The 56,397-nt window shown below is 70.5% G+C and carries 52 protein-coding genes and 4 tRNA genes (2 of these 56 running past the window's edge); 38 read left to right on the forward strand and 18 right to left on the reverse strand.

Going from position 1 to position 56,397, the window contains the following annotated elements; genetic code table 11:
• The 3 genes from QQA02_RS01030 to QQA02_RS01040 form a co-directional block, all read right to left on the reverse strand.
• On the reverse strand, positions 1-358 hold the start of the coding sequence (locus QQA02_RS01030; RefSeq protein ID WP_284863003.1) for a hypothetical protein. 689 nt of this gene lie to the left of the window's left edge; the window shows 358 of its 1,047 coding nt (coding positions 1-358); it begins with the start codon at positions 356-358; its stop codon lies beyond the left edge, outside the window.
• Positions 359-660: 302 nt separating this feature from the next.
• Entirely contained in the window at positions 661-1,878 is a 1,218-nt protein-coding gene (locus QQA02_RS01035) for an alpha/beta fold hydrolase (protein WP_284774182.1), read from the reverse strand.
• 42 nt (positions 1,879-1,920) lie between these two features.
• Positions 1,921-3,045, reverse strand: coding sequence for an isochorismate synthase (locus QQA02_RS01040; RefSeq protein ID WP_284774185.1), 1,125 nt, complete (start codon positions 3,043-3,045; stop codon positions 1,921-1,923).
• Between the two features lie 160 nt (positions 3,046-3,205).
• Between QQA02_RS01040 and QQA02_RS01045 the strand changes: the two genes are divergently transcribed.
• The 4 genes from QQA02_RS01045 (at position 3,206) to QQA02_RS01060 (ending at position 6,298) form a co-directional block, all read left to right on the forward strand.
• Positions 3,206-4,213, forward strand: coding sequence for a CE1 family esterase (locus QQA02_RS01045; RefSeq protein WP_284774187.1), 1,008 nt, complete (start codon positions 3,206-3,208; stop codon positions 4,211-4,213).
• Positions 4,214-4,321: 108 nt separating this feature from the next.
• Positions 4,322-5,821 (forward strand): glutamate--tRNA ligase, encoded by a 1,500-nt coding sequence (gene gltX / locus QQA02_RS01050; protein ID WP_284863004.1) that lies wholly within the window; start codon positions 4,322-4,324, stop codon positions 5,819-5,821.
• Positions 5,822-6,128: 307 nt separating this feature from the next.
• Positions 6,129-6,200, forward strand: a tRNA-Gln gene (locus QQA02_RS01055).
• Between the two features lie 25 nt (positions 6,201-6,225).
• Positions 6,226-6,298: transfer RNA gene (locus tag QQA02_RS01060), tRNA-Glu, on the forward strand.
• Between the two features lie 90 nt (positions 6,299-6,388).
• Here the strand turns inward: QQA02_RS01060 and QQA02_RS01065 are convergent.
• Positions 6,389-7,531, reverse strand: a complete 1,143-nt coding sequence (locus QQA02_RS01065) for an NAD(P)-dependent malic enzyme (RefSeq protein WP_284863005.1) — start codon at positions 7,529-7,531, stop codon at positions 6,389-6,391.
• A gap of 687 nt (positions 7,532-8,218) precedes the next feature.
• Here QQA02_RS01065 and QQA02_RS01070 point away from each other — a divergent pair.
• Positions 8,219-8,291, forward strand: a tRNA-Glu gene (locus QQA02_RS01070).
• A gap of 112 nt (positions 8,292-8,403) precedes the next feature.
• Here QQA02_RS01070 and QQA02_RS01075 read toward each other — a convergent pair.
• A complete protein-coding gene (locus QQA02_RS01075; RefSeq protein WP_284775240.1) occupies positions 8,404-9,114 on the reverse strand; it encodes an IclR family transcriptional regulator in 711 nt (236 codons plus the stop codon).
• 112 nt (positions 9,115-9,226) lie between these two features.
• Between QQA02_RS01075 and leuC the strand changes: the two genes are divergently transcribed.
• The 3 genes from leuC to QQA02_RS01090 are packed head-to-tail and all read left to right on the forward strand — an operon-like array spanning position 9,227 to position 12,100.
• Positions 9,227-10,645 (forward strand): 3-isopropylmalate dehydratase large subunit, encoded by a 1,419-nt coding sequence (leuC, locus tag QQA02_RS01080; protein WP_284863006.1) that lies wholly within the window; start codon positions 9,227-9,229, stop codon positions 10,643-10,645.
• A gap of 32 nt (positions 10,646-10,677) precedes the next feature.
• On the forward strand, positions 10,678-11,268 hold the full coding sequence (gene leuD / locus QQA02_RS01085; RefSeq protein WP_284775236.1) for a 3-isopropylmalate dehydratase small subunit: 591 nt from the start codon (positions 10,678-10,680) through the stop codon (positions 11,266-11,268).
• A gap of 7 nt (positions 11,269-11,275) precedes the next feature.
• Positions 11,276-12,100 carry a PhzF family phenazine biosynthesis protein gene (locus QQA02_RS01090; RefSeq protein WP_284775233.1) on the forward strand — a complete coding sequence of 275 codons (825 nt, stop codon included), beginning with the start codon at positions 11,276-11,278 and terminating at the stop codon, positions 12,098-12,100.
• Between the two features lie 33 nt (positions 12,101-12,133).
• Here QQA02_RS01090 and QQA02_RS01095 read toward each other — a convergent pair whose 3' ends face one another.
• Both QQA02_RS01095 and QQA02_RS01100 read right to left on the reverse strand, forming a co-directional pair.
• Positions 12,134-12,520 carry a hypothetical protein gene (locus QQA02_RS01095; RefSeq protein ID WP_284775231.1) on the reverse strand — a complete coding sequence of 129 codons (387 nt, stop codon included), beginning with the start codon at positions 12,518-12,520 and terminating at the stop codon, positions 12,134-12,136.
• Positions 12,521-12,568: 48 nt separating this feature from the next.
• A complete protein-coding gene (locus tag QQA02_RS01100; RefSeq protein ID WP_284863007.1) occupies positions 12,569-13,582 on the reverse strand; it encodes an NUDIX hydrolase in 1,014 nt (337 codons plus the stop codon).
• A gap of 143 nt (positions 13,583-13,725) precedes the next feature.
• On the opposite strand from QQA02_RS01100, the gene QQA02_RS01105 reads away from it, so the two are divergent.
• Together QQA02_RS01105 and QQA02_RS01110 are read left to right on the forward strand one after the other, a co-directional pair.
• On the forward strand, positions 13,726-14,724 hold the full coding sequence (locus tag QQA02_RS01105; RefSeq protein ID WP_284863008.1) for an NAD(P)H-dependent glycerol-3-phosphate dehydrogenase: 999 nt from the start codon (positions 13,726-13,728) through the stop codon (positions 14,722-14,724).
• A gap of 2 nt (positions 14,725-14,726) precedes the next feature.
• Complete coding sequence (locus tag QQA02_RS01110; protein ID WP_284863009.1) at positions 14,727-15,788, forward strand: D-alanine--D-alanine ligase family protein; 1,062 nt, start codon at positions 14,727-14,729, stop codon at positions 15,786-15,788.
• A gap of 87 nt (positions 15,789-15,875) precedes the next feature.
• On the opposite strand, the gene QQA02_RS01115 is transcribed toward QQA02_RS01110, so the two are convergent.
• The gene (locus QQA02_RS01115; protein ID WP_284775223.1) at positions 15,876-16,736 is read right to left on the reverse strand and encodes a DUF3515 domain-containing protein; all 861 of its coding nucleotides are present in this window, start codon (positions 16,734-16,736) and stop codon (positions 15,876-15,878) included.
• Between the two features lie 56 nt (positions 16,737-16,792).
• Between QQA02_RS01115 and QQA02_RS01120 the strand changes: the two genes are divergently transcribed.
• The 10 genes from QQA02_RS01120 to QQA02_RS01165 all read left to right on the forward strand — a co-directional run bounded on the left by QQA02_RS01120 (position 16,793) and on the right by QQA02_RS01165 (position 25,255).
• Entirely contained in the window at positions 16,793-17,761 is a 969-nt protein-coding gene (locus QQA02_RS01120) for a thiamine-phosphate kinase (protein WP_284863010.1), read from the forward strand.
• Between the two features lie 5 nt (positions 17,762-17,766).
• Positions 17,767-18,426 carry a uracil-DNA glycosylase gene (locus tag QQA02_RS01125; RefSeq protein ID WP_284775220.1) on the forward strand — a complete coding sequence of 220 codons (660 nt, stop codon included), beginning with the start codon at positions 17,767-17,769 and terminating at the stop codon, positions 18,424-18,426.
• A gap of 11 nt (positions 18,427-18,437) precedes the next feature.
• The gene (locus tag QQA02_RS01130; protein ID WP_284863011.1) at positions 18,438-19,961 is read left to right on the forward strand and encodes a DAK2 domain-containing protein; all 1,524 of its coding nucleotides are present in this window, start codon (positions 18,438-18,440) and stop codon (positions 19,959-19,961) included.
• A gap of 4 nt (positions 19,962-19,965) precedes the next feature.
• Positions 19,966-22,119: an ATP-dependent DNA helicase RecG gene (locus QQA02_RS01135; RefSeq protein ID WP_284863012.1), complete on the forward strand. Its 2,154-nt coding sequence runs from the start codon at positions 19,966-19,968 to the stop codon at positions 22,117-22,119.
• A 10-nt stretch (positions 22,120-22,129) separates the two neighbouring features.
• Entirely contained in the window at positions 22,130-22,345 is a 216-nt protein-coding gene (locus QQA02_RS01140; protein ID WP_284775213.1) for an acyl-CoA carboxylase biotin carboxyl carrier protein subunit, read from the forward strand.
• Positions 22,345-22,932: an RsmD family RNA methyltransferase gene (locus QQA02_RS01145; RefSeq protein ID WP_284863013.1), complete on the forward strand. Its 588-nt coding sequence runs from the start codon at positions 22,345-22,347 to the stop codon at positions 22,930-22,932. The genes QQA02_RS01140 and QQA02_RS01145 overlap by 1 nt, the downstream gene beginning before the upstream one ends.
• A 64-nt stretch (positions 22,933-22,996) precedes the next feature.
• Positions 22,997-23,479 (forward strand): pantetheine-phosphate adenylyltransferase, encoded by a 483-nt coding sequence (gene coaD / locus QQA02_RS01150; protein WP_284863014.1) that lies wholly within the window; start codon positions 22,997-22,999, stop codon positions 23,477-23,479.
• Positions 23,479-24,237, forward strand: coding sequence for a sulfite exporter TauE/SafE family protein (locus QQA02_RS01155; protein WP_284863015.1), 759 nt, complete (start codon positions 23,479-23,481; stop codon positions 24,235-24,237). The genes coaD and QQA02_RS01155 overlap by 1 nt, the downstream gene beginning before the upstream one ends.
• Positions 24,238-24,392: 155 nt before the next feature.
• Positions 24,393-24,887: a lactococcin 972 family bacteriocin gene (locus QQA02_RS01160; RefSeq protein WP_284863016.1), complete on the forward strand. Its 495-nt coding sequence runs from the start codon at positions 24,393-24,395 to the stop codon at positions 24,885-24,887.
• A gap of 62 nt (positions 24,888-24,949) precedes the next feature.
• Positions 24,950-25,255, forward strand: coding sequence for a hypothetical protein (locus QQA02_RS01165; protein ID WP_284863017.1), 306 nt, complete (start codon positions 24,950-24,952; stop codon positions 25,253-25,255).
• A gap of 88 nt (positions 25,256-25,343) precedes the next feature.
• On the opposite strand, the gene ehuA is transcribed toward QQA02_RS01165, so the two are convergent.
• The 5 genes from ehuA to QQA02_RS01190 all read right to left on the reverse strand — a co-directional run bounded on the left by ehuA (position 25,344) and on the right by QQA02_RS01190 (position 29,215).
• The gene (gene ehuA / locus QQA02_RS01170; protein ID WP_284863053.1) at positions 25,344-26,099 is read right to left on the reverse strand and encodes an ectoine/hydroxyectoine ABC transporter ATP-binding protein EhuA; all 756 of its coding nucleotides are present in this window, start codon (positions 26,097-26,099) and stop codon (positions 25,344-25,346) included.
• A gap of 44 nt (positions 26,100-26,143) precedes the next feature.
• Entirely contained in the window at positions 26,144-27,082 is a 939-nt protein-coding gene (locus QQA02_RS01175) for an amino acid ABC transporter permease (RefSeq protein WP_284863018.1), read from the reverse strand.
• Entirely contained in the window at positions 27,079-28,002 is a 924-nt protein-coding gene (locus tag QQA02_RS01180; protein WP_284775201.1) for an ABC transporter substrate-binding protein, read from the reverse strand. Before QQA02_RS01180 ends, QQA02_RS01175 begins: the two co-directional genes overlap by 4 nt.
• 3 nt (positions 28,003-28,005) lie before the next feature.
• On the reverse strand, positions 28,006-28,911 hold the full coding sequence (locus QQA02_RS01185; protein ID WP_284863019.1) for a DUF368 domain-containing protein: 906 nt from the start codon (positions 28,909-28,911) through the stop codon (positions 28,006-28,008).
• Between the two features lie 220 nt (positions 28,912-29,131).
• Positions 29,132-29,215, reverse strand: a tRNA-Leu gene (locus QQA02_RS01190).
• A gap of 101 nt (positions 29,216-29,316) precedes the next feature.
• On the opposite strand from QQA02_RS01190, the gene polA reads away from it, so the two are divergent.
• From polA to QQA02_RS01215, 5 genes are all read left to right on the forward strand, one after another.
• Positions 29,317-31,857 (forward strand): DNA polymerase I, encoded by a 2,541-nt coding sequence (gene polA, locus QQA02_RS01195; RefSeq protein WP_502870961.1) that lies wholly within the window; start codon positions 29,317-29,319, stop codon positions 31,855-31,857.
• Positions 31,858-32,199: 342 nt separating this feature from the next.
• Positions 32,200-33,663: a 30S ribosomal protein S1 gene (gene rpsA / locus QQA02_RS01200; protein WP_284863021.1), complete on the forward strand. Its 1,464-nt coding sequence runs from the start codon at positions 32,200-32,202 to the stop codon at positions 33,661-33,663.
• Between the two features lie 592 nt (positions 33,664-34,255).
• Positions 34,256-36,304: a glucose PTS transporter subunit IIA gene (locus QQA02_RS01205; RefSeq protein ID WP_284775193.1), complete on the forward strand. Its 2,049-nt coding sequence runs from the start codon at positions 34,256-34,258 to the stop codon at positions 36,302-36,304.
• Positions 36,305-36,457: 153 nt separating this feature from the next.
• Complete coding sequence (gene coaE / locus QQA02_RS01210) at positions 36,458-37,075, forward strand: dephospho-CoA kinase (protein ID WP_284775191.1); 618 nt, start codon at positions 36,458-36,460, stop codon at positions 37,073-37,075.
• Positions 37,076-37,086: 11 nt separating this feature from the next.
• On the forward strand, positions 37,087-37,479 hold the full coding sequence (locus tag QQA02_RS01215; protein WP_284863022.1) for a DUF4259 domain-containing protein: 393 nt from the start codon (positions 37,087-37,089) through the stop codon (positions 37,477-37,479).
• Between the two features lie 59 nt (positions 37,480-37,538).
• Here the strand turns inward: QQA02_RS01215 and QQA02_RS01220 are convergent, their stop codons facing one another.
• Positions 37,539-38,435: a hypothetical protein gene (locus QQA02_RS01220; protein WP_284863023.1), complete on the reverse strand. Its 897-nt coding sequence runs from the start codon at positions 38,433-38,435 to the stop codon at positions 37,539-37,541.
• Between the two features lie 280 nt (positions 38,436-38,715).
• Here QQA02_RS01220 and uvrB point away from each other — a divergent pair, with 280 nt between their 5' ends.
• The 3 genes from uvrB to QQA02_RS01235 all read left to right on the forward strand — a co-directional run bounded on the left by uvrB (position 38,716) and on the right by QQA02_RS01235 (position 41,956).
• A complete protein-coding gene (gene uvrB / locus QQA02_RS01225) occupies positions 38,716-40,848 on the forward strand; it encodes an excinuclease ABC subunit UvrB (protein WP_284863024.1) in 2,133 nt (710 codons plus the stop codon).
• 151 nt (positions 40,849-40,999) lie between these two features.
• On the forward strand, positions 41,000-41,449 hold the full coding sequence (locus QQA02_RS01230) for a universal stress protein (protein WP_284775183.1): 450 nt from the start codon (positions 41,000-41,002) through the stop codon (positions 41,447-41,449).
• Positions 41,450-41,512: 63 nt separating this feature from the next.
• Positions 41,513-41,956, forward strand: a complete 444-nt coding sequence (locus QQA02_RS01235) for a universal stress protein (RefSeq protein ID WP_284775181.1) — start codon at positions 41,513-41,515, stop codon at positions 41,954-41,956.
• 145 nt (positions 41,957-42,101) lie between these two features.
• On the opposite strand, the gene QQA02_RS01240 is transcribed toward QQA02_RS01235, so the two are convergent.
• The 3 genes from QQA02_RS01240 to QQA02_RS01250 form a co-directional block, all read right to left on the reverse strand.
• A complete protein-coding gene (locus QQA02_RS01240) occupies positions 42,102-44,387 on the reverse strand; it encodes a HelD family protein (protein ID WP_502870957.1) in 2,286 nt (761 codons plus the stop codon).
• A 202-nt stretch (positions 44,388-44,589) separates the two neighbouring features.
• Positions 44,590-45,486 (reverse strand): DoxX family membrane protein, encoded by an 897-nt coding sequence (locus tag QQA02_RS01245; RefSeq protein ID WP_284775179.1) that lies wholly within the window; start codon positions 45,484-45,486, stop codon positions 44,590-44,592.
• A 62-nt stretch (positions 45,487-45,548) separates the two neighbouring features.
• Complete coding sequence (locus tag QQA02_RS01250; RefSeq protein WP_284863054.1) at positions 45,549-46,109, reverse strand: MBL fold metallo-hydrolase; 561 nt, start codon at positions 46,107-46,109, stop codon at positions 45,549-45,551.
• A 212-nt stretch (positions 46,110-46,321) separates the two neighbouring features.
• Here QQA02_RS01250 and uvrA point away from each other — a divergent pair, with 212 nt between their 5' ends.
• On the forward strand, positions 46,322-49,180 hold the full coding sequence (gene uvrA / locus QQA02_RS01255; protein WP_284775177.1) for an excinuclease ABC subunit UvrA: 2,859 nt from the start codon (positions 46,322-46,324) through the stop codon (positions 49,178-49,180).
• A 15-nt stretch (positions 49,181-49,195) separates the two neighbouring features.
• Here the strand turns inward: uvrA and QQA02_RS01260 are convergent, their stop codons facing one another.
• Positions 49,196-50,974 (reverse strand): DUF2339 domain-containing protein, encoded by a 1,779-nt coding sequence (locus QQA02_RS01260; RefSeq protein WP_284863026.1) that lies wholly within the window; start codon positions 50,972-50,974, stop codon positions 49,196-49,198.
• Between the two features lie 725 nt (positions 50,975-51,699).
• Between QQA02_RS01260 and QQA02_RS01265 the strand changes: the two genes are divergently transcribed.
• The 9 genes from QQA02_RS01265 to QQA02_RS01305 form a co-directional block, all read left to right on the forward strand.
• Positions 51,700-52,377, forward strand: a complete 678-nt coding sequence (locus QQA02_RS01265; protein ID WP_284863027.1) for a hypothetical protein — start codon at positions 51,700-51,702, stop codon at positions 52,375-52,377.
• Positions 52,378-52,690: 313 nt separating this feature from the next.
• A complete protein-coding gene (infC, locus tag QQA02_RS01270) occupies positions 52,691-53,221 on the forward strand; it encodes a translation initiation factor IF-3 (protein WP_075663906.1) in 531 nt (176 codons plus the stop codon).
• 30 nt (positions 53,222-53,251) lie between these two features.
• Positions 53,252-53,446: a 50S ribosomal protein L35 gene (gene rpmI / locus QQA02_RS01275; protein ID WP_075663905.1), complete on the forward strand. Its 195-nt coding sequence runs from the start codon at positions 53,252-53,254 to the stop codon at positions 53,444-53,446.
• A 64-nt stretch (positions 53,447-53,510) separates the two neighbouring features.
• Positions 53,511-53,897, forward strand: coding sequence for a 50S ribosomal protein L20 (rplT, locus tag QQA02_RS01280; RefSeq protein ID WP_075663904.1), 387 nt, complete (start codon positions 53,511-53,513; stop codon positions 53,895-53,897).
• 424 nt (positions 53,898-54,321) lie between these two features.
• Entirely contained in the window at positions 54,322-54,459 is a 138-nt protein-coding gene (locus tag QQA02_RS01285) for an NINE protein (protein ID WP_423777782.1), read from the forward strand.
• Entirely contained in the window at positions 54,456-54,650 is a 195-nt protein-coding gene (locus QQA02_RS01290; RefSeq protein ID WP_284775170.1) for a hypothetical protein, read from the forward strand. The genes QQA02_RS01285 and QQA02_RS01290 overlap by 4 nt, the downstream gene beginning before the upstream one ends.
• Positions 54,651-54,803: 153 nt before the next feature.
• Positions 54,804-55,379, forward strand: a complete 576-nt coding sequence (locus QQA02_RS01295; protein ID WP_284863028.1) for a TM2 domain-containing protein — start codon at positions 54,804-54,806, stop codon at positions 55,377-55,379.
• Positions 55,380-55,396: 17 nt separating this feature from the next.
• Entirely contained in the window at positions 55,397-55,843 is a 447-nt protein-coding gene (locus tag QQA02_RS01300) for a TM2 domain-containing protein (RefSeq protein WP_284863029.1), read from the forward strand.
• A gap of 156 nt (positions 55,844-55,999) precedes the next feature.
• Positions 56,000-56,397, forward strand: partial view of a TM2 domain-containing protein gene (locus QQA02_RS01305; protein ID WP_284775163.1) — the 5' portion only. The gene runs 34 nt beyond the window's last position; the window shows 398 of its 432 coding nt (coding positions 1-398); its start codon is at positions 56,000-56,002; the stop codon falls past the right edge of the window.

Consider the following 56,397-nt stretch of genomic DNA (forward strand, 5'->3'; position numbering starts at 1 on the left):
ACTCGGCCAGCCCGGACAGGTCCGAGGAGATCTTCTCGCGCTTCTGCTCGCCAGCCGGGTCCACGATCACCGAGGCGCGCACCCGCGCGTCGCCGACGGGGATCCAGCCGGAGCACTCGGTCTGGCCGTCCTCGCGCTCGCCCTCGGCGACGGTGACGTCCTCGACGCCGGCGCGCGAGTAGAAGGCCTCGCCGAAGTCGCAGGAGCGGAACAGCTCGCCGTCGGTGAAGCTCTCGATCTCCGAGGTCGTCCAGCCCATGGGGCCGATCGGGGTCTCGTAGCGCGAGCCGCCGACCAGCAGCAGGCCGGCGGAAAGCACCATCATCGCCAGCACGCCGGCCGCCACGGTCAGCGGCATCTTCCCCCGCGGTCGGGTGGCACCGTGCCGGTCCGGGCGCACGGTGGCCCGGTGGCTGCCGGGGCGCCCGGCGGCGCGCCCGTCCCGTGCGTGTGCGTGTGCCGGTGCCGCCGCAGGCTCGCCTGCGGGGCGCACTCGGGCGGCCTCGTGCCTGCTCCGCGGCTCACGGTCCACGCCTCGGCCACCCTTTCCTCGGTTCGGCTGCACAGGTACCCCGTCACATTAGCCAATGCGCCCGAGCGCCGGCGGGCACACGCCGCACGGAACCGCGGTGGGGAAGCGGCGCGGCGTCGGCAATCTCTCTAGCGCAGGCGGGTGCCGTCGGCGAGTTCGAAGAGGCGGGCGAGCACCGCGCCGTCAGAGGCGCGCAGCCCGTTGTGCTCGTGTTCGCTGGTCACCCAGGTGCGCACGCCGGGCAGGAAACCGGCGGTCTCGCGGGAGTACTCCAGCGGCACGTAGGCGTCGTTGACGTAGACGGCCGCCGCCCCGCGCGCGCCGGACTCCTCGAGGGCGACGGGGTCGTAGAGGCGGTTCCAGGGCTGGCCGGCGAGCTCCCTGGCAACAGGCGCCCAGGGGCGCAGGCCCGGGACGGTCTCGAGCCACTCGCGCGAGACGTGCTCGCCGGTCAGGAGGGTGGGGTCCTCGGCGAAGTCGGTGGGCATGGCGCGCTCGGCGGCCCAGTCGGTCACCACGCCGTCGGCCATCGAGGACTCGTGGAGCACGTAGTAGAGCGGGTTGCGCGCGCCGAAGGGCAGCAGCGCGGCCAGGTCGTGGCGGAAGGCCGTGGTGCGCGGGTCCTGCTCGAGCAGGTTGAACAGACTGAGCCAGCCGTCGTTGGAGCCGAGGAGCATGCCCAGGCTGCGCACGCGCGAGACCGAGACGACCTCGCCGTCCGGCAGCACCAGTTCGCCGTCGGCGGCCAGTTCCACGAGCTTGGCGACGGCGTCGCGGTGGTGCGGGAAGCGCGTGTAGTAGGCCAGCGACTTGCGACGCAGCTCGGCGAAGGTGGTCGCGTAGATGTCCTCGGCGCGGTGGCCGACCGGGGCCAGTCCGCCGGTGAAGTAGGCGTTGTCGACGCTCTCCGGGTGCACGGTCAGGTAGTGCAGGAGGGTGAAGCCGCCGAAGGACTGGCCCAGCACGCTCCAGGTCTTCGCCCCGAGGTGCTCGCGCATGGCCTCGCAGTCGCGCACGATCGCGTCGGCGCGCAGGTGGGTCAGGTACTCGGCGGTGGCACTCTCCGGGGCGACCGGGGTGGAGCGGCCGGTGCCGCGCTGGTCGAGCAGGACGACGCGGTGGCGGGCCAGCGCGGTGGTCATCCAGGACGGGAAGAGCGCCGGCGACTCGTTGCCCGGCCCGCCCTGCAGGAAGACCAGGAAGGGCAGGTCCCCGCCGCCGCGCGGGGTGATCACGCGGGCGAAGACGTCGATGGTGCGCCCGTCGGCCGGGTCCTCGGTCAGCGGGCAGGTGATGGTGTGGTCCTCGAGGAGGCGGGTGCCGATCTGGATGCTCATGTCCGCCATGCTAGACCCGGGCGCGCCGGGGTCGGGGCTGTGACCGGGAGCTTAGAGGCCGAGCGCACCGAGGATGGTGCCGAGCTTCGCAGTGGTCTCGGCCAGCTCCGCGTCCGGGTCGGAGTCGGCGACGATGCCGCCGCCGGCCCAGGCGCGGGCCGAGGCGCCGTCGGCGGCGACCTCGGCGCAGCGGATGGCGACCATGTACTCGCCGTCGCCGTTGCTGTCCGCCCAGCCGACCGTGCCGGCGTAGAAGCCGCGCGGCGACTCGACACGCGCGATGTAGTCGCGGGCCGCGGGCGTCGGTGTGCCGCAGATGGCGGGGGTGGGGTGCACCAGGGCGGCGAGCTCCAGGGCGGTCATGTGCGCGTGGTCGGCGTCGAGCTCGCCGGTGATCGGGGTGGCCAGGTGCCAGACCTCGTTGGTGGCGGTCAGCTCGGGCTCGTCGGGGATGGCGAGGCGCGAGCAGACCGGGTCGAGGGCGGCGCGCAGGTGCTCGACGACGAAGGCGTGCTCGGCGCGGTCCTTGCCGGAGGCCGCCAGCCCCCGGGCCACGGCGGCGTCCTCGTCCGGGTCGCTCGCCCGGGCGGCGGAGCCGGCCAGCGGGTAGGCGCTCACCGTGGTGCCGGACTTGCGCACCAGCACCTCGGGGGAGGAGCCGACGAGCATGCGCCCGGCGAAGTGGCCCCCGGCCGGCGAGAGGTCGCAGATGAAGCCGTCGTGGCGCGCGGAGGTGTCGATCAGGCGCGCGGCGACCAGGCGCGGGTCGACCGGCGGGGCGAAGGCGATGTCGACGGCGCGGGCGAGGACGACCTTCTCCATGGCACCGTCTCGGATCGCCTCGACGGCGGCGGCGACGCGGGCGCGGTGCTCGTCGGCCTCGGGGTCGGAGCGCACGAGGCTTGCGTAAAGTTCAGAGCCTTTACCTTCGAGGTAGTACGGGTGCGGGTGGAGCACGCCGGGCTCGCGGATGATGCTCTCCGGGACGGTGAGCGCGGCAGGGGCGTCGGGCAGGAAGGGCAGGGCGCCGACGACCATCTCCGCCTCGCCGGAGCGCAGGGCCGCCGCTGCGGCGGGGACCTCGGTGAAGGTGCGCGCGGCACCCTGGGTGCGCACGGAGCCGTGGCCGCGGGAGAGCAGGAAGTCCGGGGCGGTGGACGGACGGGAAGTGGACATGGCCCCCGAGTCTAAGACAGCGCGGTCGGGGTGCGGTCCTGAGGCGGCGGGCGCCGCGGTGGACGTGTGGTGCCCGGCGGGGGCCGGGCGGGGGTGTCGATGCACGAAACGCGTGGTGAATATGTTGCACGTGTGGTTTAAGTGACATAATCTCAACTGCGTGAAAATTCTCCGTGACCTCCGTGCCCTCGCCGTCGCCGCGCTGGCCGCCGGCGCCATCATCGCCGCACCCGGACAGGCCGCCGCCCAGGAGGCGCCCGCTCCCGCACCCGCGCCGGCTCCCGAGTCGCCCGCGCCGGCTCCCGCCCCGGAGGGGGAGCCGCCCGAGGCCTCGGCCCCGGAGGCATCCGCTCCTGAGCCGCCGGCCCCCGAGGCTCCGCCCGCGCCGCCGGCACCGGTCGCCCCGCCCGTCGCCCCGGGCGCCGACGGGGAGATCGACCTGGGCGGCCGCTTCTATGTCATCCACGTCCCGGCCGACTACACCCCGGAGAGGGCCTGGCCGGTGCTCGTCGGCTACTCGGCCTACCAGGATTCCACGGAGAACTTCCGCAACTACTCCCGCCTGCGCGAGTCCATCGCCGGGCGCGAGGCGATCATCGTCTACCCGCGCTCCATCGGCGGCTCCTGGGAGGGCTCGCCGACCGCGACGTCACGCCCCGGCGAGGACATCGCCTTCACCCGCGCGATGATCGACGACGTCGCGGGCAAGTACACCGTCGACCGGGCACGGGTCTACGCCACCGGCATGTCCACCGGCGGCGGGATGGCCATGGTCGCCGCCTGTCACATGCCCGACGTCTTCGCCGCCGTCGCCCCGGTCTCCGGCGCCTACTACAACCCGGTCAACATGAACTGCCCCGGCGGCCCGGTCTCCGTGCTCATGGTCCACGGCACCGGCGACACCCTCATGGAGTACGACGGCGGCAACCGCCACGGCGCCGACTACCTCGCCGTGCCCGACCTCTACGAGTCCTACGCCCAGCGCAACGGCTGCGGCCCGGGCCGGGAGACCCGCCCCGAGTGGCAGGGCGCCGAGCGCGTGGTCGCCGGCGGCTGCGCGCGCGAGACCGAGCAGATCCGCGTGCTCGGCTCCAACCACCTGTGGTGGTACGAGAACCCGAACACCACCGAGGAGATCTGGGCCTTCCTCGCGCGCCAGCACAAGTGACGCGGCGACGCCGCGGGGAAACGCCCGCGGCGAGGGGCGGGGCGTCGGCAATTGAGCCGGTTTCGACGCACGGCCGGGGCCGGAGGCGCGGGTTGTACGATGTGGGACATGTCTGAAGCCTCTGACGTCCGCGTACGTTTCTGCCCCTCACCGACCGGCACCCCCCACGTGGGAATGGTGCGCACCGCCCTGTTCAACTGGGCCTACGCCCGGCACATCAACGGCAAGCTCGTCTTCCGCATCGAGGACACCGACGCCGCGCGCGACTCCGAGGAGTCCTACCAGGCGATCATCGACTCGCTGAACTGGCTCGGCCTCGACTGGGACGAGGGCATCAACGTCGGCGGCCCGCACGAGCCCTACCGCCAGTCGCAGCGCGGCGAGATCTACGCCGACGTGCTCAAGAAGCTCATCGACGGCGGTTACGTCTACCCAGCCTACTCGACCAACGAGGAGGTCCAGGCCCGCCACAAGGCCGCCGGCCGCGACCCGCACATGGGCTACGACAACTACGACCGCGACCTGACCGACGAGCAGAAGGCCGCCTTCGAGGCCGAGGGCCGCAAGCCCGTCTGGCGCCTGCGCATGCCCGACCACGACTGGTCCTGGGACGACATGGTGCGCGGCACCGTCGAGTTCAAGGCCGAGACCCAGCCCGACTACGTGGTCGCCCGCTCCAACGGCGACCCGCTCTACACGCTGGTCAACCCCGTCGACGATGCCCTGATGGGCATCACCCACGTGCTGCGCGGCGAGGACCTGCTGCCCTCGACCCCGCGCCAGCTCGCCCTCTACGAGGCGCTCAAGGAGATCGGTGTCGCCGAGCGCACCCCGGTCTTCGGCCACCTGCCGTTCGTCATGGGCGAGGGCAACAAGAAACTGTCCAAGCGCGACCCGAAGTCCAACCTGTTCAACCACGTCGAGGACGGCATCATCCCCGAGGGCATGCTCAACTACCTCGCGCTGCTGGGCTGGTCGCTCTCGGCGGACCGCGACATCTTCTCGCGCGAGGAGCTCGTGGCCAACTTCGACGTCAAGGACGTGCTGGGCAACCCGGCCCGCTTCGACCAGAAGAAGCTCGAGGCCATCAACGCCGACCACATCCGCCTGCTCGAGCCGGACGACTTCCGCGACCGGCTGCGCACCTTCCTGACCGAGCACACCGACTTCCCGGCCGACTACCCGGCCGAGAAGTTCGCCGTGGCCGCCGAGCTGGTGCAGACCCGCATCAAGACCCTCTCCGAGGCCTACAGGCTGGTGAAGTTCCTCGTGACCGCCGACGACGAGCTCGAGCTCAACGAGAAGGCCGCTCGAAAGAACCTCAAGGAGGCCGCCATCGAGCCGCTCGACGCCGCCATCGAGCGCCTCGACGCCGTGCCCGAGGACGCCTGGGAGCGCGGCCGCATCGAGGAGGTCCTCTCGCAGGGCCTCATCGAGGAGCTGGGGCTCAAGCCGCGCAAGGCCTACGGCGCGCTGCGCGTGGCCGTCACCGGCGAGCAGGTCTCCCCGCCGCTGTTCGAGTCCATGGAGCTGCTGGGCAAGGAGTCCACGCTGAAGCGTCTGCGCGCCGGCCGAGCCGCGACGCCCTTCGTGCCTGCCGAGCAGTAGGGGAGCTCCGTAAGGGCTCCGAGGGGGCTTCCGGCTCCCTCCAGACCGTGACCCCGTGGTCGCCTCCCGGTGGAGGTGGCCGCGGGGTCGACGTGTGTCCGGGGGCGGTGCGGGGCGGGCGCGCGGGGGCGGGGCCCGGGCGCCATTGTGTGCCGGATGTGCTCACGAGGCGTCGGATGCGTGCCCGCAACGTACTGACAACGCTGGAATTCATTGATGACCTGCCGGTTTGTGTGTTTCCGCGCCGTCTGGTTATAGTAATCCCCGTTGCGCACGGAGATGCGGCAAGCAAATCCGAGCGAAACGATGGCCTATGGTGTAATTGGCAACACAGCGGTTTCTGGTACCGCCATTCTAGGTTCGAGTCCTGGTAGGCCAGCTGCGATCACAGATCGCGTCCTAAAGCCCCGTTCGTCTAGCGGCCTAGGACGCCGCCCTCTCACGGCGGTAACGCGGGTTCAAATCCCGCACGGGGTACAGATCAGGAAGTCCCGGACATCACTTCAGGTGGTGTCCGGGAATTCTTCGTTGTGTGGGCGGGTCGGCCGGCCACCGCCGCCGGCTCCCTCAGCCCACCGACCCCCGGAACACCCGCGCCACCGACGGCACCACGTTCTCGTCGAAGACGCTCGGGATGATCTTCTCCGGCGAGGTGTCCACCACCGCGGAGGCCAGCGCCTCGGCCGCGCGCATCAGGTGCTCCCGGGTGAAGCGCGTGACGCCGTGGTCGAGCGCCCCGCGGAAGATCCCAGGGAAGGCCACGGCGTTGTTGACCTGGTTGGGGTAGTCGCCGCGCCCGGTGGCGATCACCGCCGCCCCGCCGGCGCGCGCCTCCTCCGGGGTGATCTCGGGGTTCGGGTTAGCCAGCGCGAAGACAATCGCGTCGCGGTTCATGCGCATGATGTCCCCGCGCGCGAGCAGCCCCTTGTGCGAGATCCCGATGACCGCGTCGGCGCCCTCGAGCGCCTCCTGCAGGCTGCGCGCGGATGAGTCTTGGTAGCCGGCCAGGCGCTCCTTGTGCTCGTTGAGGTGGTCGCACCCGCGCGAGATCACCCCGCGGGAGTCCACGGCGATGATCTCCGGGCCGGCGTACTCGTGCAGCAGCGTGGCGATGGCCACCCCGGCCGCGCCCGCGCCGACCATGACGATGCGGGTGTCGGCGAGCCGGCGCCCGGTGACCTTGCAGGCGTTGATCAGCCCGGCGAGCACCACCACCGCGGTGCCGTGCTGGTCGTCGTGGAGCACCGGAATGTCGAGCTCCTCGCGCAGGCGCGCCTCGACCTCGAAGCAGACGGGCGCGGCGATGTCCTCGAGGTTGACCGCCCCGAAGCTCGGCGCGATGGCCTTGACCGCCGCGACGATCTCGTCGGCGGTGTGCACGTCGAGCACCACCGGCACGCAGTCCACGCCCGCGAAGTGCTTGAAGAGCATCGCCTTGCCCTCCGTGACGGGCATGGCGGCCTTCGGCCCGATGTCTCCCAGCCCGAGCACCGCCGAGCCGTCCGAGACGACCGCCACCAGGTTGCCGGTCCACGTCAGCTCGCGCAGGCGTGCCGGCTCGGCGGCGATCTCCTCGCAGGCGGCGGCGACGCCGGGGGAGTAGTAGGCGCTGAGCTTCTCCCGGGTGATCGGGCCTGGGTCGCGCAGCGCCGTGGCGATCTTCCCGTGGTGTTCGCGGTGCAGTTTGAGGGAGAGATCGTTGAGGTCCATGAGGCGCGAGCCTATCAGCGCCGGCCATCATCGGCCGGTTATGCGTCGCCGCAGACGGTGGGGTGTGTCACAGACTGCCGCGCGACGTGCTTTACGACGACCGCGGCGTCGCCTGTGAGGGCACCCCCGTGCGGCCCGGCACGCAGGGGATTTACGACGTCGCGGGGGTGGCCCACGCGCGCAGGCGCGCGCGGGCGTACCGTCTGAGGTATCGGGAAAGCCCCGGTGGGGATGTCCCGACAGACCCCGTCCGCGGTGAGTAAAGGAGATTGTATGCAGGCAAGTTCCTCAGACGAGTCGCATCACTCCTCCCGGCTGCGTGCACAGCCGTAATCCTCGACTTCCCAGCGCAAGAGATGCGTGAAGTAGGAGCAGTCCGGTCGAGTGTGAGGATGCAGATGACGTCGTTTCTCAAGAATGCGGCGTCGGACGAGACCGCCCGGCACACGCCCTGAAGGGTCGACGCGGACGCGGTGACCAACCGCCAGAGACTTCCGCTTGAGAGCCGTGGAGCGTGACCGCCCACCGCCGCACCAGTTCATACCCCGCCCCTCGGAAGAGGGGCGGGGTGCCTCCGTCTTCGGGGTGCGGGAGCGACGTCGGAAATTGACGGCGAAAATGTGCGCCGACGTGCGGATTTGTGCGCTATAGACCGTTCCTTTAAAGTGGTGCAGGTCCGAGAGACAAGCCCTGTTCGTCTAGGGGCCTAGGACGCCGCCCTCTCACGGCGGTAACACGGGTTCAAATCCCGTACAGGGTACAAAGGCCAGGCGCCGCCCGGAACCACTTCGGTTCCGGGCGGCGCCTTTTTGCTGGGGGTGTGGCGGCCGGGCGCGGCCGTCGGGGGAGGGCCGGCCCGACGCTTTAGCGCATCAGCGCCGCAGGCTGCGGCTGAGCTCCGCGGCGGCCTCGAGGATCTCGTCGGCCCACAGCGCCCCGGGCGAGGGCTTGAGGCGCTCGGCCACGCCGGACAGCGAGATCACGGCCACCGGCTCGCCCTCGGCGTCGAAGACGGGGGAGGAGAGGCTGGCCAGCCCCACCTCGCGCTCGGAGACCGACTCGGCCCAGCCGCGGCGGCGCACCTCCTCGAGGTCCGCCTCGCTGAACTCGGCCTCGGGCAGCACGCGCTCGCGCAGCTCGTCGTCCCCGTAGGCGACGAAGACGCGGGCGGCCGAGCCGGCGGTTAGCGGCATGCGCGTGCCCACGGGTACCGTGTTCTGCAGCCCCGCCTCCGGCTCGCGGGCCGCCACGCAGGTGCGGGTGGTGCCGGTGAGCCGGTAGAGCTGGACGGACTCGTTGGTGGCGTCCTTGAGCTGGTCCATGACGGGTTCGGCGGCGTCGATAAGTTCGTCGCGCCCCGTGGCCAGCTGCTCGAGCATCGGGCCGGGCATCCAGCGCCCGTCGCCGGCGCGGCCGAGGAGGCGGTGCGTCTCCAGCGCGGTGGCCAGGCGGTGGGCCGTGGCCCGCGGCAGTCCGGTGTCGTCGCACAGTTCGGCGAGCGTGCGCGGTTCGCGCGAGACGGACGTCAGGATGGCGACCGCGCGATCGAGGACCTTGATCCCGGATGAGTTGAATTGTCCCATGCCACGATACTAGCATCTCATTTAGCGGAACTTTCCGCTTGTGGCGTAGGTCTCGGATCACCGGAGGCCACCTGCAGTTTCCCGTCTGGTGAGAGAGAAAGCGTGTGAGGACATGAGCGACAAGCTGACGCTGGCCGAGAAGGTCTGGCATGATCACGTCGTCGCCCCCGGGGCGGACGGCGAGCCCGATTTGATCTACATCGATCTCCAGCTCCTCCACGAGGTCACCAGCCCGCAGGCCTTCGAGGGACTGCGCATGAGCGGGCGCACGCTGCGCCGGCCCGACCTGCACCTGGCCACCGAGGACCACAACGTGCCCACCGTCGGTGTGGTCGGCGGCAACCTGCTGGACATCAAGGACCTGACCTCGCGCACCCAGGTGGCCACCCTGCGCAAGAACTGCGAGGAGTTTGGCGTGCGCCTGTACCCGATGGGCGACGTCAAGCAGGGCATCGTGCACACCGTCGGCCCGCAGTCCGGCGCGACCCAGCCCGGCATGACCATCGTGTGCGGCGACTCGCACACCTCGACCCACGGTGCCTTCGGCTCCATCGGCATGGGCATCGGCACCTCCGAGGTCGAGCACGTCATGGCCACCCAGACGCTGAGCCTGAAGCCCTTCAAGACCATGGCCGTCGAGGTCTCCGGCACCCTGCGCGAGGGGGTGACCGCCAAGGACATCATCCTGGCGATCATCGCCAAGATCGGCACCGGCGGCGGCCAGGGCCACATCATCGAGTACCGCGGCGAGGCGATCCGCAAGCTGTCGATGGAGGCGCGGATGACCATCTGCAACATGTCCATCGAGGCCGGCGCGCGTGCCGGCATGATCGCCCCGGACCAGACCACCTTCGACTACCTGGAGGGCCGTGAGTTCGCCCCGAAGGGCGCCGACTGGGACGCCGCCGTGGCCTACTGGAAGACCCTGCCCACCGACGAGGGCGCCGAGTTCGACACCGTCGTGCACATCGACGGCGACGCCCTGACCCCCTACGTCACCTGGGGCACCAACCCCGGCCAGGGCCTGCCGCTGGGCTCGAGGGTCCCGGACCCGGAGGACTTCATCACCGACGCCGCCAAGGCCGCCGCTGCCAAGGCCCTGAAGTACATGGACCTGACACCGGGCACCCCGCTGCGCGACATCGCCATCGACACCGTCTTCCTGGGCAGCTGCACCAACGCCCGCATGGAGGACCTGCGCCTGGCCGCCGGCGTGCTGCGCGGGCGCCACATCAACCCCAACACCCGGATGCTGGTCGTGCCCTCCTCGGCCGAGGTCAAGCGCCAGGCCGAGGAGGAGGGCCTCGACGAGGTCTTCCGCGCCGCGGGTGCGGAGTGGCGCACCGCCGGCTGTTCGATGTGCCTGGGCATGAACCCGGACCAGCTGGCCCCCGGCGAGCGCTCCGCCTCGACGTCCAACCGCAACTTCGAGGGCCGCCAGGGTCCCGGCGGGCGCACCCACCTGGTCAGCCCGCTGGTCGCCGCCGCCACCGCCTTGGCCGGCCACCTGGCCGCCCCCGCAGACCTGTAGACCGCACGCCGAGAACCCAGGGAGAGATAACCATGGAGAAGTTCACCACCCACGCCGGCGTCGGCGTGCCGCTGCACGCCTCGAACGTCGACACCGACCAGATCATCCCCGCCGTCTACCTCAAGCGCGTCGCGCGCACCGGCTTCGAGGACGGGCTCTTCGCCAGCTGGCGCAAGAACGACCCCGACTTCGTGCTCAACCAGGAGACCTACGCCAACGGCTCCGTGCTCGTCGCCGGCCCCGACTTCGGCACCGGCTCCTCGCGCGAGCACGCCGTGTGGGCCCTGAAGGACTACGGCTTCCGCGCCGTGTTCTCCCCGCGTTTCGCCGACATCTTCCGCGGCAACGCCGGCAAGTCCGGCTTGCTCGCCGGGATCATGGAGGAGACCGACGTCGAGCTGCTGTGGAAGCAGATGGAGCAGGAGCCGGGCCTGAAGCTGACGGTCAACTTGGAGGACCGCACCGTCACCGCCGGTGAGCGCGTCTACCCCTTCGACGTCGACGACTACACCCGCTGGCGCCTGATGGAGGGCCTCGACGACATCGGCCTGACTCTGCGCCAGGAGGACAAGATCGCCGCCTTCGAGGCCGCGCGCCCGTCCTTCAAGCCCGCGGTGCTCTGATCGCCCGGTGACCGACAGGCGACTGGACTACCTCGAGCTCGACGTCTTCGCCACCGGGGCCTTCACCGGCAACCCGGTCGGCGTGGTCGCCGGCGCCGTAGCCTTGAGCGACGCCGAGATGGCGCGCATCGCCGCCTGGACCAACTTCTCGGAGACGACGTTCCTGCTCGAGCCCCGCGAGCCGGGTGCGGACTACCGGGTGCGCATCTTCACGCCCACCGAGGAGTTCCCCTTCGCCGGGCACCCCACACTCGGCACCGCGGCCGCCTGGCTGGAGCTCGGCGGCACTCCGGCGCGCCCCGGCACGGTGGTCCAGGAGTGCGGCGCCGGCCTGGTCGAGGTGCGCACCGGCACCGACGAGCTGGCCTTCGCCACCCCGCCGCTGCGGCGCACCAGGCCCCTCGACGACGCCGAGCTGGAGCAGGTCACGGCCGCCTTCGGACTGGCGCGAGACGAGATCGCCGCGCACGCCTGGGGCGACAACGGCCCGGGCTGGCGGCTCATCCAGCTCGCCGACCCGGCCCGCCTCGATTCGCTGGTCCACCCCGGCCCCGGCGGCCCGAAGGTCGGGTTCATCGCCCTGACCGGCGAAGACGCGCCACTCTACCGGGTGCGCGCCTTCACCCCGAACTTCGAGGACCCGGTCACCGGCAGCCTCAACGGGGCCGCGGCCCAGTGGCTGCGCGCCCGCGGCCTCGCACCGTTGCGCTTCACCGCCGCCCAGGGCGCCCACGTCGGCCGCGCCGGCGAGGTGTGCCTCACCGACGACGGCACCGCCATCTGGGTCGGCGGGCGCGTGCGCACCCGCGTGCGCGGCACGCTGCGGGTTTAGAGAAGAGATTTCCGACGCCCCGACCCGGGCGGGTCAGTCCCCGCCGGCGTCGTCGCCGCCCGCTGCGCCACTGCCGTCCCCGCCCGGGGCAGAGCGGCGCTCGGGCAGGAAGGCGGCGATCCCGAGCGCGATCCCGCCGAGGACCATGCCCGCCATGCCCGTGATGTTGATGGTGGTCGGGGCCGCCGTGATGAAGGAGACCGCGGAGGCCGCGACCACCAGGCCCGCGACCAGGGAGACCACGCCCGAGGAGGTACGTCGCCCGGGCTCGCGCAGCGCGGGGATCGAGCTGAGCGCGGTGAGAAGGCCGAGGGGGACCGAGGAAAACATCAGGACTCGCACGACGGCGAGGTTCATGATGAGCACCCAGACCCCGAGGGCGGCGAGCGCGGTCAGCGCGCTGAGGATCTTCCTGGGCATGTCGGGGCCTCCCGGAGGTCGACGGCTTCGGAGGGCTGGCGCCCGAGGCTACTTGGCGGGCAGGGGGCTCGCCAGGTAGTCGGCGCCGACCAGGCGGCCGTCGGCGAAGGAGAGCACCCAGCAGCTGGCCTTCTTCGACTCCGCGTCGGAGTCCAGCGGCAGCGGCCCGTTGGCCGAGAGCCAGGCGATCATGTCCGGGATGATCAGGCCCTGGGCGACGATGACGGGCACCCCGCCCTGCGCCACGACGTCGGTGAACGCCTTCTGCGCGCCGGTCATGTTCTCCAGCCAGCCCTCGTCGCCGAAGGCGCGGTCGACCGTGACGTCCACGCCGAGCTCGTCGGCCAGCGGCGCGGCGGTCTGCCGGCAGCGGTCCGGCTCGGCGGAGTAGACGGCGGTGGGGTGGAAGGGCAGCAGCGCGGGGATGAGCATCTCGGACTGGCGGCGGCCCTTCTTGTCCAGCGGGCGCTTGAAGTCGTCGCCGGCCCAGTTACGGCGCTGGTGGGCGCGGGCGTGGCGCACGTAGAGCACGCGCGTGTCCACCCCGGCGCTGATCCGCTTGAGCGCCTTCTCCAGCACCCTGTGGTCGACGGCGTAGCTGAGCAGCTCGGCGGCCTCGTCGAAGGGCAGCCAGCGCAGCTCGTCGACCTCGTTGTTGGCGGTGAACTCGCCGGAGGCCACCGAGGCGGTCCAGTAGTAGACGACCTTGGTGCGGTCGCCGACCGGGTAGGTCACGGTGCCCACGAGCTTCTCCAGGCGGGTCTCCAGGCCCGTCTCCTCGAGGATCTCGCGGTGTGCGGTGGTCGGCATCGCCTCGCCCGGGTCGACCTTGCCCTTGGGCAGCGACCAGTCGTCGTAGTGGGGGCGGTGCACCACGGCGGTCTCCCAGGCGTCGGCGCCGGTGGCGTCCTCGGCGGCGTCGGCACGCCGGCGGTAGAGCACCGCGCCGGCGGCGAGCGTGGCCCGCTTGAACTGTTTGGCGGGGTCGCGCGGGATGCGCTGGTACCTGCCGTCGACGAGCAGTTCGGCGGCGGAGTCCTTGTCCTCTTCGTGCAGTGCCATGTACCTATTTCTACCCCTTTCTACCCCGCCCGGCCCCGCACGCGCGCGTCGGTGACCGTTATGCTGGGGAAGCGATCCGCACCGCTATTCTTTTTGGCGGTCCTGCGACAGCTGGAGAGCGAACCGACGGAAAGGAGGCGGCCGTGGTCAACGTCGCCGTGATGGGGGCGGGTTCCTGGGGGACCACCCTGGCGAAGGTCTTCGCCGACGCGGGCAACACCGTGCGCCTGTGGGCGCGCCGCGACGAGCTCGCCCGCGCGATCACCGAGACCCGCGAGAACCCCGACTACCTGCCCGGCATCCGCCTGCCCGAGGCCGTCACGGCCGGCAGCGACGACGCCGCCGCGCTCGAGGGCGCGGACATCGTGGTGCTCGGCGTGCCCAGCCAGACGCTGCGCGAGAACCTCTCGCGCTGGCGCGACGCGATCCCCTCCGACGCGACCGTGGTCACCATCTCCAAGGGCGTCGAGTCCGACACCTACCTGCTGATGAGCCAGGTCGTCGAGGAGGCCGGCGCGGTGCCCCGCGAGCGCATCGCCGTGCTCACGGGCCCGAACCTGGCCCGCGAAATCGCCGAGGAGCAGCCCGCGGCCACCGTCATCGCCTGCGCCGACGAGACGCGGGCGAAGTTCGTCCAGGCCGCCGTGGCCACCGGGTACCTGCGGCCCTACACCAACACCGACGTCACCGGCTGCGAGATCGGTGGCGCCTGCAAGAACGTCATCGCCCTGGCCTGCGGCATCGCCGCCGGCCGCGGGCTGGGCCAGAACACCCTGGCCACCGTGATCACCCGCGGCATCGCGGAGATAACCCGCCTGGGCGTGGCCCTCGGCGCCGACGCGCGGACCTTCTCCGGGCTCGCCGGCCTCGGCGACCTGGTGGCCACCTGCACCTCGGACCTGTCGAGGAACCGCAGCTTCGGCGCCCGCCTCGGCGAGGGCGGCACCCTGGCCGAGGCCACCAAGGCCACCCACGGGCAGGTCGCCGAGGGGGTGATCTCGTCGCGCTCGATCTTCGAGCTGGCGGGCACCCGCGGCGTCGAGATGCCCATCACGCAGGCCGTCTTCGCCGTGTGCCACCGCGGCATGGACGTGCGCGACATGATCACCGCCCTGATGGGGCGCTCCAAGAAAGCAGAGTGAACTTGAGCCAGACCACCACCGTCGCCGTGCTCTACGGCGGCCGCTCCACCGAGCACAACATCTCCTGCATCTCCGCCGGGGCGATCATGTCCCACCTCGACCCCGAGCGCTTCGAGGTGGTCTCCGTGGGCATCACCCGCTCCGGCAAGTGGGTCGCCGGCACCCGGGACCCGGAGGCGCTCAAGGCCCACGACGGCGAGCTGCCCGAGGTCACCGACGGCGAGGAGGTCGTCCTCGCCGTCAACCCCGAGCGCGCCGGCCAGCTGACCTTCCTCGACGGGCGCCGCTACGCCGACGTCGACGTCGTCTTCCCCGTGCTGCACGGCGTCTTCGGCGAGGACGGCACCATGCAGGGCCTCTTCGAGCTCTCCGGCGTGCCCTACGTCGGCCCGGGCGTGCTGGCCTCCGCCTGCGGCATGGACAAGGAGTTCACCAAGAAGGTGCTCTCCGCCGCCGGACTGCCGGTCTCCGCGGGCACCGTGCTCGCCGCCGGCCAGACGCTCTCGGATGAGGACCGCGAGGAACTGGGCCTGCCCGTCTTCGTCAAGCCCGCCCGCGGCGGCTCCTCGATCGGGGTGTCGCGGGTGACCGACTGGGCCGACCTGGACGCCGCCCTCGAGGAGGCCTTCGCCGACGACGACAAGGTCCTCGTCGAGGCCGAGACCGTCGGCGCCGAGGTCGAGGTCGGCGTGCTCGAGCGCCCCGACGGCACCGTCGTCGCCTCCGTGCCGGCCAGGCTGACCGGCACCGAGGACTCCGACGAGGGCTTCTACGACTTCGACGCGAAGTACCTCGACGACGTCGTGCACGCCGAGATCCCCGCCCAGATCGGCGAGGAGACCACCGAGCGCCTGCGCGAGATGGCCGTGACGGCCTTCACGGCCCTGGAGTGCTCGGGCCTGGCGCGCGTGGACTTCTTCGTCACCGAGAACGGCCCGGTGCTCAACGAGGTCAACACGATGCCCGGCTTCACGCCGATCTCGATGTACCCGCAGGTCTTCCGCGCCGTCGGCGTCGGGTACGCCGACCTGTTGGCCACGCTGATCGAGACCGCCCGCGCTTGAGGGACACCGCCTCAGCCACCGAGGCAGAGTAAAGGGGCCGCGCCACCGGCGCGGCCCCTTCAAGCGTGTCTGGTCCAGTAGCCCGATCTACCCGGCCGCCTTGAGCGCGTCGCTCAGGGCGACCAGCACGCCGTCGGCGCCGGCCGGGGGAGTGGAGACCGCGACGACCTTGTCCAGGCCCAGCGCGTAGAGCGTGTCGCCCTCGGAGAACCAGTTGACGCCGTTGATCTCGGTGACCTGCCCGCCCGGCGCGTAGGACTCCGGCATGGCCACACCGCAGACGGCCACCACCGGCGGCAGCCCACGCGCGGCCCAGTGGGCCCGCGGGGCCTCGGCCTCGACGCGGCGGTAGTCGCCCATCTCGTCGGGCAGCGCGGCGAGCACCTTCTCGCAGCCCTCGGCCTCCGGGGTAACCACATCGGCCAGCGGCAGGGGGTTCTTCTCCACCGCACCGGCCGGCAGCGCGGCGACGGTCTCGGCGAGGTCCGCCGTCGGGTCGAAGCCCTCGGCGGTGACGGCCACGACCGCGGAGCGGTCCACCGAGTACCAGGTGGTCAGGTCCGTGTCCGGGTCGGTGACCGGTAGCCACTCGACGCCGCCGGTCTCCTCGGTCTCTGCGCCCTCGGTCCACTGCGCGGGGGCGTCGACACCGCAGCGCAGCGTGACGCGCTCGGTGGAGGTCTTCGACCAGGCGGCCGCGCCCGCCGGGGCCGGCTCGGCCAGCTCGGCGCGGTCGTAGTCGCCCAGGGATTCCGGAAGGTCCTCGATCAGCCCCGTGCACTCGGGGGAGTCGGCCTGCTCGGCGGGCAGGTCCGGCAGCGCGACCGGCTGGTCACCTGCGCGTTCGAAGACGACGCGGGCTCCGATGAGCACGCCGACGACGAGAACGACCGCCAGTACCAGGGCCGCGTAGACAGGTGTGCGGCTAAATTGGTTCGTGTCGCCCATGGGCAACCAGTCTAGCGGTTTGCCTCCCGGGTCCAACTTTAGGAGGAATTGAGACCGTGGCCACCACCTTCCCCGCCCGTTTCACGGGACCGACCGTCGCCGAGCTGGGGGAGAAGGCGGTGATCCGGGAGATCGTCGCCCAGGCGCCCTCGGAGTTCAACGGCGACGACGCCGCGGTGCTCTTCAACGCCCCGCCGAACTCGCGCACGGTGGTCACCACGGACATGGCCGTCGAGGGCCGCCACTTCCGCCTCGAGTGGTCCGCCCCGGAGGAGATCGGCGGCAAGGCGATCATCCAGAACTTCGCCGACGTCGAGGCCATGGGTGCGCGCCCCGTCGCCGCCGTCCTCGCCGTGGCCGCCCCGACCAACACCCCGGTCAGCTTCCTGCGCGCACTCGCCCACGGCATCGGCGAGCGCGTCGTCGAGTTCTCCGCGGACCTCGTCGGCGGCGACATCGTCGCCGGCGAACAGCTGACCGTCTCCGTGACGGCCATCGGCTCGCTCGGCGGCAGCCTGCCCGCGCTGACCCTGGACGCCGCCCGCTCCGGCCAGCAGCTCGTCGCCGCCGGCCGCATCGGCCACTCCGCCGCGGGCCTCGCCCTGCTCGAGCGCTACGGCCGCGAGGTGCCGAAAGGCCTCGAGGTGCTCCGCGACGCACACACCAGCCCGCGCATCGACCCGACCCGCGGCATGATCGCGCGTTCCACCGGCGCGACCGCGGCCACCGACAACTCCGACGGCCTGATCGTGGACCTGACCACGCTGGCCGCCGCCTCCGGGGTGGCCATCGACCTTGACAGTGACGCCATCGCTCCGGACGCGGACATGATCCGCGCCGGCGAGCTGACCGGCACCGACCCCTGGGAGTGGGTGCTCACCGGCGGTGAGGACCACACCATCCTGGCCACCACCGCCGGGCCCGCCCCCAGCGGCTTCCGCGTCGTCGGCCGGGTGACCAAGGGCTCCGGTGTCACCGTCGGGGGAGAGCGGCCCGCCCACTCCGGCGGCTGGGTAAGCTTCTAGAGACCATGAGTCTTCCCGTCCACCCCTCCTGGCAGCCCGTCCTCGCCGACGTCGAGGACCGAGTCCACGAGATCGGCAAGTTCCTGCGCGCGGAGAACGCCGCCGGGCGCGGCTACCTGCCGGCCGGGACCGACGTGCTGCGCGCCTTCCAGTACCCGTTCGACGAGGTCAAGGTCCTCATCGTCGGCCAGGACCCCTACCCGACGCCAGGGCACGCCATGGGGCTGTCGTTCTCCACCCAGCCCGGCGTGCGCCCGCTGCCGCGCTCCCTGGCCAACATCTTCACCGAGCTCCACGACGACCTCGGGATCGACCGCCCCGAGGACGGCGACCTGACCGCCTGGTCGCGCCAGGGCGTGGCGCTGTTCAACCGCGTGCTGACCGTGCAGCCGCGCAAGCCCGCCTCGCACCGCGGCAAGGGCTGGGAGGAGGTCACCGAGACCGCCATCCGGGCGCTGGCAGGCCGCGGCCTGCCGCTGGTGGCCATCCTGTGGGGCCGCGACGCGCAGAGCTGCGCGCGCTTCCTCGGCGACACCCCGCGGGTGGAGTCCCCGCACCCCTCGCCGCTGTCCGCTCACCGCGGCTTCTTCGGCTCGCGCCCCTTCAGCCGCGCCAACCAGCTCCTCGTCGACCAGGGCGGCCAACCCGTCGACTGGCGGCTGTAAGGTTGGGATCCATGACCGCCCCCGCACGCCTCGACGGCGAGACGCTGCTGCGCTGGTCCCGTCGCGCGGTGGCGGAACTGGCCAGCAGGCGGCGGGAGATCAACGAGCTCAACGTCTTCCCCGTCCCCGACGCCGACACCGGCTCGAACATGGCGCACACCATGAGCGCCGCCCTCGAGGAGGCCGAGAAGCTCGACGAGCACGCCGCCGCCCCCGCCGTGGCCGCCGCCCTGGCCACCGGGGCCGTCAAGGGCGCGCGCGGCAACTCCGGGCTCGTGCTCTCCCAGGTGCTGCGCGGCATCGCCGAGGCCGCCGGCCGCGGCGAACTCGACGGCACCGCCGTGGCCGAGGCCCTGCGCATCGCCCTCGTGCTCGTCGACCGCGCGATCTCCGAGCCCGTCGAGGGCACCGTGATCACCGTGCTGCGCGCCGCCGGCATCGCCGCCGCGGAGCAGACAGAGCTTGCCGACGTCGTGCGGGCCGCCGTCGCGGCCGCCCGAACGGCCCTTGCGCAGACGCCGTCGCAGTTGAAGGCGCTGCGCGACGCCGGCGTCGTCGACGCCGGCGGGCGCGGCTTCGTCATCCTGCTGGAGTCGCTGGCCGAGGAGCTCGCCGGCGCCGAGGCCCCCGAGGTGCCCGCGCCCGAGTCGCACGGCCGGCCCGCCTACCTGGAGGTCATGTGCCACATCTCCGGCACCGACCTCGACGCGCTCGAGGAGCGCCTGGCCGCGATGGGCGACAGCCTCGTGCTCGCCCGCGACGGCGATCACGCCGCCGGGGTGCACATCCACACCCGTGCCGCGGGCTCCGTCATCGAGGCCCTCTTCGCCGCCGGCACCGTCACCGCGCTGCGCCTGGAGGTGCTGCCCGAGCAGACCCAGGCCCCGCGCCGCGCCGTCATCGCCGTCACCCCGGCAGGCCCCGTGGCCGATCTCTACCGCGAGGCCGGCGCCGCCGTGGTCACCCCGCCGGCGCCCGAGGGCGACGACGACATCGTCTCCGCGATCGCGCGCACCGTGCGCACCAGCGGCGCCGACGAGGTCATCCTGCTGCCCAACGGGCTGCTCAACCACCGCGAGCTCGTCTCCGTCGAGCGCGCCGGCCACGCCTTCGAGCAGGAGATCACCCTGCTGCCCACGGCCCGGCTGCTCTCCGGCATCGCCGCGCTCGCGGTCCACGACTCCGGCCAGCCGGTCGGCGTGGCCGCCTACGTCATGCAGGAGGCCGCCGCCGGCATGCGCACCGCCGTGCTCGTGCGCGCCGAGTCCGCCCGCCTGACCCCGGCCGGGCCCTGCGCCCGCGACGACGTCCTCGTCCTCGAGGGCGAGACCGTCACCGCCGTGGCCGAGGACGTCGCCGAGGCCGTCGAGTCCACCTGCCGCCGCCTGCTCTCCGCCGGCGGCGAGCAGGTCAGCCTGCTGCTGCACGAGTCCGTCGATCTCGACGAGCTGGAGCTCGCCGAGCGCCTCGGCGTCGACGTGATGGCCTTCCCGGCCGGCGACATCGACGAGCTGGTCGAGATCGGCGTGGAGTGACGCCGTGCTCGGGTGGAGGGACCAGCGGCCGCTGAAGGAGATCCTGCCGGCCCGGCTCTCGCGCGGGCTGAAGCGATCCCTCGGCTACGAGACCGCCGACCAGCTGTGGGCGCACCTGCCGCGCGCCTACTCCGTGTCGGGCTCGGCGGTGAACCTCGACGAGGTCGAGGCCGGCGAGATCGTAACCTGCGTCGCCCAGGTCATCACCGTCAAGACCCAGCAGCTGCGCCGCCGCTCCGCCAAGGAGCGCCCCCGGTTCCTGAGCAAGGTGCTCGTCACCGACGGCACCTCGCACATCGAAGTCACCTTCTTCAACAGCCCGTGGGTCGCCGAGCGCCTGCTGCCCGGCACCCGGGCGATGTTCTCCGGCAAGCTCTCCTTCTTCCGCGGCCAGGTCCAGCTGCAGCACCCGAAGTTCATCGAGCTGCCCGGCGCCGCAGGCGCCGGCGACGGTGACGGAACCGTCGCGGCGACGGACGCGACGTCGTCAAGCGGCACGGGCAAGAACAAGGACGAGGACGCCGACGCCGAGATCCGCCGCCTGCTCGCCCAGCAGCGCCACCTGCCCGTCTACCCGGTCAAGCAGGGCATCACCTCGTGGCGCATCCTGCAGGCCGCCGACTGCCTGCTGCGCGCCACCGAGCCGCTGGACGAGCCGCTCGACCGGGTGCCGGAGGGGCTCATCGGCTTCGACGCCGCCGTGCGCGGGGTGCACCTGCCCGGGCCCGAGGGGCCTGAGGCCGCCGTGCGCCGGCTGAAGTACAACGAGGCGTTCACCCTGGCGTGCGTGACCGCGCTGCGCCGCGACGACAACCGCCGCCTCCACGCCGTGCGCTGCGCACCCAGACCCGACGGCCTGGTCGACCGGCTGCTCGCGGGCCTCGGCTTCGAGCTGACCGCAGGCCAGCTCGAGGTGCTCGGCGAGATCTCGGCGGACCTGAACTCCACCGAGCCGATGTCGCGGCTGCTGCAGGGCGAGGTCGGCTCGGGCAAGACGCTCGTCGCGCTCGCCGCGATGCTGCAGGTCATCGACAACGGCCACCAGTGCGCCTTCCTCGCGCCGACCGAGGTGCTCGCCGCCCAGCACGCCCGCTCGCTTGCGTCCACCCTCGAACGCGCCGGCCTGGACGTCACCGTCCGCCTGCTCACCGGCAGCATGTCCGTGGCCGAGAAGCGCGCCGCCCTGCTGGCGGCCGTCACCGGCGAGGCGGATATCGTCGTGGGCACCCACGCGCTCTTGCAGGACACCGTCGAGTTCTTCCGCCTGGGCCTGGCCGTGGTCGACGAGCAGCACCGCTTCGGCGTCGAGCAGCGCGACCGGCTGCGCCTCAAGGGCGGGCACCCGCACCTGCTGGTCATGACGGCCACCCCGATCCCGCGCACCATCGCGATGACCGTCTTCGGCGACCTGGAGGTCTCCACCCTGCGCGAGCTGCCGCACGGGCGCCGCGACGTCAAGAGCTTCCTGGTGCGCCGCGACCAGGCCAGCTGGGTCGCCCGCGTCCCCGGGCGCATCCGCGAAGAGGTCGCCGCCGGCGGGCGCGCCTACGTGGTCTGCCCGCGCATCGAGAAGGAGGGCGGCGTCGAGGACGTCGCCACCAAGCTCAAGCACGGCGCGCTCAGCGGGCTGCGCATCGGTGTCCTGCACGGGCGCATGCGCCCCGAGGAGAAGGAGCGGGTCATGGCGGACTTCGCCGCGGGCCGGGTCCAGGTGCTCGTCTCCACCACGGTCATCGAGGTCGGCGTCGACGTGCCCGAGGCGACCGTGATGCTCATCCGCGGCGCCGAGCACTTCGGCGTCAGCCAGATCCACCAGCTGCGCGGGCGGGTCGGCCGCGGCGCGCGCCCCGGCGTGTGCTTCCTCTACACCGAGTCCGAGCAGCTGCGCGTGCTGCAGCGCCTGGCCGCGGTGGCCGACACCGACGACGGCTTCGCGCTCGCCGAGCTCGACCTCGAGCTGCGCCAGGAGGGCGACATCCTGGGCGCCAGCCAGTCGGGCCGCAACAGCCTGCGCCTGCTGGACATGAAGGCCGACCGCGACCTCATCGAGCTGGCCCGTGCGGAGGCGGACGCCCTGGTGGCGCGCGACCGGGGACTCGCCGAGAGCTTCGCCGCGGAGATCAACCCGGACAGCCAGGACTACATCGAGAAAAGTTAAGCTTGTGCCCATGGAGATTCACGCACCCTTCGCCGGAACCATCCGGTATCACGTCGCCGTCGGCGACACGGTCGAGACGGGCGACCACCTGGCGACCATCGAGGCCGCCAAGCTGGAGGCGAGCGTCAGCGCCCCGGGCCCCGGCGTCGTCACCGACGTCGACCGCGAGGACTTCACCGATGTGGGCGGCGGCGACCGCATCCTGACCCTGGGCGAGCGGAAGTAATGCCGCGCATCGTCGCCGGCGCCGCCCGCGGCCGCAGGCTCGCCGAGGCGCCCGAGGGCACCCGACCCACCGCCGACCGTGCGAAGGAGGGCCTGTTCTCCTCGCTGGAGTCCCGCTTCGGCGTCGAGGGCCGCCACGTGCTCGACCTCTACGCCGGCTCCGGGGCGCTGGGACTCGAGGCGCTCAGCCGCGGTGCCGCCGAGGCCGTCCTCGTCGACTCCTCGGCGGCCGCCTGTTCCGTCGCGCGTACCAACGCGAAGGCCGTCGGTCTTCCCGGGGCGCTCGTCGAGCAGGAGGACGTCTTCGCCTACCTGCGCCGCGCGCCGCGCGGGCGCTTCGACATGGTGCTCGTCGACCCGCCCTACGACGTGCGCGCCTCCACCGTGCGCAAGGTGCTGGCCGCGCTCGAGCCTGTGCTTGCCGACGTCGCGGTGGTCGCCGTGGAGCGCCGCGCCGCCGACGAGGAGACCACCTGGCCCGAGGGGTTCACGCCGACGGGCCAGAAGCTGAAGAAGCGCACCTACGGCATCGCGCGCATGGACGTCGCCGTCTTCGAGCGCGCGGCCGCCCGGCACACCGGGGACTGAGCACCGGGCGCCCGGCCCGCGAGCCGCCGACCTGACCGATCCGAACGAGGAGAGCGAGAACGCCGTGAAAGCCGTCTGCCCCGGGTCCTTCGACCCGATCACACTCGGACACCTGTCCATCTTCGAGCGCGCCGCCAGGCACGTCGACCAGCTGACCGTGCTGGTGACCGCCAACCCGAACAAGAACACCGGGCTGTTCACCGTCGACGAGCGCATGGACCTCATCCGCCGCGCCGTCGGGCACCTGCCCAACGTCGACGTGGACACCTGGGGCGGCCTGTTGGTCGACTACACCACCGCCCACGGCGTCGACGCCCTGGTCAAGGGGTTGCGCTCCTCGCTCGACTACGACTACGAGCTGCCGATGGCCCAGATGAACCGCAGGCTGACGGGCGTGGAGACCTTCTTCCTGCTCACCGACGAGAAATACGGCTACGTCTCCTCGACGCTGTGCAAGGAGGTCGCCCGCTTCGGCGGGGACGTCTCCGGGCTGATGCCCGAGCACGTCGTCGAGGCCGTCCGCGAGAAGTACCGCGGGGAGGCCTGATGGTCGGCACCGGGGCGACGGTGCTGGCGGTCCTGCTGGTCATCGTGGTCTTCGGCTGCACCATGCAGCGGCTCTCCGGCATGGGCCTGGGCCTGGTCGCAGGCCCGGTGGTCAGCCTGCTTTTGGGGCCGGTGGAGGGCATTCTGGTGGTCAACGTGCTCGCGGTGGTCAACGCGGCCCTGATCACGGCGACGACGTGGCGCAACATCGATCTGCGGAAGTTCCTCACGGTCGGCTCCACGATGATCCTGGGCGCGGTGCCGGGGGCGCTTGTGATCCGGGCGATCTCGACGGACCTGCTGCAGGTGCTCGTCGGCGGCACGTTGCTCGTGGCTCTCGCGGTGGTCACCTTCGGCCTGCGCTGGGTGCCCACCCCGCACGGGCGTTTTCCGGCGCTGGTCGCCGGCGCGGTCGGGGGCTTCATGAACACGTTGGCCGGCATCGCAGGCCCGGCGATCACGGTGTACGCGCAGGCCGCCCGCTGGGACCACCGGATCTACGCGGCGACGCTGCAGCCGCTGTTCGTGGTCGGGGGAGCGCTCTCGGTGATCATCAAGCTGGTCACCGGCGCCGGTTCGCTGGGGGGGGTCAACCCGTGGATCTGGCCGGTGGGATTGCTCGGCATGGTCGTCGGCATCGCGTGCGGCGCGCGGCTGTCGCAGGTGGTGCCCAAGGACCGGGCACACACGCTGGCGCTCGCCCTGGCTGCCTTCGGCGGGCTGGTGGTGCTCGTGCGCGGCGGCGTCGGACTGCTCTGACCGGCTGAGAGACACCTGCGGCAACCCATAACGAACGGGTAACGAATAGTTCCAAGCGATTGCGGTGCAGGTAACAATAGCGGACGCTTGTGGTGGCCGCCTCGTTGGGGCGGGGCGGCCACGGAAGACGCTCACCGATTGAGAAAGGAACCGCAATGAGCGCCAAATCTACGATAGCAACCGTCACGGCTGGAGCTGTGCTTTGGGCAGGAGTGGCTGTGTCTGCCGCGGCGGACGAACTGCCTGGCCCGGTGGAGATTGCACCCGGGGTGACGCAGGAGGTCCTCTCCGTTGATGACCACGGGGCTCCGACGTCGGGCAGGGTCACGATCGACACGGAGGTCGCCCCGCAGGGCGATCTTTCAGGGTATGTTGAACGCAATCGTGAAGGTGCCACGCTCTTTGGCATGCCAGGTAGTACTACCGAAAACGTCGGTGGCGGCACCTGGCAGTACGGCTGGAACCTGGTGAACTTCACGGAGAAGCACTGCTTTTCCCACTACATGCACCGCACCAAGAACCATGGCGCCACGGTCACCATGGGTGGTCGCACCTCGGTTGATACTAAACGGGGTGGTTTGTGGGCAAAGGCGACGCTGACTGGTGGCGTGACCTCCGGTACCTGCCACTCTTACTGGAACGCCGGCTGATCGCACGTCCGTAGGGGTCTGCTTCCGCGGGCTCAAGCTTACAAGGAGGATGGAATACTTCGATGTCGAAGGGCGTGATGAAGCCGGCGGAACTCATCCGGCGGCTAGAGGTGATCTTGGAGCGGCACAGGGAAGCTCTGGCGGCGCTCGAGCGGTTTGAGGCGGATCTCTGGGGCATGCTAGACGTTGGTGACTTCGCCAACAGTGAGAATCAATTGCGCTATCCAGAATTCTGGAACTACTCGGTGAATAGTGATAAAACCGAGGCAATCGGCCAGGCGATCAGCGTTATCCGGGACGAGATCCGGGACATCGAGGAAAAGTTCATCTTCGAAGCCAAGGTCGCCGCCCTCCGTGAGTCCCAGTGACCCACGGGTTCGCAGTCGAATCCAGCTGTGTCAGGGTCCCCGTTGTGGGGCCCGACACGGCTCGTTTCGTTGCCCGGTGGGGCCTGGTCTACTTCAGCAGGCTGGAGAGGAAGGCCTGCGCGCGCTCCTCCTGCGGATTGTCGAGCACCTCGGCCGGGGTGCCGCGCTCGACGATGCGGCCGTCGGCCATGAAGACGATCTGGTCGGCGACCTCGTGGGCGAAGCCCATCTCGTGGGTGACCACGAGCATGGTCATGCCGTCGGCGGCGAGCTGCTTCATCACGCGCAGCACCTCGCCGACCAGCTCGGGGTCCAGCGCCGAGGTCGGCTCGTCGAAGAGCATCAGCTTCGGGCGCATGGCCACCGCGCGGGCGATCGCCACGCGCTGCTGCTGGCCACCCGACAGCTGCGCCGGGTAGGCGTCGGCCTTGTGCGCCAGGCCCACCATGTCGAGCAGCTCGCGGGCGTGGCGTTCGGCCTCGGCCGCGTCGATGCCCTTGACGTGCACCGGGGCCTCGGTGATGTTCTCCAGGGCGGTGCGGTGGGGGAAGAGGTTGAAGTTCTGGAAGACCATGCCGATGTCGGCGCGCTGGCGGGCGGCCTCCTTTTCGGAGATCTCGTAGAGCGTGCCGTCCTTCTCCCGGTAGCCGATGAGTTCACCGTCGACGTAGAGGCGCCCGGCGGTGACCTTCTCGAGGTGGTTCACGCAGCGCAGGAACGTCGACTTGCCGGAGCCGGAGGGGCCGATCAGGCAGGTCACGGAACCGATGGGCACGGTCATGTCGATGCCCTTGAGTACCTGCAGCTGGCCGAAGGACTTGCAGACCTGCTGGGCGTCGATCATCGGGTTCGCGGCGCCGGCGCCGGCGGCGTTGTTGTTGGGCTGGGTCACTTCTTGGCCCTCCGTTCCGGTTCGGGGATGACGGTGACGTTTCCGGGCATCGCGCCCTCGGCGTCGGCGAGTGCGGCGAGCTGACGGCCGGTCAGCTCACGGGTCGAGCCGCGCTCGTAGTACTTCTCCAGGTAGTGCTGGCCGATCATGAACAGCGAGGTGATCACCAGGTACCAGGAGGCGGCCACCAGCAGCAGCGGCACCGGCTGGAACAGCGCGTTGGCGATGTCCAGCGAGCGGCCGTAGAGCTCGTGGGTGTAGGGGATGGCCACGACCAGCGAGGTGGTCTTCAGCAGCGAGATGAACTCGTTGCCCGTCGGCGGGATGATGATGCGCATCGCCTGCGGCATCACCGTGCGCCGCATGGTCATCCACCAGCCCATGCCGAGGGCCTTGGACGCCTCCAGCTGGCCCTCGGGCACGGCCTGGATGCCGGAGCGGACGATCTCCGCCATGTAGGCCGCCTCGTTGAGGCCGAGGCCGAGCACGGCGAGCAGGAACATGTTGCTCAGCACGGACTCGACGCTGATCTCCACCGGGCCGACGGCGATGACCTGGTAGATCGACCCCAGAAGGCCCCAGAAGACCAGCTGGACGTAGATCGGGGTGCCGCGCCAGACCCACAAAAAGCCCCAGGAGACCACCCGCAGCACCGGGTTGGGCGACATGCGCATCACGGCCAGCAGCACGCCGCCGACCACGCCGAGGACCATCGCCAGCGTCGTGATCGCGATGGTGTGGCCCGCGGCGGTGATGATGCGGGTGTCGAAGAGGTAAGCGAAGTAGGTGTCCCAGCCGTAGGCCTCGTTGGTGGCCGCGCCGATGAGGAACCAGGCGGCCAGCCCGACCACGATCGCGGCGGTCACCCAGCGGCCCGGGTGCTTCAGCGGCACCGCGCGGATGGGCGCGGGCTGAGTCTGTGCGGTTTCAGTCATCGGATATCAGCCGGTTCCTCGTTGATCAGGGCCTGGTCGACCAGGCCGTCGGTGATGTTCCACTGCGCCAGGATGCGCTCATAGTCGCCGGAGTCGATGAGCACCTGCATGGCGGCGGCGATCGCGTCGGTCAGCTGCGAGCCCTTCGGGGTGGCGAAGCCGTAGGGGGCGGCGGCGAAGACCTCACCGGTGGTGGTGATCTTGCCGTCGGCGCGCTCGATGGCCCAGGCGGTGATCGGGGAGTCCGCGGACAAGGCGTCGGCGCGGCCGACCACCAGGGCGGTGGCGGCCTGGTCGGCGGTCTCGTAGGACAGGATCTCGATCGGCTTCTCGCCGCGGGCCTCGCACTCGGCGGACTTCGGGCGCACGTCGTCGGTCTCGGCGACCGTGGTGCGCTGCACCGCGACCGTCAGCCCGCAGGCGTGGTCCGGGTCCACCGGGGGCTCACCGGACTGCTGCGCCCACTGGATGCCGGCGTAGAGGTGGTCGATGAAGTCGAAGCCCTGGCGGCGCTCCTCGGTGTCGGTGAACCCGGTCGCGCCGAAGTCGATGGTCCCGCCGTTGATCGCCGGCAGGATCATGGCGAAGTCCTGCTGGCGGATCTCCAGGTCGAGCCCCATCACCGAGGCCACGGCGGCGGCGAGGTCCATCTCGAAGCCGATGATGTTGCCCTGCGAGTCCTTGAACTCGAAGGGGGCGAAGGGCGGGTTGGTGCCGATGGAGATGGAGCCGCGGGCGGCGATCTCCTCGGGGACCAGCGCCTGCACCTGCGGGTCGGCCGGGGGAGTGATCTCCTCCCAGCCTTCGGGGTGGCCGGTCTCCTCGTTGGTCACGCACGCGCTCAGGCCGAACGCGCACGCCAGCGCGGTGAGCACACCGGCGAGGGCGCGCAGCGGGCGGCGCAGCGTTGAGGCGGTCATGGGTCAGGCCTCCGGTTCTTTCTGGGTGACGACCTTCGAGCCACGGGACTCGAGAACGTGGTCGGTGACCAGCAGCGCGGCGACGACTGCCGCGCCGACGGCCACCGCGACGAGCACCGGACCGATGTTGCCCGAGGGGGCCAGCAGTGCGGCGTCGTCGTCCTGCCAGGGCCACAGCGCGCGCAGCGAGCCGGCCATGAGCCCTGCCATGACAGTAAGCGTCACCGTCCGGTGCCGTGACATCAGGTGGTCCAAAACGCGCACGAAGAGCACCAGGCCGAGCAGCGCGCCGAGCGCGAAGGTGATGATCACCGGCCACTCGCGCGCCGAGAGCGAGCCCATCACCGGCTGGTAGAGGCCGAAGGCCAAAAGCAGGAAGGAGCCCGACAGGCCAGGCAGCACCAGGGCGCACACGGCGATCATGCCCGCGAAGAAGAGGACGACCAGCGAGGGGTCCTCGCGCGGGGCGGAGGTCACCCCGGTGCCGAAGAAAGCCGCCGCGGCGCCCAGGAGGAAAAGCACCACCAGCAACGGCAGGCGCCGGCGGACGTGCCGGCGGTCCATCATGCCGACCGGCACGAGCAGGGAGACAGCGACCATGCCGAGGAAGAGGCCGCGGGCGACCTGCGGGTGGCCCTCGACGAAGCCGTGCAGCACCGAGGACATGGTGAACACGGCGGTGAGCATGCCGACGCCGACCGCGGCCAGAAACGCCCAGTCGACGCGGCGGGCGGCCTCGCGGGTGCGCTCCTTGGCCAGGTCGAGCAGCAGGCTGCCGTTGTGCAGGGCACGCTCGTAGATGCCGACGATCAGGGCGACGGTGCCGCCCGAGATGCCGGGCACGAGCTCCGCGAGGCCGATCAGCCCACCGCGGACGAGGTCGAGGACGACGGATACCGGACGGGACATCTAGCGCACCACGCTCCCGGGCGGGCGGGTCATGGACAGGGGGCGACGCACGGCTACCTCCAGTTTCGGGCGGATCTTGACCCGACCAGCCTAGCAGCGTGACCCCACGGCCCAGCGCCGCGCTGGAGGGGACGCGCCCACGGCGACCGGCGCGGCGTCGGCAAGCGGGGCGGGCCCCGAGCGCCGAAAAGCGCCGCACGTGGTGCGGCGCCTCCGGCGGTGCCCCCGGTGGGAATCGAACCCACACATCCTCGCGGATACCGCATTTTGAGTGCGGCGCGTCTACCAGTTCCGCCACAGGGGCCTGCCGAAGAATGCTAGCGCACCGGGCCCGCGCGGAATAAACGCGGCTGTCTAGACTGGGCGGGCGTGACGGAACGACTGCTGCTCATCGACGGCCACTCCATGGCCTTCCGCGCCTTCTACGCTCTGCCGGTGGAGAAGTTCTCCACCTCCGGCGGCCAGCACACGAACGCGGTCTACGGCTTCCTGTCCATGCTCGCCGGCCTTTTGCGCGACGAGGAACCCACCCGCATCGCGGTCGCCTTCGACGTCGGGCGCCACACCTTCCGCACCGACCTCTTCCCGGAGTACAAGGCCCAGCGCGAGGCCGCCCCGGAGGCGTTCCGCGGTCAGGTGGACATCATCCGCGAGGTGCTGGGCACCCTCGGCATCACGACGCTGAGCGTGGACAACTACGAGGCCGACGACATCCTTGCGACCCTGGCCACGGCCGCCGACGGCGACGAGGCGCTCGGCCAGACGCTGATCGTCACCGGCGACCGCGACTACCTGCAGCTCGTCGACGAGAACACGACCGTGCTCTACCCGACGAAGGGTGTCTCCACGCTGCACCGCTTCACCCCGGAGGCCGTCGAGGAGAAGTACGGTCTCACTCCCGAGCAGTACCCGGACTTCGCCGCGCTGCGCGGCGACCCCTCCGACAATCTGCCGAAGATCCCGGGCGTGGGCGAGAAGACCGCGCAGAAGTGGATCCTCAAGTACGGCGACCTCGAGAGCCTGCTGGACAACGCCGACGAGATCACCGGCAAGACCGGTGACAACCTGCGCGAGCGCCTCGACCAGGTGCGGATGAACCGCCGGCTGACGCAGATGGTCACCGACCTCGACCTCGGGGTCAAGCCCGAGGAGTTGACTTTCCGCGACGCGAAGGTGGCCGAGGTGGCCGCCAAGTTCGACGAGCTCGAGTTCGGCACCCAGCTGCGCGAGCGCGTGCTCGCCGTCGTGCCGCACGACGACGGCGAGCTGCCCGCCGACGACACCCCCGACGCCGTCACCGTCTCCGACGACGGCGTGGCGTGGCTGGGCGAGCGCCCGACCGCGCTCGACCTGGTGGGCGAGGAGACGTTGGTGCTTGCCGACGTCGCGCGCAGCGCCGTGGTGCTGGAACTGGCCGACCTGGACGCCGCCGAGGAGGCCAGGCTCGCCGAGTGGCTCGCCGGCGACTCGCCCAAGTTCGTCCACGGCGCGAAAGACCTCATCCACCGCCTGGCCGAGCGCGGCTTCGAGCTCGGCGGGCTGGCCCACGACACCCTGCTGGCCGCCTACCTGCTGCACCCCGGCCAGCGCACCTACGCCCTCGACGACGTCTACCAGCGCCACCTGCGCCGCTCGCTCGGCGAGCGCGACGTCGACCGGGCCGCCGCGATCCTCGAGCTCTCCGCCGAGCTGGTCGAGGAGCTGCAGGGCATCGACGCCTACGAGCTCTACCTCGACATGGAGCTGCCGCTGGTGGGCATCCTGGCGCGCATGGAGTCCACCGGCATCGCCGTGGACATCGACGTGCTGCGCGAGCAGCTCGCCGGCTTCGAGGACTCCGTGGCCCACGAGGAGGAGGCCGCCCGCGAGATCGCCGGCGACCCGGAGCTGAACCTGTCGAGCCCCAAGCAGCTCCAGGTCGTCCTCTTCGAGACCTTCGGCATGCCCAAGACGAAGAAGACGAAGACCGGCTACTCCACGGCGGCCAAGGAGATCGAGCAGCTGGCGGTCAAGCACCCGCACCCGTTCCTCGACCACCTGCTGGCCCACCGCGAGTACCAGAAGATGAAGTCGACGCTGGAGGGCCTGATCAAGTCGGTCGGCTCCGACGGCCGCATCCACACCACCTTCCACCAGACGGTCACCTCGACCGGCAGGCTGTCCTCGACCGACCCGAACCTGCAGAACATCCCCGTGCGCACCCCGGCCGGGCGCAAGATCCGCTCCGCGTTCACCGTCGGGCCGGACTTCGAGTGCCTGGTCACCGCCGACTACTCGCAGATCGAGATGCGTGTCATGGCGCACCTCTCACGTGACGCCGGGCTGATCGAGGCCTACCGCGGCGGCGAGGACCTGCACAACTTCGTCGGCTCGCGCGTCTTCGACGTGCCCGTCGACCAGGTGACCCCGGAGCTGCGCCGGCGCGTGAAGGCCATGAGTTACGGCCTGGCCTACGGGCTGTCGGCTTACGGGCTCTCCCAGCAGCTGGGCATCGCGCCCGGCGAGGCGAAGTCCATCATGGACAGCTACTTCGAGCGCTTCGGCGGGGTCAAGGACTACCTCGGGGGCGTGGTCGAGGTCGCCCGCCGCGACGGCTACACCTCCACCGTCTTCGGCCGGCGCCGCTACCTGCCCGAGCTGGCCAGCACCAACCGCATCGCCCGCGAGAACGCCGAGCGCGCCGCCCTCAACGCCCCGATCCAGGGCACGGCCGCCGACATCATCAAGGTCGCCATGATCCGCGTCGACCGGGCCCTGCGCGAGCGCGGGCTCTCCTCGCGGGTGCTGCTGCAGGTCCACGACGAGCTCGTCGTCGAGGTCGCCGCCGGTGAGCGCGAGGAGGTCACCGACATCCTGCGCGCCGAGATGGACGGCGCGATCGAGCTGCGCGTGCCGCTGGAGGTCAGCGTCGGCGTCGGCGAGAACTGGGAGGCCGCCGCGCACTAGGCGCCGCGGCGACTTCGTCACCGCGGCCGTGAAAACTGACGCCGCGGCCGGGGAAGCAGACACCGCGGCCGGGGCCGGGTGCCGGGGAGCGGCCGGGTGGGAAACTCGGCCGCGACGTGCCGTGTCGCGGTTGAAATAGGCGCCGGAGATGACTAGTATCTACCGGGCGTATCTGTGCGCGCGCGCCCACGACCCAGTGATAGGTGGGGCGGGGCGGGCGTCGCGGGATCGGTGCGGCCGCGCGGCCGGGACCTTCGGGCCCGGAGCAGCCGTGACCGGCACCGAGAGATGCGCGAACCTGTACGCCTACGAGTCCTATCCCATTTCGGAGCACACGAACATATGCCCAACACCAACGTCCCTCAGGTAGCCGTCAACGACATCGGCTCCGCTGAGGATTTCCTCGCCGCGGTCGACCAGACCATCAAGTACTTCAACGACGGTGACATCGTCGAAGGCACCGTCGTCAAGGTCGATCACGACGAGGTCCTGCTCGACATCGGCTACAAGACCGAGGGCGTCATCCCGACGCGCGAGCTGTCGATCAAGCACGACGTCGACCCGGACGAGGTCGTCGAGGTCGGCGACGAGATCGACGCGCTTGTCCTCACCAAGGAGGACAAGGAAGGCCGCCTGATCCTCTCCAAGAAGCGTGCCCAGTACGAGCGCGCCTGGGGCACCATCGAGGACCTCAAGGAGAAGGACGAGCCGGTCACCGGCACCGTCATCGAGGTCGTCAAGGGCGGCCTGATCCTCGACATCGGGCTGCGCGGCTTCCTGCCGGCCTCCCTGGTCGAGATGCGCCGCGTGCGCGACCTGGAGCCCTACATCGGTCAGGAGCTCGAGGCCAAGATCATCGAGCTGGACAAGCACCGCAACAACGTCGTGCTGTCCCGCCGCGCCTGGCTCGAGCAGACCCAGTCCGAGGTCCGCTCCGAGTTCCTGCACCAGCTGCAGAAGGGCCAGGTCCGCAAGGGCGTCGTGTCCTCCATCGTCAACTTCGGCGCCTTCGTCGATCTCGGCGGTGTCGACGGCCTGGTGCACGTCTCCGAGCTGTCCTGGAAGCACATCGACCACCCGTCCGAGGTCGTCACCGTGGGCGAGGAGGTCACCGTCGAGGTCCTCGACGTCGACCTGGACCGCGAGCGCGTCTCCCTGTCGCTCAAGGCGACCCAGGAGGATCCGTGGCGCATCTTCGCCCGGACCCACGCGGTCGGCCAGATCGTCCCGGGCAAGGTCACCAAGCTCGTCCCGTTCGGCGCGTTCGTCCGCGTCGAGGAGGGCATCGAGGGCCTGGTCCACATCTCCGAGTTGGCCCAGCGTCACGTCGACGTGCCGGACCAGATCGTCACCGTGGGCGAGGAGCTCATGGTCAAGGTCATCGACATCGACCTCGAGCGTCGCCGCATCTCGCTGTCGCTCAAGCAGGCCGACGAGGACTTCTCCGAGGAGTTCGACCCGTCGAAGTACGGCATGGCCGACTCCTACGACGATCAGGGCAACTACATCTTCCCGGAGGGCTTCGACGCCGAGACCAATGAGTGGCTCGAGGGCTACGAGACCCAGCGCGAGGAGTGGGAGGCCCGCTACGCCGAGTCGGAGCGTCGCCACCAGCTGCACTCCGCGCAGGTCGAGCGTCACCGCGCCGCGGCCGCCGAGGCCGCCGACGAGGCTTCCGCCTCCGCCAACTACTCCTCGCGCACCTCGGACGCGGCTCCGGCGTCCGAGCCCGAGGAGAACCACGGCGGCACCCTGGCCTCCGACGAGCAGCTCGCCAAGCTGCGCAAGAAGCTGACCGGCAACTGATCGGTCCGCCGCCTCCGGCGCTGACCTCCCGGTGACACCGGGCTGAGTCCCGCCGGCGGCACGAGCGGCCCCGTCCCCACGGTGGGACGGGGCCGCTTTTAGCGTCTCCGGGGGCACGTGGCCGCGCGGGAGAACGGGCCACGCAGGCTCCGGGAGCTGCACATGCGCGGTGATATTCGCCACGGCGCATCGGAGCGCACGTCGGGGAACGAAGCACGCGGGGGAGGTGCAGCCGGGGGAGCGGCGCGGCGTCGTCAATCCCCCGGTCCGGGCACGGGGGAGCGGTGCCGACTCCCGCGGATGTGGGAACGGGATCGTTTCAGACGTCATCGGGGGTGGTTATGTCCGATCTGGTGGAATTTAAGAGATCGGAGGAGCGGGCGATTCTTTCGATTTTTTACCCGAATAGGGGGAACATCAGACTGTGAGCATGCTCCGGGTGTGTGGGAATGTGATCATTGCCATTGCCCCTCAAGCGGGGACCGGGCACATTTCAATTGCCCGTTTCGCACCGAACGGGCGTAAAGTTGTCTGGGCATACGTTGTGAGCGGGCGCGAACATCGCCCGTGGCATCGAAAGGGGAGCCAACACATGGCATCATCCACGACCACCACCGCGGAGCACATCCTCCGCGAGTTGGGCGGTCCCGAGAACATCACGTCGGTGACCCACTGCGCCACCCGACTGCGCTTCCAGGTCGCCGACCAGTCCATCATCGACACCGACAAGCTCGACAGCGACCCCGCCGTCCTCGGCGTGGTCAAGCAGGGCTCGACCGGCATGCAGGTGATCATGGGCGGCGGCGTGGCCGAGTACTACAACGCCCTGAACAAACTGCCCGGGATGGGCGACAACAAGAAGGCCGCGGACAACGGCTCGAAGAAGAAGCAGTACGGCGGTGTCCGCGGCAAGTTCGCCGGCGTCGACTACGCCTTCGAGTTCCTCTCCGACACCTTCCGCCCCGTCCTGTGGGCGCTGCTGGGCGCCTCGCTGATCATCACCCTGCTGGTCCTCGCCGACACCTTCGGCCTCCAGGACTTCCGCCAGGAGATGACCGAGCAGCCGCCGGAGTACCAGCTCGGCCACGCCATGTGGCGCTCGGTGTTCTACTTCCTGCCGATCATGGTCGGCGCCACCGCCGCCAAGAAGCTCGGCGCGAACGAGTGGGTCGGCGCGGCCATCCCCGCGGCCCTGTTCACCCCGGAGTTCCTCGGGATGAAGGAGGTCGCCGAGGAGGTCCCGACCGCCATCGAGGGCCAGTACAACTACGTGGTGCACATCTTCAACATCCCGATGTACATCCAGGACTACGGCGGCCAGGTCTTCCCGCCGATCTTCGCCGCGATCATCCTGTACTTCCTGGAGAAGGGCCTGAAGAAGATCATCCCGTCCGCGGTGCACATGGTCTTCGTGCCCTTCATCTGCCTGCTCATCATGATCCCGCTGACCGCCCTGGTCGTCGGCCCGTTCGGCGTGGGCCTGGGCAACGGCATCGCGCACTTCCTCGGCTGGGTCAACGGCGTCTCGCCGTTCATCCTGTCGGTGATCATCCCGCTGCTCTACCCGTTCCTGGTGCCGCTGGGCCTGCACTGGCCGCTCAACGCCATCATGATCGTCAACATCAACACCCTGGGCTTCGACTACATCCAGGGCCCCATGGGCGCCTGGAACTTCGCCTGCTTCGGCGTCATCACCGGCGTCGTGGTCGTCTCCTGGCGTGAGCACAACAAGCAGATGCGCCAGCTGTCCTTCGGCGCCTCGATGGCCGGCCTGCTCGGCGGCATCTCCGAGCCCAGCCTCTACGGCGTGCTCCTGCGCTACCGCCGCTCCTACTACCGCCTGCTGCCGGGCTGCTTCCTCGGCGGCGTGGTCATGGGCATCTTCAACATCAAGGCCTACGCCTTCGTGTTCACCTCCCTGCTGACCATCCCGGCCATGGACCCGATCGCCGGCTACGTCATCGGCATCGTTGTCGCCTTCTTCACCTCCTTCCTGCTGGTCGTCTTCCTCGACTACCGCACCCCGGAAGAGCGCGAGGAGATGCGCGCCCAGATCGCCGCCGAGCGCGAGGCCGCCAACGAGGCCGAGGACCAGCGCGTCGCCGCCGCCGGCGCCGCCGGCGGTGCAGGCACCGCGCTGGCCGCCGACGAGGTCGCCGGTGAGCCGGTCCAGGTCGGCTGCCCGCTGGCCGGTGCCGTGGTGCCGCTGGCCGACACCCCGGACGAGGCCTTCGCCGCCGGCGCCGTGGGCAAGGGCGTCTCCGTCGACCCGACCGGCGACACCGTCTACGCCCCGGCCGCCGGCAAGGTCATGGCCGCGTTCCCGACCGGCCACGCCATCGGCCTCAAGCTCGACGACGGCGTCCAGCTGCTGATCCACATCGGCATCGACACCGTCAACATGGAGGGCGACGGCTTCACCCTCCACGTCAAGAAGGGCGAGCGCGTCGAGGCCGGCACCCCGCTGGTCAGCTTCGACCGCGCCAAGATCGAGGCCGCCGGCTACTCGCCGATCACCCCGGTCCTGGTGACCAACCACAAGAAGCTCGCCGACGTCACCCCGCTGCTCAGCGGTGGCACCGTCGAGGTCGGCCAGGCGCTGATCGAGGCGACGCCGAAGGTCAAGGCCGCCCAGCAGTAGTGCACTGACACCACGCGGTTGAGCCGCCCTCGACCCTCCGGAGGACCCGGCCCCCACGCGGGCCCGGGTCCTCCCTTGTCGTCGCCGGGGTCTTGCGGACGTGTTCTCTCGGCGGGCGGTACCTGTCCGGCCGCACGCGGCTAGCATGGGCGCATGCTCAAGATCGGACTGACCGGGGGGATCGGCTCCGGCAAATCCACCGTCGCCGCACTGCTCGCCGAGGCCGGCCTCGAGATCGTCGACGCCGACCGCATCGCCCGCGAGGTCGTCGAGCCGGGGCGGCCCGCCCTGGCGGAGCTCGCCGAGGCCTTCGGCGCGGACATCCTGAGCACCGACGGCACGCTCAACCGCGGGGAGCTCGCCCGCCGCGCCTTCGTCGACCCCGAGCACACTGAACTGCTCAACTCGATCACCCACCCGCGGATCTCCGCCGAGACCGCCCGCCGCTTCGCCGCGGCCGAGGCCGCCGGCACCCGGGCCGTCGTCTACGACATGCCGCTGCTCATCGAGCAGGGACTCGACGCCAGGATGGACCTCACCGTCGTCGTCGACGTCCCCGCCGAGACCCGCGTGCAGCGCCTGGTGGCGCAGCGTGGGATGGACGAGAGTGACGCCCGTGCCCGCATCGCCGCCCAGATTTCCGACGAACGCCGGCGCGCCGCCGCCGACGTCGTCCTTGACAACTCCGGCCCGCGCGAGGCGCTCGACGCCCAGGTCGCCGAGCTCGTCGAGCGCGTGGACCGGATGGCCGCCGCGGAACCGGCCGAGTAACCTCGTAGCCCATGAGTCAGGAGCAGCACGCACAGGACGAGATCTGGGGCACCGGCCCCTTCGACAACTCCGAGGCCAAGGAGCTTCTCGAGGACATCGCCTCCGGGGTCTTCGACCCGGTGCACCTGCTGCCGGACCGCTCCCAGCGCCACCTCAACGCAGACGAGGGGCAGGTGATCGTCGCCCTGGCCGCCCTCGCCGCCGCCGACGACGCCGACCTGCCCGAGGGCATCGAACCCGCGGCCGTCGCCGGCCTGCGCGAGCCCGCCAACCGCGAGCGGCTTCGCCAGTCGCTCGAGGCCGTGCTGGCCGACGCGTCGGTCTCCGGCCTCTACGAGCGCTGGCAGCTCTCTGACGGCCAGCTGCTCGAGTGGAAGGCGCAGATCTGGGTCGACCTCTCCTGAACGGGGGTTGATCGGGGATCGATCGGGGACTGAACGGGGGAGGGAGCACCGGTCGGCGCTCAGGCGGCGTCGTCGTGGCGGTGGCCGAGCATCTCCTCGAGGACGTCGTTCCACTCGGCCTCGGCCGCCCGGGCGACATCGTCCGATCCTATCCAGACCCACCCAGGTCCGTGGCCGCAGTGGTGAGCCTGCATGAGGGCCCCGTGGAATTCCCGACGTGCGTCGGGGGTGAGCATGAGATAGTCCTCGCAGGCGATGGCGAAGAGGCTGTTGCAGTTGGGTGCGTAAGTCAGGAACGACTCCTCCTCACCATCGGGGTCGCTCCGGATCTCGGCGACACGTCGGGAGACGTCGCCCGGCAGGCAGCGTACGTGCGGATCGTCGGCGTGAAACAGGAAGACCGGGATCTTGTGGCCGCCACCCTCCAGCATCACGACGTAGACCATCGTGGCGATTCGGCGCATGTTCTCGGTCGCCAGCGCGTAGAGCTCGTCGATGTCTCCGTGTACGTCGTCGTCGGTGAGCACGGTGATGTCCTCGCCGTCATATAGAGCGAACAGGGCGAGGCAACAGCCCTCGCGGCACTCGGTGCGGGCATAGGAGAACCCTGCTCCGGGGTACTCGCGCCAGGGCTCTTTCCGGACATCGACGCGCAGGTTGAGGGAGACGTCCGGGTCGTCGAAGTCCAGCCCCGCACGGCCGGAGCCTGTCCCGGGCTCGCCGGTCAGCCCGGCCGCGGCTTCGTCGAGGATTCGTTCGCGCTCGGCCGGCCTCGCAGCCGCGAAGCGGTTGTGCAGGTCAACGGTGTGCAGGATTCCGTGCGCGGTGGCGACGGTCGCCCCGTCTGCGCGGCGGCGGACGAAGATGTCCCCGATACCGGCGGCGTTGATCCGTTTGATCAGGCGCGGGATGATCTTCTTGTCCAGTTTGCGGGCTTGTCTGTCGGCGTCGGTCACGGTCGCTCTCCTCTGCGGCGGGTCGTCGGTCTCTGTCGGGTCGGGCGCGCGGCCCACACCGGTGTGCGCGGCGCGCGTGCCCCGTACCTTCTTTGACTGGCCACCGCCCCCCCCACACGGCTCCCGGTTGCGCGAAATCGCCTGCGCCGCCCGGTAGCTCCCGGCGACGCGCAGCGGCGCCTTCCCACGCGCCCACCGTGCGGGAAGCGCGGGCGGGTGGGACGCGGCGTCGTCAATCGGGGCGCAAAGCCCACGCCGCGGCGTGGCTAGAGTGGGGCGCATGGCATTCGCTGCTGAACACCCCGTGCTGTCCCACTCCGAGTTCCGCCCCGTCGGTGAGGTGGAACGATCCGACGGCAAGTTCGAGGTCATCTCGGACTACGAGCCCGCTGGCGACCAGCCGAAAGCGATCAAGGAGCTCGACGAACGGCTCAACCGCGGCGAGTCCGACGTGGTGCTCATGGGCGCGACCGGTACCGGCAAGTCGGCGACGGCGGCGTGGTTGATCGAGAAGCAGCAGCGGCCCACCCTGGTCATGGCCCCGAACAAGACTCTGGCCGCGCAGCTGGCCAACGAGCTGCGCCAACTGCTGCCCAACAACGCCGTCGAGTACTTCGTCAGCTACTACGACTACTACCAACCCGAGGCGTACATCGCGCAGACGGACACCTACATCGAGAAGGACTCCTCGATCAACGAGGACGTCGAGCGCCTGCGCCACTCAGCGACCTCCGCGTTGCTCTCGCGGCGCGACGTCGTGGTCGTCTCCTCGGTGTCCTGCATCTACGGCCTGGGCACCCCGCAGTCCTACCTCGACCGCTCGCTGGTGCTGCGCGTCGGCGAGGAGGTCGAGCGCGACCGCTTCCTGCGCCTGCTCGTCGACATCCAGTACGACCGCAACGACTACTCCCTCGAGCGCGGCGCCTTCCGCGTCAAGGGCGACACCGTCGACATCATCCCGGCCTACGAGGAGGTCGCCGTCCGCGTCGAGTTCTTCGGCGACGAGATCGACTCGCTCTACTACATCCACCCGCTGACCGGCGACATCATCCGCCAGGTCGACGAGATCCGCATCTTCCCGGCCACCCACTACGTCGCCGGACCCGAGCGCATGGCCAAGGCGATCGAGGACATCAAGGCCGAGCTCGCCGAGCGGCTCGACAGCCTGGAGAACCGCGGAAAGCTGCTCGAGGCGCAGCGCCTGCGCATGCGCACCGAGTACGACCTCGAGATGATCGAGCAGGTCGGCTTCTGCTCCGGCATCGAGAACTACTCGCGCCACGTCGACGGGCGCCCCGCCGGCTCCGCGCCGGCGACGCTGATCGACTACTTCCCCGAGGACTTCCTGACGATCATCGACGAGTCCCACGTGACCGTCCCGCAGATCGGCGGCATGTTCGAGGGCGACATGTCGCGCAAGCGCAACCTCGTCGAGTTCGGCTTCCGCCTGCCCTCGGCCATGGACAACCGCCCGCTGACCTTCGACGAGTTCGAGGACCGCGTCGGCCAGACCGTCTACATGTCCGCCACCCCCGGCGACTACGAGATGGCGGCGGCCGGCGGGGAGTTCGTCGAGCAGGTCATCCGCCCGACCGGCCTGGTCGACCCGAAGGTCACCGTCAAGCCGACGACCGGCCAGATCGACGACCTGATCGCCGAGATCCGCGAGCGCGCCGACAGGAACGAGCGCGTCCTGGTGACCACCCTGACCAAGAAGATGGCCGAGGACCTCACCGACTACCTGCTCGAGAACGGCGTGAAGGTGCGCTACCTGCACTCCGACATCGACACCCTGCAGCGCGTCGAGCTGCTGCGCCAGCTGCGCCTCGGCGAGTTCGACGTGCTCGTCGGCATCAACCTGCTGCGCGAGGGCATCGACCTGCCCGAGGTCTCGCTGGTGGCCATCCTCGACGCCGACAAGGAGGGCTTCCTGCGCTCCGACCGCTCCCTGATCCAGACGATCGGCCGTGCCGCCCGCAATGTCTCCGGCGAGGTGATCATGTACGCCGACTCGGTGACCGAGTCGATGCAGTACGCGATCGACGAGACCGAGCGGCGCCGCGAGAAGCAGATCGCCTACAACGAGAAACACGGCATCGACCCGCAGCCGCTGCGCAAGAAGATCGCCGACATCCTCGACCAGGTCTACGAGAACGACGCCGACACCGCCGGCGACGGCGCGCGCGAGACCGACGCCTCGCGCGCCTCCGGCGCGGGTGCCGACGCCGCGGTGGCCGGTCGCCGCGACACCGGCTCCATGGCCGCCGACGAGATCCAGGGGCTCATCGACGACCTGACCAACCAGATGAGCGCCGCCGCCGGCGAGCTGAAGTTCGAGCTCGCCGGGCGCCTGCGCGACGAGATCCTCGACCTGAAGAAGGAGCTGCGCGGCGTCAAGGAGGCCGGGATCTAGGCCGGGTGGGCGTGCGTCCGGGGCCGGGGGCGTCCACGGGCTCACCCGGAAGTGGGCGAGGACCCACGACCCGGTGTGGGGTGAGCCCCACGACATTCCCTGGCGGGGTACCCTTAGGGGGCCAGCAAAGACGAAAGGACCTGATAGCCCCATGACCTCCTACTCTTCGATCGCCGTCGGCACGGACGGGACCGACACCGCCGAGGTCGCGGTCCGCCGCGCCGCCGGTATCGCCCGTGACGCCGGCGCCAAGCTCACCATCATCAGCGCCTGGCACGGCCAGAACCGGGCCCTGCTCGACCCACCGACCGCCGACACCTCCGTGCCGGTGATGGGTCAGCGCAACGCCGAGGAGTACGCCGAGGCCGCGCGCGCCATCGCCGAGGAGGAGGGCGCGACCGACGTCGAGACGTACACGGTGCGCAACCCCGCCGCCAACGCGCTCATCGACGCCGTCGACGAGAAGAACATCGAGCTGATCGTCATCGGCAGCCAGGGCGTGCACTCCCTGGCCGGGCGCCTCTTCGGCTCCGTGGCCATGGAGGTCCTCCGGCACTCGCCGGTCGACGTCATGGTGGTCAACACCGACGCCGTCAAGTGACGGTGCACCGGGACCTCCCGGTGCTAGAATTTGCCCAGTTGACAGCAGTCTAAGGAAGGTCACATGAGCGACACGTACGAGAAGATCGTCGTCGGCACCGACGGCTCCAACTCCTCGATGCTCGCGGTCGAGCGCGCCGCCCGTATCGCGGCCGCTTTCGACGCCACCCTCGTCATCGGGTGCGCGTACTACGAGAACAAGGAAGAGGCGTCGAAGACCCTGCGCCAGGAGTCCGTCACCATCCTCGGCGACGACCCGGCCCAGAAGAACCTCGAGACCGCCGCCGAGCACGCCCGCAAGTTCGGCGTGGACAAGATCGAGACCGAGGTCCGCCCCGGCGCCCCGGTCTCCGCCCTGATGCAGATCGTCACCGACCTCGGCGCCGACCTGCTCGTGGTGGGCAACCGCGGCATCAACTCCCTGACCGGCCGCCTGCTCGGCTCCGTGCCGGCCGACGTCGCCCGCCAGTCCGACTGCGACGTGATGATCGTCCACACCGTCGACTAGGGCTCCCCGGCCACATCTCCGCCGCTCCGCCCGTTCCGCCGTCCCGAGGGCGGGAGGCGGGCGGGCCGGGGGAGAGGGGGAATCAAAGAGAAGGCCGCGCGGATCACCGCGCGGCCTTTCGTCATGCTCTCGGCGGGTTTCCGGGTCACCCGATCAGCGTCAGCGACCGCGTCGCCCGGGTGACGGCCACGTAGAGGTCCTGCAGGCCCAGGGGCGAGGCCTCCTCGACGCCGTCCGGGTCGACGACGATGACGTGGTCGAACTCGAGGCCCTTGAGATCCCCCACCGCTCCGGGGCGCACCACCGCCACCGAGCGCTCCGGCTCCGCACGTCGCAGCCCGTCGGCGACCTCCTCGGGGTCCGTGCCCGCCGGGAGCCGACGCACCGGGATGCCCGTGGAGCGGATGGCCTCGGCCGGCCGCTCCTCGGGGTCGATGCGGGAGAGCAGCTCGTCGGCGACCTCCATGACCTCGCTCGGGGTGCGGTAGTTGACGCTGAGCGAGTGCCGGCGGAACCGGGAGCCGACGAAGGGCTCGAGCGTGTCCGCCCAGCTGTCCACGCCGGCCGGCGAGCCGTTCTGCGCGATGTCGCCGACCAGCGTCATCCACCGGGCCGGGCAGCGACGGAAGACCGCGCGCCACTCCATCGGGGTCAGCTCCTGGGCCTCGTCGACGACGACGTGGCCGTAGGCCCAGCCGCGGTCGGCGGCGGCGCGCTCGGCGGTGGTGCGGGTGTCTCGCTCCTCCTGGCGCGCGGCCAGGGCCTCGGCGTCGAGGACGTCGTAGGCGCCCAGGTACTCCGCGTCGAACTGGTCGTCGTCGTTGTCCGTGACGGCCGAGCCCTCGAGGACGTCCAGGGCGGCCTGCGCGGCCTCCAGGCGGCGCCGCTCGGCCTTCTCCTCCGGGTCGTCGTCGCGCTCGCCGGCCTCGCCCAGCAGCTCGGCGAGCTCGTCGAGCAGGGCGGCGTCCGAGGCCGTCCAGGCCTCGCCGTCCTCGCGCAGCAGCGCCTCGCGGGTCTCCTCGTCGTAGGCGCGCGCCGCCGAGTCCACGGCCGCCCGCGAGGAGAGCAGGCCCGCCAGCACCCCGGTCGGGGTCAGCCTCGGCCACAGCTCCTCGACCAGGTCGCGCACGACCGGCTCCTCGGCGAGGTCGTCGTGGAGCTGGTCGACGTCCGCCGCGCCGAGCAGGTTCTCGCCGCCGAGCGGGTCCGCACCGATCAGCTGCGCCATCTGCGCGGCCAGCTGGTCGATCAGCGACTCGGCGAAGGCGCCGCGGGCCTCGTTGTGGGGGCGCCGCGAGCGCCGCGCCCGGGTGCGCGCGGTCTTGACCATCGCCGGCTCGACGGTCAGCGTCAGCGAGCCGACCCGCAGCTCGCGGGGGTCGTCGGGCACCACCTGCAGGTCGCGCACGGCCTCGCGCAGGACGGTGACCATCTCCTCGGAGCCCTTGATCTCCCGGCCGAGCATCGGCTCCTCGGCCACCGGGCTCACCCCGGGGTAGAGCTCGCCGAGGGTGGAGAGCACCACGCCCGTCTCGCCGAGCTCCGGCAGGACGTGCGAGATGTAGTCGAGGAAGACGCGGTTGGGCCCGACGATGAGCACGCCGGAGCGCGACAGCTGTTCGCGCCACGTGTAGAGCAGGTAGGCCACGCGGTGCAGGGCCACGGCCGTCTTGCCGGTGCCCGGCCCGCCCTCGACGACGAGCACGCCGCGGGTGGGGTCGCGGATGATCTGGTCCTGCTCGCGCTGGATCGTCTCCACGATCGAGGACATCCGCCCGGTGCGCGCGGCCTGCATCGCCTCGTAGAGCGCGGCCTCGCCGCCGACACCGGCGCGCAGGCTCGCCGCCTGCTCGGCCGGCAGCTCCGCGGCGGCTTCTCCGGAGAGGCGCTCGTCGTCGACGCCGGTGACCTCGCGGCCGCGCATGCGGATGTGCCGGCGGGTGCGCACCCCCTCCGGGTGCGCGGTGGTGGCCAGGTAGAAGGGCCGGGCGGCCGGGGCGCGCCAGTCCAGCAGCAGCGTGCGGTAGTTGTCCTCGCGCGCGTCGAGGCCCATGCGCCCGATGTAGCGGCGGTCCAGACCGTCCGCGCCGGGGACGGGGTTGTCGCCGTCGCCGGTGGGGTCCTCGACGTCGATGCGGCCGAAGACAAGGCCCAGCTGGGCCAGCGCCAGGCGGTCGAGGCGCTCGTTGAGCCCGTGGTACTCGGTCTCGCGCTGGACCAGGGCCTCGGCCTTGGGGTTGGCGGGGTCGACGTTGGCCTGCACCTCGTCGAGGCGGGCGCGTGCCTGCGCGATCTCGTCGTCCAACCGGGCGAACAGGCCGTCGGCGTAAGCCTGCTCCGCCGCGACCTCCGCGGCGTAGTCGGTGTCTTTCTCGCTGTCCCGGCTGGTCACGCTTGTTTCCTTCCTCCCGGTCTCGTCGGATGTGCGCATGTCACGAACAGAGCGACCAGGATACCCGTTTCCCGCCGCGGGTGGCGCCGGCCCACGGCGAGGCATCGGCACACGGCGTCGGCCCCCGGCGACGCGGCGGCCCAGCCTCCGGGTGCCGCAGGCACCCGGACATGCGCGCGCCCCCGCACCGGTGGTGCGGGGGCGGGGCCGACGCGACGTCGGCATAAAATGCGCCGGAGAACTAGCCGAGCTTCTTCTGCGCCTTGGAGATCGCCTTGTCGGCGCGCTTGCGCAGCTTGTCGGCGCGCTTGCGGGCCTTCTTGGCGCCACGGGAGTTGGCCTTCTTGTCGGCCTTCTTCTCCGCCTTCTCGGCGGCGTCCTGGAAGCGGTCCTGCGCCTTGGCGGCGGCCTTGACCACGCCCTTCTTGGCGGTCTCGGCGTTGTCCTTGGCGTCGGCCAGCCACTGGTCCTTGTTGTCCTCGAAGAAGTCCTGGGCCTTCTCGGCCAGGTCGGAGGCGGTCTCGCCGACCTTCTGGACACCCTCGCGGGCGGCGTCGATCCAGTCGTCCTTGTTGTCCTCGACGTAGTCCTGGACGGTGGTGGCCTTGTCCTGGATCCAGTTGTTCGCCTTCTCGGAGAACTCCTCGGTCTCGGACTGGGTCGGCAGCGCGGCCTGGACCTTCTTCTTGCCACGGCGGGCGGCGTCGTTGGCGCGCCAGGCGACACCCGGCTTGCCCTCGGTGTCGACCGAGGTGATCGCCAGGCCGCCGAGCAGGGCCAGGTGGGTGATGAAGCCGGAGCGACGGTCCGCCTTCTCGCTCTCGTCCTGGGTCTCCCAGAAGGCGTAACGGCCGACCAGGGTGGGCACCGCGGTCAGCGCCAGGGCGGTGGCGGCCGTGCGCGGCAGCTTGCCCAGGGCCAGCAGGGAACCGGCGCCGACCTTGACGCCACCGAGGGCGCGGGCCACCAGCTCCGGGTCCTCGGGGACCTTGCGGGCGTACTTGCGCGGCAGCAGGGAGCGGGTCCGGTTGATCACGGACTCCGCGCTGTCGATGTGGGCCTCGGTGTTCACGAGCGTGTCGACGCCGTCGATGACGTAGACCGACGCCAGCATGGGGCGGGCCAGCTTGCGGATCATGTGTACCACTCCTCGGTTCACAGGTAGATGTTCGCTACCCGTCTCACTGTACTTGTTCCGCGTCACCAGCGACGGCGGTACCACGTCTCGAGATGCGGGCGCTCCGCCCCGAGCGTGGTCGCCGCGCCGTGACCGGGGTAGACCACGGTGTCGTCGTCGTAGACGTCGAAGATGCGCGAGGTGACGTCGTTGTAGAGGCGCAGGAAGTCGGCCTCCGCGGAGGTCTTGCCCAGCCCGCCGGGGAAGAGCGAGTCGCCGACGAACAGGCAGGTGCGCCCGTCGATCTCGGCGGTCAGTGCGGCCCCGCCCGGGGTGTGCCCGCGCAGGATGGCGACCGGCAGCTCGTGGCCGGCGAAGTCGATGTGGTCGCCGTGGTTGAGCTCGATGTCGACGGGCGCGGGCAGTGCCGGGGCGTCGAGGAAGGGCGCGTAGTGGGTGGCCCCGGTGGCGTCGAGGACCTCCGCCAGCGCGCGGGTGTGATCGGCGTGGCGGTGGGTGGTCAGCACCTTGGTGATGGTCACGTCGTTGTCGGCGGCCAGGCGCAGCAGCCGCGGGGCGTCGTCGGCGGCGTCGACGAGCAGGCCCTCGCCGTCGGCGTAAAGGAGGTAGCAGTTGTTGTCCATCGCGGAGACGGACACCTCCGCCAGCTGTAGCGGCGTGGCGGTCCGGTCGGTCCGGTCGGTAGTCTTCGCTTCGTTCGACTTCGTCTGCTCGTTCTCGTTCGGCTCGGTCATGCCCCCAGCTTAACGACGCGCGTTGGCGGCGTGAGCTGGCTCGATGCTATGTTCGAGAACCGACGGACCCGACAATCTTCTCAGGAACGGTGGGACGGAAATTGGCCGATCGGCTGGTGGTGCGCGGAGCGCGCGAGCACAACCTCAAGGGCGTCGACGTCGACCTGCCCCGCGACTCGCTGGTGGTCTTCAGCGGACTGTCCGGCTCGGGCAAGTCCTCGCTGGCCTTCGACACCATCTTCGCGGAGGGGCAGCGCCGCTACATCGAGTCGCTGTCCAGCTACGCACGGATGTTCCTCGGGCAAATGGACAAGCCCGACGTCGACTTCATCGAGGGGCTCTCGCCGGCGGTCTCCATCGACCAGAAGTCCACCAACCGCAACCCGCGCTCGACGGTCGGCACGATCACGGAGATCTACGACTACCTGCGCCTGCTCTTCTCGCGCGCCGGCACCGCGCACTGCCCGGTCTGTGACGCCGTCATCGAGCGCCAGACCCCGCAGCAGATCGTCGACCAGATCCTCTCCGGCCCGGAGAAGGCGAAGTTCCAGGTGCTCGCCCCGGTGGTGCGCACCCGCAAGGGCGAGTTCGTGGACCTCTTCGAGGACCTCTCCGCCCAGGGCTTCGTGCGCGTGCGTGTCGACGGCGAGGTCCACCAGCTGAGTAACCCGCCGAAGCTGAAGAAGCAGGTCAAGCACGACATCGACGTCGTGGTCGACCGCCTGCAGGTCAAGGCCAGCCAGAAGCAGCGCCTCACCGACTCCGTGGAGACCGCCCTGCGCCTGGCCGACGGCCTGGTCATCGCGGAGTTCATCGACGATGAGTCGCTGACCCGCGGCTTCTCCGAGAACCTCGCCTGCCCCAACGGCCACCACATCGACGTCGAGGAGCTCGAGCCGCGCGCCTTCTCCTTCAACAGCCCCTACGGCGCCTGCCCGGCCTGCGACGGCCTGGGAACGCGCACCGAGGTCGACGAGGACCTGCTGATCCCGGACCCGGAGGCCCCGGTCGTCGACGCCGTGCAGCCGTGGCACTCCAGCCCGAACAAGAAGTACTTCGTCAAACTCATCGAGGGCCTGGCCAAGGCGCTGGGCTTCGACCCGAAGACGCCCTTCAACGAGCTGACCCACGCCCAGCAGCGCGCCGTGATCGACGGCAGCGACGCCGAGGTCTCCGTGCGCTACCGCAACCGCTTCGGCCGCATGCGCAGCTGGACCGCCCCCTTCGAGGGCGTGCGCGGCTACCTGCACCGCAAGCTCGACCAGGCGGAGAGCGAGCACCAGAAGGAACGCTTCCTCGCCTACACCCGCCAGGTCGCCTGCCCGACCTGTGGGGGCGCGCGCCTGCGCCCGGAGATCCTCGCCGTGCGCCTGGCCGGCGGCGGGACCGAGCTCTCGATCGCGGGGCTGACCGAGCTGTCCATCGAGGCGGCCTCGGCCTTCCTCGACGACCTCAAGCTGGGCTACCGCGAGGAGAAGATCGCCGGCGCGGTGCTCAAGGAGATCCAGGCCCGCCTGCACTTCCTGCTCGACGTCGGCCTGAACTACCTGACCCTGGACCGCTCCGCCGGTTCGCTCTCCGGCGGCGAGGCCCAGCGCATCCGCCTGGCCACCCAGATCGGCTCGGGCCTGGCGGGCGTGCTCTACGTCCTCGACGAGCCGTCCATCGGCCTGCACCAACGCGACAACCAGCGCCTGATCGCCACCCTGGAGAACCTGCGCGAGCTGGGCAACACGCTCATCGTCGTCGAGCACGACGAGGACACCATCCGGGCCGCGGACTGGATCGTCGACGTCGGCCCGCGCGCCGGCGAGTACGGCGGCGAAATCGTCTACCAGGGCGAGCCGAAGGGCATCCTCACCGCCGAGAACTCGCTGACCGGCGCCTACCTGGCCGGCCGCCGCGAGATCACGGTGCCCGCCGAGCGCCGCCCGGTCGACCCGGACCGCAAGCTGCGCGTGGTCGGCGCCCGCGAGAACAATCTCAAGGGCATCGACGTCGAGTTCCCGCTGGGCCTGTTCACCTGTGTCACGGGTGTCTCCGGCTCCGGAAAGTCGACCTTGGTCAACGAGATCCTGGCCAAGGTGCTCGCCAACGAGCTCAACCGAGCCCGCCAGGTGCCGGGTCGGGTGCGCCGCGTGGAGAACGTCGACCTGCTGGACAAGCTGGTCCAGGTCGACCAGTCGCCGATCGGGCGCACCCCGCGCTCGAACCCGGCGACCTACACCGGCGTCTTCGACAAGATCCGCACGATCTTCGCCGAGACCCCGGAGGCGAAGGTGCGCGGCTACAAGCCGGGCCGCTTCTCCTTCAACGTCAAGGGCGGCCGCTGCGAGGCCTGCCACGGCGACGGCACGATCAAGATCGAGATGAACTTCCTGCCGGACGTCTACGTGCCCTGCGAGGTCTGCCACGGCGCCCGCTACAACCGCGAGACCCTCGAGGTGACCTACAAGGGCAAGAACATCGCCGAGGTCCTCGACATGCCCATCGACGAGGCCGCCGGCTTCTTCGAGTCGATCACCTCGATCCACCGCTACCTCAACACGCTCGTCGACGTCGGCCTCGGCTACGTGCGCCTGGGCCAGGCGGCCACGACGCTCTCGGGCGGCGAGGCGCAGCGCGTCAAGCTCGCCGCCGAGCTGCAGAAGCGCTCCAACGGCCGCACGATCTACATCCTCGACGAGCCGACCACGGGCCTGCACTTCGAGGACATCCGCAAGCTGCTGCTGGTCATCCAGGAGCTGGTGGAGAAGGGCAACTCAGTGGTGGTCATCGAGCACAACCTCGACGTGATCAAGTCCGCGGACTGGATCATCGACATGGGCCCCGAGGGCGGCGACGGCGGCGGCATGGTCGTCGCGCAGAGCACCCCGGAGCAGGTGGCCACGGTCGAGGGCTCCTACACCGGCAAGTTCCTCGCAGACGTCCTCGGTGTGAAGAGGGCCGCGAAGAACTGACCCGGCCGGGCGGAGTCAGTCGCGCGGGGGAGTGCCCCACCCGGACTCCGGCGCCGCCTCGCCGGCCTCGATTGACGACGTCGCGTCGGTCGCCGCGGGTGCGCCCCACCCCTTGGTGGGGTGGTCCGGGATCTCTCGGTCCCCGGGGTCCTGAGCCTCCGCGGGCCGTCCGGCGTTGCGGTGATCGGCGTAGCTGCGGCGCAGGGCCACCACGCCGAGGAGGATGAGGCCGCAGGCGATGAAGGCGAGGGCGCGCGGCAGGCCGCTGATCGCGGAGAGGTCGTAGATGATCAGCTTGACCACCGCGGCGCCGGCGATGACCCCGCCGACGGTCAGCGAGACGTTGTCGCTCATCCGCGGGCCGACGATCAGGATCCAGGCGCCCAGGGCCATCCAGGCCACGGAGACGAGGCCGTGGGCGACGAGGAACGCCGTCGAGACCGCGGCGGGGGCGAGGGCGAAGACCGCGGCGCAGATCAGCGTCACGGTCACGGTCATGCTCAGGCCCAGCACGATGAGCGCGGCGACCCAGCGGATCGCGACCGGCAGGCCGGTCAGTCGGCGCGCTTGGGTGAGGACGGCGACGGTCACCGCGATGAGGCCGAGCACGGTGAGGACATGGTAGGCGTCGCCGAGCCGGTCCGGGCGCAGAGGATCGAGGGCGTCCGCCGTCGGGACGGCGGCCAGCACGGAGACCAGCGCCAGCCAGACCCACCACGGGACGGATCCGGTGGTGTGGCGGTTCTCCGGGTCGAGGTCCGGCCCCGGTGTCGGGGCCGGCGGGTAGATCTGGAAGGTCCGCGCGGCCAACACCACGCACACGGCGACGACCAGGTGGACGGCGAGGTCGCGCAGGCCGTCGGCCAGCGGCCGGTCCAGCGGCGAGAAGCCGAGGTCCGCGATGTTGTGCGCGGCCACGGCCGCGCTCAGGGGGATCAGCACCAGGGTGATCACGCCGAGCAGGAAGGCGTGGCGCTCCGGCAGCGCCGGGCGGGCTAACAGGTGGACCCCGAACAGCGTGAGCGGGACCAGAACGGTGAGCACCACCAGCGCGGACGGGACCGTGGAGCCCGGTGGCATGAGCCCCATCCCCAGCAGGGCCGCGGGAGCAGAGAACCACCAGACGGACACCCCGCCGCCCGGACCCGCGCCATTGGCGGGCCGACGACGCAGCGTCAGGAAGGCCAGGCCGAGGCCGAGGATGACGACCACCGGGACCCAGAGGGGGTAGAGGGCGTTGGCGGTCACGGCCCGGAAGGGCACCAGGCAGAGCACGGTCGAGGCCGCGGCGGCCGCGTGCAGCGGGCGGTCGAAGCGCGGGATGAACACGGAGACGAGGAAGAGCGCGGCGCCCTGGAGCCACAGCAGCGGCAGGAGGAAGTTGGCGGTGCTGCCGAGGATCCAGGCGAGCGGGGGAGCGATGACGGCCATCGCGACGAGCAGGCGGGGCCACCGCAGCCGCACGGCGATGACGAGGTAGGCGGTGAAGGTGACCACCGCGACCAGGCCACCCACGGCGTCCGGCCACCAGTCGAGCCAGGTCAGCACTCCGATCGTGGTGACCTGCACGCCCCCGTAAGAAGTGATCGACAGCGCGGCGACGGCCGTGTCCTTCTCACCGTCCCGGTTGCGCCGGTCGACGGCGACGGCCGCGGGCAGCAGTGCCAGGGCGGCGAAGTAGGCGAGGATGACGCGTCCCAGCGGGCCGAGCCAGCCGCGCTGGATGGCGAGCGCGAGCAGCAACACCAGACCCGCGATGACGATCAGGCCGCCGGTGACCGCGGCGACACGCATGACGATCTGCTCGGTCGTCAGCGGCGGCTTCGGCGGACCGGCGGGCCGGGAGGCCGCCCACGGGCGCTGCCCCGCAGGAGCCGAGGCGCGGATCGTCCCGGCGTCGAGCGGCGGGCGAGGGGGCTTGGGCCCGCGCGGCGGGGGACCGGTCGGCCCCGGAGGTCCGGGTGGTGCGGGAGGGCCGGGCGGTGCGGGCGGCCCCTGGTGCGCATCGGGACGCGGAACCGCGGCACCGGATGGCACCGGGGCACCGGCCCCGCGAGGACGCGGGGCCGGGCGGGGAGCGACGGGTGCGCCCGGACGGGGGCGCGGCGCAGGCGCGACCGCCCCGGCCGCGACATCCGGGTGCGGCTGCGGCTCCGGTCCGACACCCGACTCCGTGGCCTCGGGCTCCCCGGAGACGGCGGGACGGGCGGGGCGCGCGTCCTCGTCCACGGAGCTCAGGTAGTCCAGCAGGTCGTTGCTGAGGCGGGCGGTCTCTGCGTTGAGCTCCGCCAGGCGCCGCACCAGGTCGGTGAGCTCGGGGCGTGGCGGCTCCCCGGCACCGGCGGCGTCGCTGGTCTTCGGCGGTGGTGTCATGGGCCAAAGTTTAGTTGCCGGCCCCGACCCCGGCGTCCCGGCGGACGGGGAATCAGGGCGACGGGGGTGGTGCGGTTAAGATGGTGCCGATTTCACCTGGCGGTCGACGACCGCCACGTCCGAGAGACCGGAGGATCACGCGGACCATGGACCCCCGCGACGACGACATCGCCGACCTGTCGCGCGTCGACGACGACGGCCGCGAGGCCTCGCCCCGACGCGGCGGGCCGCGCTATTACTCCGGCACGCGCGACTCCTACCGCGTGCCGCGCGCGGACGAGCGCCACCCGTGGGCCGCCGTCGCGATCTTCGCCGCCCTGCTGGTCTGCGTGATGATCCTCGGGGCCTTCCTCTACGTCGTCTTCATCGGTCCGAACCGCTCCCACGAGGACCGCGCCGCGGCCCCGCAGACCTCCACGAGCCAGTCGCTGACCACCACCAGCCGGTCGACGACCGCGACGTCGAAGACGCCGAGCTCGACCACGCGGTCCTCGACGACGACCAGCTCGAGCAGCACGACGAGCACGACGACATCGAGCTCCGAGCCGACGACCTCGACGACCACCAGCGCCGAGCCGGCGCCCGAGGGTGCGCGCTCCTGCGGTGCCAGCGGGCGCTGGTCCGTCTACGCCGCCTCAGAGGCGACCAGTTGCCCGTTCGCCCAGAACGTCGCGTTGCGCGCCGGCAACGGCGACACCGCCCAGTTCGAGGCCATCAGCCCCGTGACCGGCGAGACCTACACCATGCAGTGCACGCCGGCCGGTAACGGCGCGATGGACTGCCGCAACGACACGGGCGCGGTGGTGGCGCTGCGCGCGCGGTAGGCGCGGGCGTCGTCAATTGAAAGGGGGCGCCACGCGCGCCGATTTGGACGCACACGGCGGTGCATGTAACGTACGTGCCACTACCGCCCGAGACCGTCCACCTGACGGTCCTGGGCCACAAGAGGAGATCATCCCACCTTCAGCCGCCGGGCGACCGGCTGGTCACAGGTCCACACCCCGCGGCACGGCGTGCCGGGCCGCGGAGCGCAACGCATCTCCTGTGTCACGCACCGCGTGGCGCAGGATTTTTGTTGGGGGATCCCTCAAGTGGCGCGGTACAGACCCTATCTACCCTGCTATTTGAGGAGTACACATCAGCGCTGAAGCTCGCATCAATGAGCGAATCCGAGTTCCCGAAGTTCGCCTGGTAGGACCCAGTGGCGAGCAGGTCGGCGTCGTCCGTACCGACGACGCCCGCAAGCTCGCCTACGACGCCGACCTCGACCTGGTCGAGGTGGCCCCCAAGGCGAAGCCCCCGGTCTGCAAGATCATGGACTACGGAAAGTACCGGTACGAGCAGGACCAGAAGGCCCGTGAAGCTCGCCGGAACCAGCAGCGGACTGTGGTCAAAGAGCAGAAGTTCCGTCCCAAGATCGACGAGCACGATTACGAGACGAAAAAGGGCAACGTGGTGCGCTTCCTCGAGAAGGGCTCCAAGGTCAAGGTCACCATCATGTTCCGCGGTCGCGAGCAGTCCCGCCCCGAGCTGGGCTACCGCCTGCTGGAGCGGCTGGCCGACGACATCGCCGAGTACGGCGTCGTCGAGTCCCGTCCGCGCCAGGACGGCCGCAACATGACGATGGTCTTCGGGCCAGTTCGCAAGAAGAACAACAAGAAGAAGTAAACCGCAACAGGGATTGACGAGGACGAAGCCATGAAGCAGAAGACCCACAAGGGGATGGCCAAGCGCGTGAAGGTCACCGGCTCCGGCAAGCTGCGTCGCGAGCAGGTCAACCGCCGCCACCTGATGGAGAGCAAGCCCTCCAAGCGCACCCGCCGGCTCAAGGGCACCGTGGACGTGCACAAGTCGGATCAGAAGCGCGTCAAGCGCCTCCTCGGCCGCGCCTGACACGAAGCGTCAGAACCGCCGCCAAACACTCATCCCCCGAATGAATAAGTAAGGAAGTTCCACTGTGGCACGTGTCAAGCGCTCCCTGAACGCCAAGAAGAAGCGTCGCGAGATCCTCAAGTCCGCGAAGGGCTACCGCGGCCAGCGCTCCCGCCTTTACCGCAAGGCCAAGGAGCAGTGGCTGCACTCCATGACCTACTCCTACCGCGATCGTCGCGCCCGCAAGCGCGAGTTCCGGAAGCTGTGGATCCAGCGCATCAACGCCGCCGCCCGCATGAACGGCATCACCTACAACCGTCTGATCCAGGGCCTGCGCCTGGCCGAGATCGACGTCGACCGCAAGATCCTGGCCGAGCTGGCCGTCAGCGATTTCGACGCCTTCTCCGCCGTGTGCGAGGCCGCCAAGGCCGCCCTGCCGGAGGACGTCAACGCCCCCAAGGCCGTCGCCTAAGACCTTCGGGAGCCCGCGCGGACTCACACCCGCGCGGAAGAAATGACCCGCCGCACCGTTTCTGGTGCGGCGGGTCTTTCGTGTCCGGTGGGTGCGCGGGGCTCGGGCGTGGCCGGGTTGGCGGGGAGGAGCCTGTGCGGCGGGGACTGGTCCCCATGGGTGGGCACCCCGGGACGGTGTCGCGGTACGCAGAGCGGGAACTTTTCGTGAGAGCCATCAGACGTCGACGCCGTCTGTGAAAGGAAGACCACTGTGACGAACGCCGACGACGGAGCGGGGCAGCCCGCCGGCAACCCCGGGTACGGGGGAGCAGAACCATCCGGGGTCAGGGCAGCAGAACGCCTACGGGTACCAGGGCTACGGCCAGTAGCCCGGCGGCGGCCTTCCCAGGCAGTCCGCGGCGCCGAGCGAAAAGTCGATGCTGGTGGCGGCCTTGGTCGCGTTCTTCCTCGGGCAGATCGGCGTGCACAACTTCTATCTCGGCCAGACTAAGCGCGGGGTGGCCAAGGTGGTGGTCTATCCGATGCCCTGGTCGTCTTCCTCTTCAGCTTCTTCATGGTGAACGGCGCGCTCGATCTCGTGGATGAGGGTTCCTACGTGTCCGACACGTTCTTCTATCTCAGCGTGTTGACCGTGATCGTGACGCTGCTCATCTGCTTCGCCATCGGTGTCTGGTCCTTCGTCGAGTTCATCCTGATTCTGATGCGCAATGGCCGCTACGGCCTCGACGCACAGGGACGACCGCTGCGCTGACTAGGGACGGCTTCAACGGAGGCGCACCTCGGGGAGTGCGCTGCGGGTTCTCTTCATTTCGGCTTGCGCGTGGCTGTGTCGGGGTTAATCTATGCGCAACAAGTTATTGGCAGGTTCCGGCGCTCGCCGGCGCCGCAACCGAAGGGATTCCCGATGTCGAGCCCCATCTCCGACCCGAACCAGCGTCCCGAGGAAGGCCACAACGGCCAGTACGGCTACGGCGACCAGCAGGGCCACACCGGTGGTCAGCCCGACTACGGCTCCCAGTCCGGGTACGGTTCTCAGCCCGACTACGGCTCCCAGTCCGGGTACGGTTCTCAGCCCGGCTACGGCGGACAGCCCGGGTACGGTTCCCAGCTCGGCTACGGCGCGCAGCAGGGCCGCCCCGGCCCCGGCGGCCCCGTCAGCGAGAAGTCCATGGTCCTGGCCGCCGTCCTCGCCTTCTTCCTCGGCGGCATCGGCGTGCACAACTTCTACCTGGGCCAGAAGCAGAAGGGCCTCATCCACATCGGCATGGTCGTCGTCGCCCTGATACTCGTGTTCATCGGCATGATCGCCGTCGGGGCCGCGTTGGACGGCGGTTCCGGCGCCGCGGTCGGCGGCATCATCTACGTTCTCGGTGCCGTGGTCAGCGCCGTCAACGGCATCTGGGCCTTCGTGGAGTTCATTCTGATCCTGATCCGTAAGGACAGCTACGGCGTCGACGAGCACGGTCTTCCCCTGAGCTGACCCACCGCCGGGCAGTGGTGCACCACCCGAGGGAGGTTCAATGTCCGTTCCCGGGGCAGGCCGGTGGTCCCGCCACCCCGCACGGCGCGAACACCGTTTACGCCGACCCGGGACCGGACCACTGGGTGACGGCCAGCCCGAAGTCGGTGGTCATCGCCGCGGTCCTGGCGTTCCTCCTCGGCAGCTACGGCGTGCACAACTTCTATCTGGGCCAGATGCTGCTCGGGGTGGTCAAGCTCGTGCTCGGCACGGGAGGTTTCCTCCTCGCGTTCGCCGGCGGCGTGGTCGCCGGTTTCTCCTCGGAATTCGTCAGTGAGACTGCCGCGATCGTCGGGGTGTGCATCTACGGCGTGGGGCTGCTCGCCGTGATCGGAAACGCCGTATGCGCCTTCGTCGAGTTCATCCTGATCCTGATGCGCAAGGGCCGCTTCGGCGTCGACGAGCACGGCCTCCGCCTGAGCTAGGTCGGGGTGCCCGTCCGTGCGCGGGAAACCGGACACAGGTTCCGCGGGAATTCGCCCGTTTCCGGCTGCCCCGCGTGCGATCTCGGTTGTTCTTCGTACACGCTCATTTGGTCTAGCTACGGTGAGCGCCCGATCCGAGACCTCGAAGGGGAACCGATGTCCAACTACACCTCCGGCCCCGGTCCGTACACGGCACCGGAAGGCCAGTTCCATCAGGGCCAGGCCACGCCACCGGGCCACGGCCCGGGAGGGCCGGTCAGCAACAAGTCCATGGTCCTGGCCGCCGTCCTCGCCTGGTTCCTGGGCGCCTTCGGCGTGCACAACTTCTACCTCGGTCAGACGAGGCAGGGGCTGATCAAGTTCGCGGCGGTCGTGGGCGGGTTCGTCCTGGTGTTCGTCGGCATGTTCGCCGGCCTCATCGCCACCAATGCCGACGGGGTCATCGGGGCGATCCTGGGATTCGTCGTCACCGCCGTCTGCTTTCTGCTGATAATGGGCGTCTGCGTCTGGGCCCTGGTGGAGTTCGTCCTGATCCTCATGCGCAAGGGCCGTTA

The organism is Corynebacterium sp. MSK006 (assembly GCF_030232385.1).
Lineage (GTDB): Bacteria > Actinomycetota > Actinomycetes > Mycobacteriales > Mycobacteriaceae > Corynebacterium > Corynebacterium frankenforstense_A.

Bases quoted from the DNA above. Each gene is read 5' to 3' on its own strand.
- QQA02_RS01035 (WP_284774182.1), bottom strand. From the start codon at position 1,878: ATGGCGGACATGAGCATCCAGATCGGCACCCGCCTCCTCGAGGACCAC.
- QQA02_RS01040 (WP_284774185.1), bottom strand. From the start codon at position 3,045: ATGTCCACTTCCCGTCCGTCCACCGCCCCGGACTTCCTGCTCTCCCGC.
- gltX (WP_284863004.1), top strand. From the start codon at position 4,322: ATGTCTGAAGCCTCTGACGTCCGCGTACGTTTCTGCCCCTCACCGACC.
- QQA02_RS01065 (WP_284863005.1), bottom strand. From the start codon at position 7,531: ATGGACCTCAACGATCTCTCCCTCAAACTGCACCGCGAACACCACGGG.
- QQA02_RS01075 (WP_284775240.1), bottom strand. From the start codon at position 9,114: ATGGGACAATTCAACTCATCCGGGATCAAGGTCCTCGATCGCGCGGTC.
- leuC (WP_284863006.1), top strand. From the start codon at position 9,227: ATGAGCGACAAGCTGACGCTGGCCGAGAAGGTCTGGCATGATCACGTC.
- leuD (WP_284775236.1), top strand. From the start codon at position 10,678: ATGGAGAAGTTCACCACCCACGCCGGCGTCGGCGTGCCGCTGCACGCC.
- QQA02_RS01095 (WP_284775231.1), bottom strand. From the start codon at position 12,520: ATGCCCAGGAAGATCCTCAGCGCGCTGACCGCGCTCGCCGCCCTCGGG.
- QQA02_RS01100 (WP_284863007.1), bottom strand. From the start codon at position 13,582: ATGGCACTGCACGAAGAGGACAAGGACTCCGCCGCCGAACTGCTCGTC.
- QQA02_RS01115 (WP_284775223.1), bottom strand. From the start codon at position 16,736: ATGGGCGACACGAACCAATTTAGCCGCACACCTGTCTACGCGGCCCTG.
- QQA02_RS01125 (WP_284775220.1), top strand. From the start codon at position 17,767: ATGAGTCTTCCCGTCCACCCCTCCTGGCAGCCCGTCCTCGCCGACGTC.
- QQA02_RS01130 (WP_284863011.1), top strand. From the start codon at position 18,438: ATGACCGCCCCCGCACGCCTCGACGGCGAGACGCTGCTGCGCTGGTCC.
- QQA02_RS01140 (WP_284775213.1), top strand. From the start codon at position 22,130: ATGGAGATTCACGCACCCTTCGCCGGAACCATCCGGTATCACGTCGCC.
- QQA02_RS01145 (WP_284863013.1), top strand. From the start codon at position 22,345: ATGCCGCGCATCGTCGCCGGCGCCGCCCGCGGCCGCAGGCTCGCCGAG.
- QQA02_RS01155 (WP_284863015.1), top strand. From the start codon at position 23,479: ATGGTCGGCACCGGGGCGACGGTGCTGGCGGTCCTGCTGGTCATCGTG.
- QQA02_RS01160 (WP_284863016.1), top strand. From the start codon at position 24,393: ATGAGCGCCAAATCTACGATAGCAACCGTCACGGCTGGAGCTGTGCTT.
- QQA02_RS01165 (WP_284863017.1), top strand. From the start codon at position 24,950: ATGTCGAAGGGCGTGATGAAGCCGGCGGAACTCATCCGGCGGCTAGAG.
- ehuA (WP_284863053.1), bottom strand. From the start codon at position 26,099: ATGATCGACGCCCAGCAGGTCTGCAAGTCCTTCGGCCAGCTGCAGGTA.
- QQA02_RS01175 (WP_284863018.1), bottom strand. From the start codon at position 27,082: ATGACTGAAACCGCACAGACTCAGCCCGCGCCCATCCGCGCGGTGCCG.
- QQA02_RS01180 (WP_284775201.1), bottom strand. From the start codon at position 28,002: ATGACCGCCTCAACGCTGCGCCGCCCGCTGCGCGCCCTCGCCGGTGTG.
- QQA02_RS01185 (WP_284863019.1), bottom strand. From the start codon at position 28,911: ATGTCCCGTCCGGTATCCGTCGTCCTCGACCTCGTCCGCGGTGGGCTG.
- polA (WP_502870961.1), top strand. From the start codon at position 29,317: ATGGCCTTCCGCGCCTTCTACGCTCTGCCGGTGGAGAAGTTCTCCACC.
- rpsA (WP_284863021.1), top strand. From the start codon at position 32,200: ATGCCCAACACCAACGTCCCTCAGGTAGCCGTCAACGACATCGGCTCC.
- QQA02_RS01205 (WP_284775193.1), top strand. From the start codon at position 34,256: ATGGCATCATCCACGACCACCACCGCGGAGCACATCCTCCGCGAGTTG.
- coaE (WP_284775191.1), top strand. From the start codon at position 36,458: ATGCTCAAGATCGGACTGACCGGGGGGATCGGCTCCGGCAAATCCACC.
- QQA02_RS01215 (WP_284863022.1), top strand. From the start codon at position 37,087: ATGAGTCAGGAGCAGCACGCACAGGACGAGATCTGGGGCACCGGCCCC.
- uvrB (WP_284863024.1), top strand. From the start codon at position 38,716: ATGGCATTCGCTGCTGAACACCCCGTGCTGTCCCACTCCGAGTTCCGC.
- QQA02_RS01230 (WP_284775183.1), top strand. From the start codon at position 41,000: ATGACCTCCTACTCTTCGATCGCCGTCGGCACGGACGGGACCGACACC.
- QQA02_RS01235 (WP_284775181.1), top strand. From the start codon at position 41,513: ATGAGCGACACGTACGAGAAGATCGTCGTCGGCACCGACGGCTCCAAC.
- QQA02_RS01240 (WP_502870957.1), bottom strand. From the start codon at position 44,387: ATGCGCACATCCGACGAGACCGGGAGGAAGGAAACAAGCGTGACCAGC.
- QQA02_RS01245 (WP_284775179.1), bottom strand. From the start codon at position 45,486: ATGATCCGCAAGCTGGCCCGCCCCATGCTGGCGTCGGTCTACGTCATC.
- QQA02_RS01250 (WP_284863054.1), bottom strand. From the start codon at position 46,109: ATGGACAACAACTGCTACCTCCTTTACGCCGACGGCGAGGGCCTGCTC.
- QQA02_RS01260 (WP_284863026.1), bottom strand. From the start codon at position 50,974: ATGCGTGTCGCCGCGGTCACCGGCGGCCTGATCGTCATCGCGGGTCTG.
- QQA02_RS01265 (WP_284863027.1), top strand. From the start codon at position 51,700: ATGGACCCCCGCGACGACGACATCGCCGACCTGTCGCGCGTCGACGAC.
- rpmI (WP_075663905.1), top strand. From the start codon at position 53,252: ATGAAGCAGAAGACCCACAAGGGGATGGCCAAGCGCGTGAAGGTCACC.
- QQA02_RS01295 (WP_284863028.1), top strand. From the start codon at position 54,804: ATGTCGAGCCCCATCTCCGACCCGAACCAGCGTCCCGAGGAAGGCCAC.